At 71.4% G+C, this 56,582-nt stretch carries 53 protein-coding genes and 1 pseudogene (1 of these 54 running past the window's edge); 24 read left to right on the top strand and 30 right to left on the bottom strand.

Translation table 11 applies throughout. From position 1 onward, the window contains the following. The 4 genes from AB0M08_RS29125 to AB0M08_RS29110 form a co-directional block, all read right to left on the bottom strand. Positions 1-363 carry the beginning of an oxygenase MpaB family protein gene (locus AB0M08_RS29125; RefSeq protein WP_364499845.1) on the bottom strand. The gene continues 792 nt to the left of window position 1, outside the view, so the window shows 363 of its 1,155 coding nt (coding positions 1-363); its start codon is at positions 361-363; its stop codon lies beyond the left edge, outside the window. Between the two features lie 201 nt (positions 364-564). Beyond that, positions 565-2,124 (bottom strand): M4 family metallopeptidase, encoded by a 1,560-nt coding sequence (locus tag AB0M08_RS29120; protein WP_364499843.1) that lies wholly within the window; start codon positions 2,122-2,124, stop codon positions 565-567. A gap of 459 nt (positions 2,125-2,583) precedes the next feature. Beyond that, the gene (locus AB0M08_RS29115) at positions 2,584-3,402 is read right to left on the bottom strand and encodes an SAM-dependent methyltransferase (protein ID WP_364499841.1); all 819 of its coding nucleotides are present in this window, start codon (positions 3,400-3,402) and stop codon (positions 2,584-2,586) included. A gap of 90 nt (positions 3,403-3,492) precedes the next feature. After that, positions 3,493-4,320 carry a serine hydrolase gene (locus tag AB0M08_RS29110; protein ID WP_364499839.1) on the bottom strand — a complete coding sequence of 276 codons (828 nt, stop codon included), beginning with the start codon at positions 4,318-4,320 and terminating at the stop codon, positions 3,493-3,495. Between the two features lie 84 nt (positions 4,321-4,404). On the opposite strand from AB0M08_RS29110, the gene AB0M08_RS29105 reads away from it, so the two are divergent. Beyond that, the gene (locus AB0M08_RS29105) at positions 4,405-5,442 is read left to right on the top strand and encodes an SGNH/GDSL hydrolase family protein (protein ID WP_364499837.1); all 1,038 of its coding nucleotides are present in this window, start codon (positions 4,405-4,407) and stop codon (positions 5,440-5,442) included. Here AB0M08_RS29105 and AB0M08_RS29100 read toward each other — a convergent pair. Both AB0M08_RS29100 and AB0M08_RS29095 read right to left on the bottom strand, forming a co-directional pair. Next, positions 5,405-6,016 (bottom strand): hypothetical protein, encoded by a 612-nt coding sequence (locus AB0M08_RS29100; protein WP_364499835.1) that lies wholly within the window; start codon positions 6,014-6,016, stop codon positions 5,405-5,407. The two genes, AB0M08_RS29105 and AB0M08_RS29100, sit on opposite strands and share 38 nt — an antisense overlap. A 297-nt stretch (positions 6,017-6,313) precedes the next feature. Then, on the bottom strand, positions 6,314-7,756 hold the full coding sequence (locus tag AB0M08_RS29095; protein WP_364499832.1) for an aldehyde dehydrogenase family protein: 1,443 nt from the start codon (positions 7,754-7,756) through the stop codon (positions 6,314-6,316). A 149-nt stretch (positions 7,757-7,905) separates the two neighbouring features. Here AB0M08_RS29095 and AB0M08_RS29090 point away from each other — a divergent pair, with 149 nt between their 5' ends. After that, positions 7,906-9,486: a hypothetical protein gene (locus tag AB0M08_RS29090; protein WP_364499829.1), complete on the top strand. Its 1,581-nt coding sequence runs from the start codon at positions 7,906-7,908 to the stop codon at positions 9,484-9,486. Positions 9,487-9,545: 59 nt separating this feature from the next. After that, positions 9,546-10,409 (top strand): hypothetical protein, encoded by an 864-nt coding sequence (locus AB0M08_RS29085; protein WP_364499826.1) that lies wholly within the window; start codon positions 9,546-9,548, stop codon positions 10,407-10,409. Positions 10,410-10,481: 72 nt separating this feature from the next. On the opposite strand, the gene AB0M08_RS29080 is transcribed toward AB0M08_RS29085, so the two are convergent. The 4 genes from AB0M08_RS29080 to AB0M08_RS29065 all read right to left on the bottom strand — a co-directional run bounded on the left by AB0M08_RS29080 (position 10,482) and on the right by AB0M08_RS29065 (position 14,542). Beyond that, positions 10,482-11,402, bottom strand: coding sequence for a serine hydrolase (locus AB0M08_RS29080; RefSeq protein ID WP_364499823.1), 921 nt, complete (start codon positions 11,400-11,402; stop codon positions 10,482-10,484). 188 nt (positions 11,403-11,590) lie between these two features. Further along, positions 11,591-12,244: a PilZ domain-containing protein gene (locus tag AB0M08_RS29075; RefSeq protein WP_364499820.1), complete on the bottom strand. Its 654-nt coding sequence runs from the start codon at positions 12,242-12,244 to the stop codon at positions 11,591-11,593. A 1-nt stretch (position 12,245) separates the two neighbouring features. After that, positions 12,246-12,791 carry a GAF domain-containing protein gene (locus AB0M08_RS29070; RefSeq protein ID WP_364499817.1) on the bottom strand — a complete coding sequence of 182 codons (546 nt, stop codon included), beginning with the start codon at positions 12,789-12,791 and terminating at the stop codon, positions 12,246-12,248. A 224-nt stretch (positions 12,792-13,015) separates the two neighbouring features. After that, the gene (locus AB0M08_RS29065) at positions 13,016-14,542 is read right to left on the bottom strand and encodes a multicopper oxidase domain-containing protein (RefSeq protein WP_364499814.1); all 1,527 of its coding nucleotides are present in this window, start codon (positions 14,540-14,542) and stop codon (positions 13,016-13,018) included. Positions 14,543-14,790: 248 nt separating this feature from the next. On the opposite strand from AB0M08_RS29065, the gene AB0M08_RS29060 reads away from it, so the two are divergent. The 12 genes from AB0M08_RS29060 to AB0M08_RS29005 all read left to right on the top strand — a co-directional run bounded on the left by AB0M08_RS29060 (position 14,791) and on the right by AB0M08_RS29005 (position 25,204). Then, on the top strand, positions 14,791-15,351 hold the full coding sequence (locus tag AB0M08_RS29060) for a hypothetical protein (protein WP_364499812.1): 561 nt from the start codon (positions 14,791-14,793) through the stop codon (positions 15,349-15,351). 137 nt (positions 15,352-15,488) lie between these two features. After that, entirely contained in the window at positions 15,489-15,899 is a 411-nt protein-coding gene (locus tag AB0M08_RS29055) for a response regulator (protein WP_364499809.1), read from the top strand. Between the two features lie 123 nt (positions 15,900-16,022). After that, entirely contained in the window at positions 16,023-16,217 is a 195-nt protein-coding gene (locus AB0M08_RS29050; protein ID WP_364499806.1) for a Flp family type IVb pilin, read from the top strand. Positions 16,218-16,347: 130 nt separating this feature from the next. Then, the gene (locus AB0M08_RS29045) at positions 16,348-16,725 is read left to right on the top strand and encodes a TadE/TadG family type IV pilus assembly protein (RefSeq protein ID WP_364499803.1); all 378 of its coding nucleotides are present in this window, start codon (positions 16,348-16,350) and stop codon (positions 16,723-16,725) included. Beyond that, positions 16,713-17,921: a Tad domain-containing protein gene (locus AB0M08_RS29040; RefSeq protein WP_364499800.1), complete on the top strand. Its 1,209-nt coding sequence runs from the start codon at positions 16,713-16,715 to the stop codon at positions 17,919-17,921. Before AB0M08_RS29045 ends, AB0M08_RS29040 begins: the two co-directional genes overlap by 13 nt. A gap of 23 nt (positions 17,922-17,944) precedes the next feature. Further along, positions 17,945-18,784 carry an RcpC/CpaB family pilus assembly protein gene (locus tag AB0M08_RS29035; protein WP_364499797.1) on the top strand — a complete coding sequence of 280 codons (840 nt, stop codon included), beginning with the start codon at positions 17,945-17,947 and terminating at the stop codon, positions 18,782-18,784. Beyond that, on the top strand, positions 18,781-19,962 hold the full coding sequence (locus tag AB0M08_RS29030; RefSeq protein WP_364499794.1) for a P-loop NTPase: 1,182 nt from the start codon (positions 18,781-18,783) through the stop codon (positions 19,960-19,962). Before AB0M08_RS29035 ends, AB0M08_RS29030 begins: the two co-directional genes overlap by 4 nt. Beyond that, the gene (locus tag AB0M08_RS29025; RefSeq protein ID WP_364499791.1) at positions 19,962-21,365 is read left to right on the top strand and encodes a CpaF family protein; all 1,404 of its coding nucleotides are present in this window, start codon (positions 19,962-19,964) and stop codon (positions 21,363-21,365) included. The genes AB0M08_RS29030 and AB0M08_RS29025 overlap by 1 nt, the downstream gene beginning before the upstream one ends. Positions 21,366-21,371: 6 nt before the next feature. After that, entirely contained in the window at positions 21,372-22,334 is a 963-nt protein-coding gene (locus AB0M08_RS29020) for a type II secretion system F family protein (RefSeq protein WP_364499788.1), read from the top strand. 1 nt (position 22,335) lies between these two features. Then, positions 22,336-23,256: a type II secretion system F family protein gene (locus tag AB0M08_RS29015; protein WP_364499785.1), complete on the top strand. Its 921-nt coding sequence runs from the start codon at positions 22,336-22,338 to the stop codon at positions 23,254-23,256. A gap of 42 nt (positions 23,257-23,298) precedes the next feature. Then, positions 23,299-24,558 carry a GAF domain-containing sensor histidine kinase gene (locus AB0M08_RS29010; RefSeq protein WP_364499782.1) on the top strand — a complete coding sequence of 420 codons (1,260 nt, stop codon included), beginning with the start codon at positions 23,299-23,301 and terminating at the stop codon, positions 24,556-24,558. 91 nt (positions 24,559-24,649) lie between these two features. Beyond that, positions 24,650-25,204 (top strand): hypothetical protein, encoded by a 555-nt coding sequence (locus tag AB0M08_RS29005; protein WP_364499780.1) that lies wholly within the window; start codon positions 24,650-24,652, stop codon positions 25,202-25,204. 414 nt (positions 25,205-25,618) lie between these two features. On the opposite strand, the gene AB0M08_RS29000 is transcribed toward AB0M08_RS29005, so the two are convergent. Together AB0M08_RS29000 and AB0M08_RS28995 are read right to left on the bottom strand one after the other, a co-directional pair. Continuing rightward, the gene (locus AB0M08_RS29000) at positions 25,619-25,816 is read right to left on the bottom strand and encodes a hypothetical protein (protein ID WP_364499777.1); all 198 of its coding nucleotides are present in this window, start codon (positions 25,814-25,816) and stop codon (positions 25,619-25,621) included. Positions 25,817-25,858: 42 nt separating this feature from the next. Continuing rightward, complete coding sequence (locus AB0M08_RS28995) at positions 25,859-26,593, bottom strand: NAD(P)H-binding protein (RefSeq protein ID WP_364499774.1); 735 nt, start codon at positions 26,591-26,593, stop codon at positions 25,859-25,861. Positions 26,594-26,735: 142 nt separating this feature from the next. On the opposite strand from AB0M08_RS28995, the gene AB0M08_RS28990 reads away from it, so the two are divergent. Next, on the top strand, positions 26,736-27,089 hold the full coding sequence (locus AB0M08_RS28990; RefSeq protein WP_364499772.1) for a hypothetical protein: 354 nt from the start codon (positions 26,736-26,738) through the stop codon (positions 27,087-27,089). A gap of 128 nt (positions 27,090-27,217) precedes the next feature. Beyond that, positions 27,218-27,454, top strand: coding sequence for a DNA-binding protein (locus AB0M08_RS28985; RefSeq protein WP_364499769.1), 237 nt, complete (start codon positions 27,218-27,220; stop codon positions 27,452-27,454). A gap of 125 nt (positions 27,455-27,579) precedes the next feature. On the opposite strand, the gene AB0M08_RS28980 is transcribed toward AB0M08_RS28985, so the two are convergent. Continuing rightward, a complete protein-coding gene (locus AB0M08_RS28980) occupies positions 27,580-28,713 on the bottom strand; it encodes a TDT family transporter (protein WP_364499766.1) in 1,134 nt (377 codons plus the stop codon). Between the two features lie 93 nt (positions 28,714-28,806). Between AB0M08_RS28980 and AB0M08_RS28975 the strand changes: the two genes are divergently transcribed. After that, entirely contained in the window at positions 28,807-29,718 is a 912-nt protein-coding gene (locus AB0M08_RS28975) for a LysR family transcriptional regulator (RefSeq protein WP_364499763.1), read from the top strand. Positions 29,719-29,781: 63 nt separating this feature from the next. On the opposite strand, the gene AB0M08_RS28970 is transcribed toward AB0M08_RS28975, so the two are convergent. Further along, positions 29,782-30,915 carry an MFS transporter gene (locus AB0M08_RS28970; protein ID WP_364499760.1) on the bottom strand — a complete coding sequence of 378 codons (1,134 nt, stop codon included), beginning with the start codon at positions 30,913-30,915 and terminating at the stop codon, positions 29,782-29,784. 54 nt (positions 30,916-30,969) lie between these two features. Between AB0M08_RS28970 and AB0M08_RS28965 the strand changes: the two genes are divergently transcribed. Next, complete coding sequence (locus AB0M08_RS28965; protein WP_364499757.1) at positions 30,970-31,695, top strand: helix-turn-helix transcriptional regulator; 726 nt, start codon at positions 30,970-30,972, stop codon at positions 31,693-31,695. On the opposite strand, the gene AB0M08_RS28960 is transcribed toward AB0M08_RS28965, so the two are convergent. After that, positions 31,652-32,590 (bottom strand): hypothetical protein, encoded by a 939-nt coding sequence (locus tag AB0M08_RS28960; RefSeq protein ID WP_364499754.1) that lies wholly within the window; start codon positions 32,588-32,590, stop codon positions 31,652-31,654. The genes AB0M08_RS28965 and AB0M08_RS28960 overlap by 44 nt on opposite strands. A 324-nt stretch (positions 32,591-32,914) precedes the next feature. Here AB0M08_RS28960 and AB0M08_RS28955 point away from each other — a divergent pair, with 324 nt between their 5' ends. After that, complete coding sequence (locus AB0M08_RS28955; protein WP_364499751.1) at positions 32,915-33,709, top strand: SAM-dependent methyltransferase; 795 nt, start codon at positions 32,915-32,917, stop codon at positions 33,707-33,709. 471 nt (positions 33,710-34,180) lie between these two features. On the opposite strand, the gene AB0M08_RS28950 is transcribed toward AB0M08_RS28955, so the two are convergent. From AB0M08_RS28950 to AB0M08_RS28895, 12 genes are all read right to left on the bottom strand, one after another. Next, positions 34,181-35,152 carry a helix-turn-helix transcriptional regulator gene (locus AB0M08_RS28950; RefSeq protein WP_364499748.1) on the bottom strand — a complete coding sequence of 324 codons (972 nt, stop codon included), beginning with the start codon at positions 35,150-35,152 and terminating at the stop codon, positions 34,181-34,183. Between the two features lie 300 nt (positions 35,153-35,452). Beyond that, positions 35,453-36,424: an alpha/beta hydrolase gene (locus AB0M08_RS28945; protein WP_364499745.1), complete on the bottom strand. Its 972-nt coding sequence runs from the start codon at positions 36,422-36,424 to the stop codon at positions 35,453-35,455. Positions 36,425-36,970: 546 nt separating this feature from the next. Next, the gene (locus AB0M08_RS28940; RefSeq protein WP_364499742.1) at positions 36,971-38,704 is read right to left on the bottom strand and encodes an ABC transporter ATP-binding protein; all 1,734 of its coding nucleotides are present in this window, start codon (positions 38,702-38,704) and stop codon (positions 36,971-36,973) included. Next, positions 38,697-40,478 carry an ABC transporter ATP-binding protein gene (locus tag AB0M08_RS28935; RefSeq protein WP_364499739.1) on the bottom strand — a complete coding sequence of 594 codons (1,782 nt, stop codon included), beginning with the start codon at positions 40,476-40,478 and terminating at the stop codon, positions 38,697-38,699. The genes AB0M08_RS28940 and AB0M08_RS28935 overlap by 8 nt, the downstream gene beginning before the upstream one ends. Continuing rightward, the gene (locus AB0M08_RS28930) at positions 40,468-42,090 is read right to left on the bottom strand and encodes an ABC transporter ATP-binding protein (protein WP_364499736.1); all 1,623 of its coding nucleotides are present in this window, start codon (positions 42,088-42,090) and stop codon (positions 40,468-40,470) included. The genes AB0M08_RS28935 and AB0M08_RS28930 overlap by 11 nt, the downstream gene beginning before the upstream one ends. Continuing rightward, entirely contained in the window at positions 42,087-42,962 is an 876-nt protein-coding gene (locus AB0M08_RS28925; protein ID WP_364499733.1) for an ABC transporter permease, read from the bottom strand. Before AB0M08_RS28925 ends, AB0M08_RS28930 begins: the two co-directional genes overlap by 4 nt. Continuing rightward, positions 42,959-43,909: an ABC transporter permease gene (locus AB0M08_RS28920; protein ID WP_364499731.1), complete on the bottom strand. Its 951-nt coding sequence runs from the start codon at positions 43,907-43,909 to the stop codon at positions 42,959-42,961. The genes AB0M08_RS28925 and AB0M08_RS28920 overlap by 4 nt, the downstream gene beginning before the upstream one ends. An 8-nt stretch (positions 43,910-43,917) precedes the next feature. Then, entirely contained in the window at positions 43,918-45,507 is a 1,590-nt protein-coding gene (locus tag AB0M08_RS28915; protein WP_364499729.1) for an ABC transporter substrate-binding protein, read from the bottom strand. A gap of 45 nt (positions 45,508-45,552) precedes the next feature. Continuing rightward, entirely contained in the window at positions 45,553-46,719 is a 1,167-nt protein-coding gene (locus AB0M08_RS28910) for an acyl-CoA dehydrogenase family protein (protein ID WP_364499726.1), read from the bottom strand. Next, positions 46,716-47,912 carry an LLM class flavin-dependent oxidoreductase gene (locus AB0M08_RS28905; protein ID WP_364499723.1) on the bottom strand — a complete coding sequence of 399 codons (1,197 nt, stop codon included), beginning with the start codon at positions 47,910-47,912 and terminating at the stop codon, positions 46,716-46,718. The genes AB0M08_RS28910 and AB0M08_RS28905 overlap by 4 nt, the downstream gene beginning before the upstream one ends. Then, entirely contained in the window at positions 47,909-48,631 is a 723-nt protein-coding gene (locus tag AB0M08_RS28900) for a hypothetical protein (RefSeq protein WP_364499720.1), read from the bottom strand. Before AB0M08_RS28900 ends, AB0M08_RS28905 begins: the two co-directional genes overlap by 4 nt. A gap of 144 nt (positions 48,632-48,775) precedes the next feature. Then, positions 48,776-49,618, bottom strand: coding sequence for a LysR family transcriptional regulator (locus AB0M08_RS28895; protein WP_364499718.1), 843 nt, complete (start codon positions 49,616-49,618; stop codon positions 48,776-48,778). Between the two features lie 168 nt (positions 49,619-49,786). On the opposite strand from AB0M08_RS28895, the pseudogene AB0M08_RS28890 reads away from it, so the two are divergent. The 4 genes and pseudogenes from AB0M08_RS28890 to AB0M08_RS28875 form a co-directional block, all read left to right on the top strand. Beyond that, positions 49,787-50,686: pseudogene (locus tag AB0M08_RS28890) on the top strand (2-dehydropantoate 2-reductase N-terminal domain-containing protein); the annotation flags it as partial. 213 nt (positions 50,687-50,899) lie between these two features. After that, on the top strand, positions 50,900-51,760 hold the full coding sequence (locus AB0M08_RS28885; RefSeq protein ID WP_364499982.1) for a sulfurtransferase: 861 nt from the start codon (positions 50,900-50,902) through the stop codon (positions 51,758-51,760). Next, positions 51,757-53,076 carry an FAD-linked oxidase C-terminal domain-containing protein gene (locus AB0M08_RS28880; protein WP_364499716.1) on the top strand — a complete coding sequence of 440 codons (1,320 nt, stop codon included), beginning with the start codon at positions 51,757-51,759 and terminating at the stop codon, positions 53,074-53,076. Before AB0M08_RS28885 ends, AB0M08_RS28880 begins: the two co-directional genes overlap by 4 nt. Positions 53,077-53,125: 49 nt before the next feature. After that, positions 53,126-53,386 (top strand): hypothetical protein, encoded by a 261-nt coding sequence (locus AB0M08_RS28875; protein WP_364499714.1) that lies wholly within the window; start codon positions 53,126-53,128, stop codon positions 53,384-53,386. Positions 53,387-53,636: 250 nt separating this feature from the next. Here the strand turns inward: AB0M08_RS28875 and AB0M08_RS28870 are convergent, their stop codons facing one another. From AB0M08_RS28870 to AB0M08_RS28860, 3 genes are all read right to left on the bottom strand, one after another. Continuing rightward, a complete protein-coding gene (locus tag AB0M08_RS28870; protein WP_364499711.1) occupies positions 53,637-53,954 on the bottom strand; it encodes a hypothetical protein in 318 nt (105 codons plus the stop codon). Positions 53,955-53,970: 16 nt separating this feature from the next. Continuing rightward, positions 53,971-54,642, bottom strand: coding sequence for a response regulator (locus tag AB0M08_RS28865; protein WP_364499708.1), 672 nt, complete (start codon positions 54,640-54,642; stop codon positions 53,971-53,973). Beyond that, positions 54,639-56,582 (bottom strand): DUF4118 domain-containing protein (locus AB0M08_RS28860; protein WP_364499705.1); only part of this gene is annotated, 1,944 nt, incomplete at its 5' end. The genes AB0M08_RS28860 and AB0M08_RS28865, both read right to left, overlap by 4 nt.

Raw genomic sequence — 56,582 nt, 5'->3', positions numbered from 1 at the left:
GGCGAGCACCAGACCGGCGTCCATGCCGTAGCTCCGGCAGGCGCGCGCGCCGCGCTCGAGCAGCCGGTCGTCGACCCACGAGGGCCGGTCCAGCACGTGCGTCAAGAACCTCCGCACCGGTTCCGGCGCGTCGTCGCTTGCGCTTGCTTTCAGCGTACGCAACAGGGATGTGACGGAAAGATCGGGTGACGCATGAACGGCCTGGACCAACGACGCGGCCGGCTCGTCCCGACGGGTGAGACCGTCCCGGAGGGCGTCGAGCTCGTCGGGCGTGGGCGGCGCGCCCGGACCCGCGAGCAGGCGCAGCGGACGGGCCGCGCGCTCGCCCCAGGCCCGGTCCATGCCGAAGCGGCGGGGAGTCATGAGATCGACGATAAAGTGAGCGAATGCCCGGTTACCACTCGTGTTTCTCATACTTTTATGGTCATGAGTAAGCCCCGGAGGTGGAACGCCGGCTCGCCCTGCCCTGACGGCCCACGCCGACGCGGCGACCTCGAAGCCCACAGGGCAAAGACCAAGCGGTGACCCGCCGCCACGGGTCACCGCTTCGTTGTCAGGACGTCCTTACGAGACCGAGACGGCGGCCCACGCCGCGGCGGTCTGGGCGTACTGGGTGCTGCTGGTGCCGTACAGGTCGGCGGCCGCCGAGAGCGTGGCGGTCTTCGCCCCGCTGAAGGTGGTCGACGAGGTCATGTACGTGGTGAGCGCGCGGTAGAAGATCGCGCCGGCCGCGGTGTTGCCGATGCCGGTGACCGTGCCGCTGTTGCAGGTCGGGCTGCTGTAGGAGACGCCGTTCACGGTGTGCGCGCCGGAGCCGACCGCGAGCAGGAAGAACGCGTGGTTCGCGACGCCCGAGGAGTAGTGCACGTCGAGGTTCTTGACCGTGCTGCTCCAGCACTTGGCCGAGCTGCCGTCCTTCGACGGGTCGTCCATGTAGCGCAGCGGGTCACCGTCGATGACCAGCTCCTCGCCGATCAGGTAGTCGGCGACGTCGTTGCTGTTCGCGGCGTAGAACTCGACGAGCGTACCGAAGATGTCGCTCATCGCCTCGTTGAGGCCGCCGGACTCGCCGGTGTAGACCAGGCCCGCGGAGTTGGCCGTGACGCCGTGGGTCATCTCGTGACCCGCCACGTCGAGGCTGGTGAACGGGCCGTAGGAGCTGCCGTCACCGTCGCCGTAGGTCATGCAGAAGCAGTCGTCCGACCAGTACGCGTTGTCGTAGCTGCGGCCGTAGTGCACCCGGCTGTAGCTGCCCGCGCCGTCGTCGGCGATGCCGTTGCGGCCGAAGGTGTTCTTGTAGTAGTCCCACGTGGTGGCGACGCCGAACTGCGCGTCGACGGCCAGGGTCTGGTCGTTGGCCAGGGTGCCGGTGCCCCAGACGTTGTCCGAGTCGGTGACCAGCGTGCCGGAGCCGATGTACCGGTTGCCCATGCTGACCGTGTAGTTGTTGCCACGGTTCGGGTCCTTGAGCTGGTAGGTGCCCGAGGACAGCGTGGTGTCCAGGGAGACCGAGCCGACGTAGTAGCCGGTGCCCGAGCCGGTGACGGTCTGCTCCTCGGCCCACGAGTCGACGACGGCGCCGGTGTTGGCGTCGACGAGCACGTGGGTGAGGGTCATCTCCGCCTCGTTGAGCACCGCGGTCTTCCAGACCAGCACCGGGCTGTCCTCGATGGCGTCCACCATCAGGGTGGCCCGGCTGAGGACGCCGGTGCCCTTGAGGGCGGCGGCCGCCTTCGCGGTCGCCTGGGCGGCGGTCAGGCCCGGCGTGGTGGACAGGGTGAGCGCCGACTTCTGCGTACGGGTGACGCCGGTCAGCGAGCCCGCGGCGGTGAGGTGCGCGATGACGTCGCCACCGAGCACCGACACACCCTGGTAGGTGCGGTTGAGGTGCACGTGGCTCTCGCCGTCGGCGTCGATCTTGATGTTCCGGCCGGCGAAGGCGTCGGACCCGCTGGCCGCAAAGAGACCGGCCCGCGCGGCGATGGCGGTCTTGGCGTGGGCAAGGGCGAACGCCGGGGTTCCCGGGGTGGGGGCCGGGACGGCGGCCGTCGCCGGCCCCGCGATGCCCGCGAGGCCGATCGACGCCGCGAGCGTGGTGGCGCTGAGGATCGCTCTGGTGCGCACCGTTTCTCCTCTTCTTCTCTCCGTACGGTCTGCGAATGACCGGACGGAGATTGAGTGTCATGAATGTAAGGCGCCCTGAAAAGCCCCCGGTTCGACGGCGGGTGCCGCGGCGTCATAACAGGCCCACTCGGGTCAATCGGGGCACTTTCACGCGGCGTGCGCGCCCTCCGGCCCCCTACCAGCAGGTAACCCCGTTATGTTTACCCTGAGCCATCCGGTCGACATCACTCTCCGTTGACCAAAACGGCCAATCCATCCATAACAAGCTATGGAATGTTGCGGAGATATTGATATGAGCATGTCAGATGCTGTGCGTTTGCTATGCTCGGCGCCCACGTAACACCGACTTAACCGATCAAGATTGGTTAACGCGAACGTAATCGGCCGACGCTAGCGTCGACGCAGAGTGAGACGGAGAAGGCCGGTCCCGCGACGCGGAACCGGCCTTTCGGGAACCTCTCAGGCGGCGCGGACCCGCCCCACGATCGCGTTGAACGCCACATCCTCGATCGACGGGCGCGGCTGCGCGGCGTCCTCGGCCCACCAGAGGGAGGCCGACTGGACGCCCGGCTCGATCAGGTCCAGGCGGCCCTCGAAGAGCTTCGCCAGCTCCTCGCCGGTACGCGCCTTGAACCGCCCGCCCGGGTTGGCCAGCTCCAGCTTCTCGATCGCCTCGGGCGGGAGGTACTCCCACGTCGAGTGCGAGACGACCACGAAACTGCCCGGCGGCAGCGCCTCGATGATGGTGTCGACGATGCCCTGCGGGTCCTCGTCGTCCCGGATGAAGTGCAGGACCGCGACCAGCATGACCGCGATCGGCTTGGTCCAGTCCAGGGTCTCACGGGTGTCCGGGTCGTCCAGGATGTCCCGCGGGTGCCGCAGGTCCGCGTCGATGTACGCGGTCCGCCCCTCCGGCGTGCTGGTCAGCAGCGCCCGCGCGTGGGTGAGCACGATCGGGTCGTTGTCGACGTACACGATCCGGGCCGTCGGGTCGATCCGCTGGGCGACCTCGTGCGTGTTGTCGGCGGTCGGGATGCCGGTGCCGATGTCCAGGAACTGCCGTATCCCGTTGGACGCCAGGAACCGTACCGCGCGCTGCAGGAAGGCCCGGTTCTCCAGCGCGGCGAGCCGGATCGCCGGCATGTGTCTCTGGATCTCGTCACCGGAGGCCCGGTCCGCGGCGAAGTTGTCCTTCCCGCCGAGCAGGTAGTTGTACCGCCGGGCGGAGTGCGCCACCGTGGGGTCGATCCGTTCCAACGCATGCCGCCGGTCAGCCACCGACGCCTCCTTAGGGGCCCATCCGAAGATCCGCACGCATAGTAATACGAAGCACTGTGTCCTCAGTAGATCAACTCAGTGACGTACGGATCAGTATCCGAGCTTCTCCCTGGTCAGCGCCGCGATCTTCTCGACCAGGGCGATACCGTCCTCCTGGGTCTTGTCGCCGCGCGTCAGCACCACCACGGAGACGTTGGTGTCCCGGTCGTCCGAGACGATCCGGCCGATCGAGTTCACCACCCAGAGGTTGTCGTCGGCGCTGCGGGTGTCCCAGCCGTTCTTGACCGGCGCGGACTCGCCCTCCTTCGCCGCCGACGGCACACCCCAGTCCTGGTCAGCGTTGACCGAGCCCATCAGGTCGAAGACGTACTGCCGGCGCTCGACCTCCAGCTCACTGTCGTCGCTGACCAGGTTGCCGAGCAGCCGGGCCTGGTCGTCGGCGGTGGTCTTGGTGAGACCCCAGGCCGCGTTGACCTCGGTCTCCTTCATGCCGAGCCGCTCGTCGCAGGCGGTCAGCCCGTCGGCCGAGCCGAGCGCCTTGAAGAGCGCGGTGGTGGCGTCGTTGTCGCTGGCCCGGATGGACTTCTCGGCGAGCGACTGCTGCTCGTCGGTGAGGTCGGCCTTCTCGTCCTGGGCGCGCAGCTCGGTGCAGGCGAGGATGGAGACCTTCACGATGCTCGCCGTGTCGAACTCCTCGGAGCCCTCGTACGAGTAGTCCGTGTCGTTCGCCTTGTCGAGGACGGCGACCGCGAAGTCCGGCGAGGTCGCCGCGAGGTCGTCGAGCGCGCTGGTCAGCTGCTTCTGCTTGCGCCCCTCGGAGCTGAACGCGGGAAGGTTCCCGGTGACGGCGAGCCCACCCACCACGACGGCGGCGAGCACGACCCCGGCCACCGGAATGAGCACCCTGCTTGACGACATGCGCCTTCCCCTTTTCTCCGGGTCGCCACCCTACAACCCCCGCACTCCTGGAAATCGCCCGGCGTCGATGGTTATGGTGGCGGTGTGCTGACCAGTCACCTACCTTCCGTGATGGCCGCCGTGCTGCTCGCCGCCCCGCCGCTGCCGGCCCACACCGCGGGGAGGACAGAGCCTGGACCCGGTGTCGTCCGGTTCAGCTGGCCGGGCGTCTACTTCGAAGGGCGTTTCCGGGGTACGAGTATCGGCATCGTCCTCAACGACGCATCGGCCGACTACGACGTTCAGATCGACGGCGCCGTCGTGGCGACCCTGGTCACACCCGGCTCGACGACGTACCGGATCCGCGACCTGGCCCCCGGGAACCACGAGGTGCGCCTGGTGAAGCGCTCCGAGAGCCCGTGGGCGATCAGCGAGTTCGGCGGCTTCCGCGGCGACCTGCTCCCGGCACCCGCGCCACGGCACCGGCAGATCGAGTTCATCGGCGACTCGTACACCGCCGGGTACGGCGACCTCTCCCCCACCCGCGACTGCACGAGCGACGAGGTCAACCGGACCACCGACGCGGACGTCAGCTTCGGCGCGCTCACCGCCCGCCGGTTCGGCGCCGACTACCAGATCAACGCGTTCTCCGGCCGCGGCATGGTCCGCAACTACAACGGCGGCGAGCCCGGCACGGACTACCGGACGTACTACGACCGCGCCCTGCTCAGCGTCGACGGCGACGTCTGGCACGACCCGTCCTGGCGCCCCCAGGTCGTGGTGGTCGGCCTCGGCATCAACGACTTCTCGACCCCGCTCAACCCGGGCGAGAAGTGGACGACGTCAGCCGAGCTGGAAGCGGATTACGTGGCCGCCTACAACGGTTTCCTGGACAGGCTGCGGGCCCGGTACGGCCCGCACACCGAGATCGTGGTCAGCGCGACGTACGTCTACAACTCCACCCAGCTGACCGACCTGACCAGGGCGATCGTCGCGTCCCGCACCGACCGGGTCCACTGGTGGTACTACGACAGCGAGGGCCTCGACTACGCCGGCTGCCACTGGCACCCGTCGGCCCACGACCACGAGCTGATCGCCGACCGCCTCACGGCATACCTGACCGACCTGCACCCGTCCTGGTGAGCCGCTCGACGGTCCACTCGGACCACAGCGGGTCCCACGGCCCGCCGCCCTCATCCTCCTCGTCGTGGAAGTGGCCCGCCGGGTCCGCGGCGTGCGCCGACCGCCACAACGTCAGCACCGGGTCATCGAGGCGCTCCAGCCCCAGCACCTCGATGATCAGCTCCTGCGCCTGCGCCCGGTCGGGATCCTCGCTCCGGTTCGCCACGAAGTGGGCGTGGGCCCGCCGCATCTCGCCGAGGTCCCCGCCGGCGGAGAACTTGAAGAGGTCATGCCAGTGCGGCAGCGCGACCAGGGTCGCCAGCGCGGTGGCCAGGCTCGGGCCGAGGAGACCGGCGCCACCCTCCGAGTTCGCGAACAGGAGGGAACGCGACGAACCCTCCGCACCGACGAGGAAGTACCGCCCGCCCGTACCGTCACAGGCGATCATCTCCAACCGCGCGCCCGACGACAGCCGCGCCGTCACCGCCTGAGCCGGGTCCGCATCCTCGACGTCGAAGTCGACCAGCCACCGCAGGGCGTCCGCGACCTCGGCCTCCGCGACGATCCGGCGAAGCAGCGCGGCGTCATCCAGCATCCGCTGAGGATACGACCTCCCTGACCAGCGAATTCCTGGGGCCCGCGCCGCGCGGTCCCGTCGAGATCGATCCGCGCCGGCGGCTCATTCCGTCACCGGCCGGCACTCACGGGTGCCTCGCGGTGCCCGACACACCCTCCACGACCAGCCAAAACCGCGCGGCTGGTGCTGACGGGTGCCTCCCGAGGCCCGACACACCCGCCAGCACCAGCCGGGCCCGCCGGCCGTGCGCACGGCTGGTCGTGGCGGGTGTGTCGCGGGCTCGGATACAGCGCTCGGGGCCGGCCGGGCGCGGGGTCAGGACGGGCCGATGATGACGGTCTGGAGCTCGGAGAAGGCCTCCAGGACCGAGGCGCCGCCGACCCGGCCCAGGCCGCTGTCGGAGCCCGCGCGGCCGCCGAACGGCAGGTGGCTCTCCCAGTAGTTGGTGGACTCGTTGATGTTGACCCAACCCGTGCGGACCGCGTCGGCGAAGGTCAGGCCGCGCTGCAGGTCGGCCGTGTAGATCGCGGCGAGCAGGCCGTACCGGGAAGCGTTGGTGGAAGAAATGGCCTCGTCCAGGCTGTTGATGGTCACGATCGGGGCGATCGGGCCGAAGGTCTCCTCGGTCGCCGCGAGGGCGTCGGCCGGGACGTCCGTGAGGACCGTGGCAGGCCAGTAGAGGTCGGTCGGGAAGCCCGGGGCGGGGGCGCCACCGGTCAGGATCCGGGCGCCGCGGGCGACGGCGTCGTCGACGTGGGAGGCCATCTTCGCGGCGACGGCGGCGTTGTTCAGCGGGCCCATCGTGGTCGCGTCGTCGAACGGGTCGCCGAGCAGGATCGTCTTGTCGACCGCGGCGGCGAGCCGGGTCGCGAACTCGTCCCGGACGGAGGCGTGGACCAGCAGGCGCTCGCCGGCCGTGCAGCTCTGGCCCGCGCAGAGGAAGCAGGCGGCCAGCGCACCCTCGACGGCCCGGTCCAGGTCGGCGTCCTCCATCACCACGAGAGGACCGTTGCCGCCCATCTCCAGCAGGGTGGCCTTACCGGCGGCGGCCGCGGCGACCAGGCGGCCGGTCGCGGTGGAGCCGATGAACGCGACCGCGTCGGTGCCGGGGTTGCGGGCGATCTCGTCGCCGACCGCAGGGCCCGGGCCGGTGACCAGGTTGAGCACGCCGGGCGGCAGGTCGGCCTCGGCGATGCACTCGGCGAGCGCGACGGCGGCGATCGCGGTGGACGGCGCCGGGGTCCAGACCACCGTGTTGCCGGCGGCGAGCGCGGGCGCGATCAGCTCGGCGGGCATGGTGTACGGCCAGTTCCAGGGGGTGATCACGCCGACCACGCCGCGCGGGCGCCGGACCAGCAGCGCGCGGGCGCCCCGGGTCGCCGAGGGCGGCAGGAGTCCACCGGAGCGCTTGGCGTCCTCGGCCGCCATCCGCCAGTAGGTGACCAGCTCGTCGACCTCGTCGTACGCCTCGGCTCGCAGGGGTTTGCCCTGGTCCAGGGTGAGGGTCCGGGCGAGCGCGTCCCGCCGGGCCTCGATCACGTCGCCGACCCGGTGCAGCAGCGCGGCCCGCTCGAAGGCGGAGAGCGAGGACCAGACGGTGGTCGCCCGGCGTGCGGCCGCGATGGCTTCCCTCGCATCCGTACGGTCCCCGTCCGGGACCAGACCGATCGTCTCCCCGGTGGCCGGACTGGTCGCGGCGACGGTCGCTCCCGTTCGGGCCCCACGCCACTCGCCGTCGACGTACATCTGCGGTTCCATCGGCTCTCCCCGGGGGTGGATCTTGCGACGTGTTCAGAGTAGCCCGCGCGCCGAAGGCCACGATTCGCGCATTCGCGGTGAACCCACGCCGTGTTCGCGTCGTAGTGAGACCGGCGATCCACGCCGGCCTGACGCGACGAAGGGTATCCATGCAGCCGAACCAACCACCGCTTTCCGGCCACCACATCGGGGCCCAACAGCAGCGGGTCCAGGGGTGGCGGGATGACCTGCTGACCTTTCTCGACAAGGCGAAACCCGTAGCGGATCGCGTCTTCGCCAACAATCCGCAAGCGGCGACGGACTTCCGTAACGCGGCCGAGAACTACCGCATCCTCCGCGAGGGCCGGCAGAACTATCTGAGCCTCACCGAGTCGGAGCAGCGGCACTTCGGCGGTCTCCAGCAGAACTATCGCGCCGTCTACGGCCAGCTCGGCACCCAGCTCGGCAACCTGGACATGGCCGCCCGCCAGAGCTACGTGTCCCGGGAAGACGGCCAGGTCCTCACCGGACTGGCCCGGCAGGCCGGCTTCGTCAACGCGTTGCCGATGTACGAGCGCGCCCTGCTGGAATCCCGGTTGGCCGTGGGCACCGCGGTGAAGGCGGAGCAGGACATGGCGGGCATCGCCGCGGCGAACCAGGATCCGGTACACCAGGCCACCCAGGGGGCGGCCATCGCGATCGCGTTGCAGAAGACCCGGGACAAGTCGGCGCGCATCGATCCCAGCACACCCGACCCGATGGGCGGCCGGGTGTACAGCGACATCCAGCAGCTCAAGATCGAGAACGCGCAGAGCGCGGTGGCACTCCAGAGGTTCCAGTACGGGCATTGCGGCGACATCCTGAGCGATGCCACCGAGCGGTTCAACCTCAAGCTGGGCGGCATCGCCCCGAACGGCGCCCCCACCAGCCGCGGCGGCGACACGATGGCCGAGATCGATCTCAAGGAATCCGACCACGGCGCGCCCCGGATGAACCACGTGCTGCTCCGGATCGGGCCGGAGAACGAGCCCGAGTCGATGGTCTACTGCAACTGGACCCGGCAGGCGATCATGGCGCCGTACCACCAGCTCACGGTCGCCAACCTGCACCTCTACGAGCACCAGGAACCCCGCAAGGCGGACGGATACAACTGGATCCAGGTGGCGCAGCGGTACACCGACGGCCCGAAGCTGCAGGAGATCGCCGATCGGCCGCTGGCGCCGTACACCCCCGCTCCGCAGGACATCCACAACGTCACTCATGGCACGTTGCGGCAGACCGGCCCGGGTAACGAGCTCTCGGCCCACGGCATGAGCGGGACCATGGCCACCGGTTTCCAGCCCAACCCGGCGCTCCTGGCGCACGCGTCACCCGCCGTCCAGGCGCGGATGGCGATGACTCCCGCGTTCCCGATGACCGCACCGAACCCCGACCCCGGCTACCAGATGGCCGGGCAACCGCCGGTGCAGGGATATCCGATGACTGGGCCACCACAGGGGTATCCGATGGCCGCGCCGCAGGGGCATCCGATGGCCGCGCCGCAGGGGCATCCGATGGCCGCGCCGCAGGGATATCCGATGGCCGCACAGAATCCCGCCGCCCAGTTCGCGGGGAACTGGCAGCACTCCGGCCCCCAATACGCTCCCGGGCCGGGCAACGCCCCGCAGGGCCAGGGCGGCTATTCGGCTCCGCCCCCGCCCGGCTGGGCTCCGGGCGGCGCTCCCGGCGGCGCCCCGGGCTACGGGCGATAGCCACCACGACCAGGTATCTTTCTCGGTCGGAGGAGAACGGGAGGTTGATGGTGCGGTCGGTGACCCGGCGGCTCGCCCTGCGGCGGGTGGATCTCGAGGGAGCGTTCTGCACGCTGCCGGCGGAGGTGGCGGAGGTCCTGGGCGAGCGCGAGACCGTACAGGTCGTGCTGGCGCACCGGGTGCACGGGCTGACCGCGGGCCAGGTGAGCTTCGACGCCCGGCTGGAGCACGTGCCCGAGCCCCGTCTCACCGGGCTGGCCTGGCCGGACGACGTACATCCGGGGGTCCTGGTCACGCTCACCTGGCAGCCCATGAAGGAGCTCGTGGTCCTGCGGACCACTCCCGCCGAGGAGCCGGCCCGCGTCGACGGCGTCGACTTCTTCCACGAGTACGACCCGGCCACCGTCACCGCCGACTATGAGGATCTCCGCTCGAACCGCGGCATGGTGCTGACCGCCGTCCGCCGGCTGGGCCGGGTCTTCGAGGACGGCAGCGCACTCATCCCCGAGGAGGGCCTCGCCGCCCGCTCCGGTCTCGGGCGGGGGAAGAAGGGCACCTTCCTGATGCGGAACGCGGTCGACCAGCTGATCCGCGAGGGTTACGTGACCCGGGTGACCGGCACCCTCGGCGCCGAGGGCGAGCCCTGCTACCCCGCGGCCGAGGGGGACGATCCGGTCGAGATGCTCTTCTACGCCCCGCTGGTCGACCCGGCGGCGTACCCGGGTGAGGACGACGGCGAGGGCGGCGAGCACGGCCCGCACCGGGAGCACTGGGTCACCGGGTTCATCAGGAAACTCCCGCCGGGAGCGCAGCCCTCCGAGAAGCAACTCTCCCTGCACCAGCAGGCGATCGACAGCGAGCAGATCGAGGACGGCCCGCTCGCACCGGGCTACACCTTCGTGAAGAAGCACCACCGCGGCTGACCCACGTGCACCCGGTTCCGGGCCCACCGATCCCCGCTCCGCGCACGGCCGGTGGGGATCGGTACTTCAGGTTCAATATTTCAGGTACTGCCTCGTCAGGGCGGCGACCTTCTGGACCAGGGTGACGCCGGCGTCCATGGTCTGGTTGTCGTGGGAGAGGACGGCGACCGAGACGTCGGTGTCGTCGTCGGTGACCCGGCCGATGGTGTTGATCGCCCAGAGGCCGCCGTCGGCGGAGCGGGTGTCCCAGCCGTTCTTGACGGTGGTCTCCTCGCCGGTCTTGGCGATCGACGGGACACCCCAGTCCTGGGTCGAGTCGACCGTGCTCATCAGCGTCTCGGCGGTCTTGCGGGAGTCGGTGTCGAGCGGGCCGTTCTTGTCGACGAACTCGGAGAGCAGCTTGACCTGATCGTTCGCGGTCGTCCGGGTCAGGCCCCAGGAGCTGTTCACGTCGGTCTTGGTCAGGCCGAGGCGCTTGTTGCACTTGGTGACCGCGGTCTTGCCGCCGAGGTGCTGGAAGAGCGAGGTGGTCGCGTTGTTGTCGCTCAGCCGGATCATCGGCTTGGCCAGCGCCATCTCGCCCGAGGTCGGGTCGCGGTCGGCGTCCTGGGACTTGAGCAGCATGCAGGCCAGGATCTGCGCCTTGACGATGCTCGCGGTGTCGTACTGCTCGGTTCCGCGGTACGCGTACTTCTCGCCGGTGGTCTTGTCGAGCACGGCGACGGAGAACTCGGGCGAGGTGGCGTCGAGCTTCTTGAGCGCGGCGTCGAGCTGTTTCACCCGTTTGTCCCGCTCGATCTTGGCCAGCTCCTCCTTGGTGGGCCCGGTCGGCGAGGGCGAGGCGCTCGGCGAGGGGTCGCCGAGGGAGAGCGAGCTGGGCAGCAGGCCGCCACCGCTGTCGTTCCCCGAGGTCAGGCCCATCACGATGAGGCCGCCACCGCCCACGATCACGGTGGCCGCGACAGCGAGAATTCCGATTCGGTAACGGCGCACCCGTGCATAGTGCCGCCTCCGGTGCCGGTTCTCAAATCACCACACTTCAGGCGACCGTACGATCACCGTCCGCCACCGGCGGCGACCACGCCCCACGGCACGCCTCGCGGCGGACCCGCCGGATCGTCTAACGGACCGCGTACGAGGGGAGCACGCTGCGCGCGCATCTCGCGCTCCCCTGAGCACGGCTACCCCCGGACCGCCCGGCGGCGTTCGCCGATCTCCCACGCGATGACGTACTGCCTGATCATCTGGGCGACCGGGTCCTTCGTCTGGAAGACCAGGATCAGGTTCTGGCCCGGGTCGTCGTGGGCGTCGCGGATGTCGTGGATGGCGCCCTCCAGCTGGACCTCGCCGGTGCCGAGCCAGAGGACGGCGCGCATCCGGTCGCCCGGCCGCAGCTGCGGCGAGCGCGGGATCGCGCAGCGCAGGCCGCCCTCGCTGATGTCGAGCAGGCGGCCCTCGACGCTCTCGTCGTCCAGTTCGGCGACGAGACGGACGGCCGCACCGGCGCCGCCGCGGGCGAACTCGCGGCGGTTGCTCTGCTCGGCGGGGCCGGACGGCGCGAGGATCCAGTGGTACGGGGCCTCGTCCGCGACGCCGGCCAGCCGGCAGGGCATCACCACGCGGGTACGCGGCGGCGCCCAGAACACGTCGAGCACGTGACCGGGCCGGACGCCGGCCGGGGCCGCGGTCTCCAGCGGCGAGGTGACCCGGAACGTGTCGCCGTCGACCGCCTCCAGCCGGGACCGGAAGTTGATCCCGTCGCCGAGGACCAGGAAGATCGGCTTACCGATCTCGGGCAGGGCGTCCAGTGCCGCGGCGAGGTCCGTCGTCGTCATCTCAGACGGCCGGCGCGGTCAGGGCGCTCTGCGCCTCGATCAGGTGGGCCTGGAGCTCCTCGAGGGTCTCCAGGGAGAACGCGTACGGCGCCTTGTCCAGCGCGATCAGGCTGCCGATCACCAGGCCGTCGGCGTCCCGGACCGGCACCCCGGCGTAGCAGCGCAGGCCGAGGCGGAGGACCAGGTCGTTGTCGACGTGGTTCGGGTCGTTGTGGATGTCGGAGATGAGCACCGGCAGACCGGTCTCGACGACCAGGCGGCACGGCGACCACTCGCAGGGGACGCCCTCGGCGACCTCCATGATCTTGTCGGGGCGGCCGTGCACGGCGAGCGGCAGCACCGCGTCGGCGAGCACCACGGTGGCGGCGCACGCGGTGGCCGGCAGCGTGGCGGCCAGCTGGGTCACCAGGCCGTCGAGCACGGGTGTGCCGGTCCGCTGGGCCGGACCGGGCAGGGCCGCGGCGGCCGACCGGAGGCGTGCCGGGTCGCGCAGCACGTCCCGGTTGAAGCCGGTGGCGGGCACGTGCGGGTTGAGCAGGACCTGCATTCTGGTTCGCTCCCTGGGTTCGGTACAGAGGTTCGGAACTTCCTGCGGGTATGACGATGGCGGGCGCCGGGTGGCCGGGACGGACCCTGACCGGTGCCGCTCAGTTGCGCCTCTCCGGCCTGCTGCGGAACCCGTACGGGAGAAAGGCGGTGAAAGAAACGCTGCGGAGAACGCTCGGGAGTGCGCCGCGGCAGTCGGCGCACCCCCGGCCGGATCGCGGTTCTTCAGCTGGACATGACCATCAGCATGGCCATCATTCCCTCGTCCTCGTGAATGGTGTTGTGGCAGTGCAGCATGTAGCCGTACGTGTCGTCCGCGTAATCGGTGAACTGCATGGCGATCACGGTGGTGCTCTGCGGCGAGATGAGGATGGTGTCCTTCCATTCCGTCCAGCCGTCGGTGGGTGCCTCGCCGTCGACAGTCTGCACCTGGAACGGGACGTCGTGCAGGTGGAACGAGTGGGTCAGCCCGGTGGCGTTGGTGATGGTCCAGACCTCGGTGGCGCCGATCGTCGTCATGATCTCGCTGGACGCCATCGCCGTCATCGACGTGCCGGAGACACCGTTGATGTACATGGTGTTGCCGCTGTTCGAGAGCGCGATGGTCCGCGTGGCGTCCGGGCTGCTCACGTCCAGCGCGGTGTAGGTGTTGAGCGAGCTCGGCAGGTCGTCGGCCGCACTGGTGGCGGTGGAGGTGAGCGTCAGGATCGAGGTCGTCCCGCTGCCGCCGCGCGCGCCGCCGGCCTCGACCGTGGCCTGCAGGGTGATGGCGCTGTCCGAGCTGGTCACGTCCACGACGATCTCGGCCCGCTCGCCGCCGACCAGCTGGAGGCTGCTGACCGAGAGCGGCGCCGAGAGCAGGGCCGCGTCGGTCGCCACCTGGGTGAGGTCCTCCCCGTCGGTACGCGTGATGGTGATGATGTCGGTGATCGAGCCGTTGAGGATGTGGAACCGGACCCGGCCGGCCGAGACCTCCAGCGTCGGCGTCCCGTCGACGCCCACGTTCGACCCGTTGACCAGCACCGGGAAGGTGGTGGTGCTGGTCAGCAGCCCGGCGGTGGTGGGCTGGATGACGCCGGCCGAGCTGACCGGCAGGGACTGGACGATCAGCGGGAACTGGTCGACGCCGTAGTCGTTGGGGAGCGCGGCGGCGCCGGTGGTGGCGTCGTCCACGATCAGCATGCCGACCAGACCGGAGGCGACCTGCTCGGACGTGGTCTCCAGGGCGTGCGGGTGGAACCAGAGCGTGCACGCCCCCTGGTTGATCTCGAAGGACGGCGAGAGCGTGCCGCCGGCCTCGATGGTGTTCTGCGGACCGCCGTCGACCGAGGGCGGGATGTGCGCGCCGTGCCAGTGCACCGTGCTGACGTCGTCGAGGTTGTTGGTGATGTTCATCTGCACCGTGTCGCCCTGGGTCACCTTGATCACCGGGCCGAGGAAGTCCTGGTTGAACCCGCAGGTGTCGCTGCTGACCCCACTGAGGATCTCGGTCGTTCCGGTCTGCATGGTCAGCTCGTACACCGTGGTGCCGTCGCTGTCGGTGCCGGAGAGCAGGGTCGGGATGGTGAGGGTGCCGCTCGCGGTGGTGGCCGCGCTCGCCGGTGCGGCGAGTTCCAGGCCCGCGCCGACGGCGGCGGCGGAGAACGCCAGGGCGCCGAGGCCGCGGAAGAGGCCGCGCCGGGACAGGGCCCGGTCGGCGATGGAGGACAGGGCGGAGCGAGCCGGGAACGCCGGCCGGTGCAGATCGGTCATGGCCGGGGAAGTTAGGAACTAATGCTGTGTTAATGATATCTAAAGGATATGTAAATGCTTGTATAAGTGGCTCCAAACTGTATCCGAGCTGGATTTTCCCTTGATTCCTGAATTTTAGTTGTGGATCTCCTGTCCCCATGCCCACGGCTGATTGACAGCAATCTCTCACGGTCCTTAGAGGAATCGGCCGCACGGTGAGCCGGCATCCATGTATTCCCCTCATGCAATGGGTCCTGGAAGGAATCTCCATGCGCAAGCGCACCCTGACCAACGGCGCGATCATCACGGCCGTACTGGCCACGCTCGCCGGTGCCGGCGTGGCCATCGCGAACGCCGCGACGACCGAGGCCGGCCCGGCGACCGGCCCCAGCGCCTCGGCGAGCGCCGAGCCCTCCGCCACCGTCTCCGCCTCCGCGACCACCTCCGCGTCGGCCTCCGCCTCCGCGAGCGCGTCGGCCAGCAGCAGCTCCGACGGCAGCGAGTGCGCGAAGGTGTACCTCACCGAGGCGCCCTCGGACGACTCGGTGGGGAAGGTGTGCACCGCCGTGACCGCGAGTGGTACGAGTGTCAGCGGGGTGACGGTCACCTTCACCGCCTCGTCCAGCTGCAGCGGAAGCCTGATGCTGCGGGTCTCCGGCGCCGACTCGAGCGGCGCCGAGTTCGCCAAGGTGAAGGAGGTGACCTGTAGTTCGGGTACGGCGACCGCCTCCTTCGACCCGGTGGACACGGTCCTCGCCGACACCTTCATCTGCGGGACGCTGCTCGCGGACACGTACACCGCGGCGCAGGCCTGCGTGGTCGTCTCCTGACCGGGCCGGTGACCGGTTACCACGGAAGCGGGTGGCCGGTCACCGTTCCGCGAATCGTCACCCTTTTCCCGGGTACCTGGATAAGTTGACGAATGAGGGGGCGGCTGTCCGCTTTCCTCGGGGGCGGGGGAGAGACGATGTGGAAAGCAAGCGAGCGTGCTGGCCCGGTGGTCCTGCTGGTCGAGGACGACGAGGATCTCCGTGACCTCACCACGCAGATGCTCGAGATGCGCGAGTTCACGGTGCTGGCCGCGAAGGACCCGGTCAGCGCGCTGATGACCTGCCGGGTGCACAGCGGCAACATCGACATCATGCTGACCGACCTGGGGTTGCCCGGGGTCTCCGGCGGCGAGCTGGCCCGCTCCGCCGCCGCCGTCCGGCCGTCGATGAAGATTGTCTACGTCTCCGGGGTGCCGGAGGACATCGCGATCAAGAAGGGGCTGATCCGTGCCGGATCGCCATTCCTCGCCAAGCCCTACACCGCCGACCGGCTGGCCGGCCTGCTGCGCTCGGTTCTGGCGCAGGACGCGGACGTCTCCCCGCGATAGCGGATCCGCAACCGGAACCACCCTGCCTGCAACCGCCACCGGCTCAGCGATCCGTCCGAGGTATCCGAAGGGAATGGCACGAAGCCGCCGAGCCGGGTGGCCCTTGATAGCAGGGATGCGAACATGGACCAGTTCAAGCTGCTCACCGACTACGTCCGCACCGTTCTCGCCGGTCGCCGGGGTGACGAGGGTGCCACCGCCGTGGAGTACTCGCTCCTCGCGGCCCTCATCGCCGGTGTCTGCATCATCGCGATCAGCGCGTTCGGTACGCACATCGGCGACGTCTTCACCAACCTCACCAACCAGATCAAGTTCTGATCCGGGCGATGCCGTCATCGTCCTGCGGCACAGCACTCCGGACGACGCCCACCCCGGGCCGGCGCGCAAGCCGGCCCGGGGCGCCCGCCGGAGGCGCACGCCCCGGGGCGACGGGCACCGGGACCGTGGGGTGGCCGCCGTCGAGACGGCGATCGTCATGCCCCTGCTCCTGCTGCTGCTCTTCGGCATCGTCGACATGGGCCGGCTGCTGCAGCAGTACATCCAGCTGACCGAGGCGGCCCGGGAGGGTGCCCGGTACGGCGCGCTGAACAGCTCGGTGACCGTGGTGAAGGCCAAGGTCGGCCAGATCGCCGGCACCAGCGCCCTGATCTACCCCACCACCAGCGTGTGCACCGGCTCGTCCGGCGTCGGCACCGACGCGAAGGTCGTGGTCGCCCGGACCTTCGCGCCCATCACGCCGATGGTCGGCCTGGTGAACATGGTCGGCAGCGGCCCCATGAACACCATCGTGATCACCGCTACCGGCGTCATGTCATGCGTCGGCTGATCCCCCGCCTCTCGCTCCCGGAACCGGTCGAGCGGGAGCACGGCAGCATCGTCGCCCTCGTCTCCGTCATGCTCGGCACCGGTGTGCTGCTCGGCATGTGCGCCCTCGTGATCGACATCGGGCTGCTCCAGTTCGAGAAGGAACAGCTGCAGAGCGGCGCGGACGCGGCCTCCTGGAAGGTCGCGCAGTCGTGCGTGAACACCCCGGCCAACTGCACCAACGCGCTGCAACAGGCGAACGCGCAGCTGTACGCGAACCGGAACTCGCGGGACACCGTCTCGACCGTGCAGGTCTGCATCGGCGGGCAGACCTGCCCCACCTGGTCGACGCCGGCACAGTGCAAGACGGCGCCGTACACCACCGGGACCTCGTACAAGTACGTCGAGGTACGCACGTCGACGTTCACGCCGGACAACCGCACCACCATCCCGCCGGTCTTCGCCGGTGCCATCCCCGGCATCAACTACACCGGCACCCGGATGGGCGCGTGCGCCCGGGTCGCCTGGGGCGTGCCGCAGGTCACCACCTCCTCCGCGCTGAGCATCTCGAAGTGCGACTACGACCGGATGACCACCAACGGCACGGTCTTCCAGGGCCTCGGCGCGCTCGACCCGCTGCTCCAGCAGACCGGCGTGTACGGCCTGCTCGGCCTCTCCAGCCCGACCGACGACACGATCGCGATCGCGAACCCGCCGCTCGGCACCTGCCCGGCCAACATCGCGTTCCAGAAGGGCTGGACCTTCCTCAACGGGCCGGGCAACACGCTCCCGGACGCGAACTGCAAGATCTACAACGTCGCGGCGAGCACACCGACCACGAACTACTACTACTCGTCGTCGTCGACGCTGCTCTGGGGCGCCACCACGACCAGCTCCTGCCTCGCCATGCTCGACAGCAGCAAGAACGGCCAGGTCATCCTGGTGCCGATCTGGGATCAGGTGCTCGGCCTGACCAACCTGCTCTCCTCCACGTTCCGGGTGGTCGGCTTCGCGCCGTTCGTGGTGACCGGGCGGGCCACCCTGCTCGGTACGGTCACCCCGCTGCCCAACCTGATCCCGGTGCTGCAACAGGCGACCTGCCTGCTGCAGACCTGCATCTACGGGCATTTCACGAAATCACTCATCCCGCAGCCCATGCCGACCGCCTTCGCGGACACACAGAACTTCGGGGCTACGGTAATCGGCCGCACCGGGTGACCTGTGCTTGAGAAACTGGCGATATGCGACGGCGCATCCTGATCCTGCTGGCCGCGCTCCTCCTGGCTGGGATCAGTGGGGTGGCGGTGCACGCGTACGCCTCGTCGGCCGACCGGCGGGCACTGGAGAGCAAGTCCGGTGTCTGGGTGCTCGTCGCCAAGCAGCGCATCCCGGCGAACACCAGCGGCGCGGAGATCAAGCGCGAGGGGCTCACCGAGCGCCTGCTGGTCCCCGCCGAGACGGTGCCCGAGGGGACCATGACCACCTGGGACGACGACCTGAACAAGCTGCGCCTGGTGACCACCCTCCAGCCCAAGCAGCTGATGATGCGCACGCTGTTCCAGCCGGCCCCGGCCGCACCGAAACACACCGAGCGGATACCCGTACCCAAGAAGTCTCTCGCCGTTTCGGTTCTTCTCAGCGTGGCGCCGCAGGTGGCCGGAAACATCACGGCGGGCGACGAGGTCGCGGTCTACTACACCTACAAGGTGAAGCTGGCGAACGCGGACAAGGACGAGATCCCGATGACCCGGCTCATCCTCCCCCGGGCGAAGGTCATCACCATCGGCGAGGCGGAGCGGCTGCTCACCGAGGCTCCGGAACCCACCGCGCTGCCGAGCGTCACCGCCACCCCGGGCAGTACCCCGATGGTCGGGGCCGCCGCCGAGCAGGCCCTGGCCAGCGCCTCGGCGGTGGAGACCCAGGAGACCGAGCGCTACCTGGTCACGCTCGCGGTCGACGACACCGACTCGCTCCGGCTCATCCACGCCGTGCAGAGCGGGGACCTGTACCTGGCGCTGCTCGGCCCGAACGCGACGCCCTCCACCGGCCCGGCGGTCGACACCAGCTGGGTGGTGCGATGAGCCTCTACGTGTACGTGGAACCCGACGACGAGCGACGGCACCGGTGGACCGCCGAGTTCCAGTCGATCGGCGGCACCATGCTCAAGGACATGACCGAGCTGGAGGCGTACCTGTCCCGGTACCCGGAGAACATGCTGGTCGTGATCGGGGCGCAGGTCGACCTGGACGAGGCGCTGATGTTCACCGCGTACCAGCGACTCCAGCGGCCGCTGATCGGTGTGGTGCTGATCCGGCCCACCGTCGAGCCGGACGTGGTGCTCCGGTGCCTGCAGTCCGGGATCCGGGAGATCGTCGCCGAGGACGACGAGGAGGAGCTGCGCGCCGCCACCGTCCGCTCGGTCGATCTCTCCAAGGCGCTCAGCACCACCCTGCGCGGCAGCGCCGAGCAGGCACCGTACGCCCGGGTGGTCACGGTCTTCGCCGGGAAGGGCGGGTGCGGCCGCAGCGTGGTCGCGGTGAACCTGGCCGTGGCGCTCGCCGGTGGCGGGCGGCGGGTGCTCCTGGTCGACCTGGACCTGCAGTTCGGCGACGTGGCGATGATGATGAAGCTCTCCCCCGAGCGCAGCATCGCCGGCGGTCTCGCGATGGCCGGCCGGCTGGACGAGGCGGGCCTGCGCTCGATCGTCACGGCGTGGCGCAACGGCCTGGACACGCTGCTCGCCCCGGCCAGCCCGGCCGAGGGTGAGCAGGTCCGGCGGGAGTTCGTGGTGGAGCTGCTGGACGTGGCCCGCCCGCTCTACGACTTCATCGTGGTGGACACCCCGGCCGTCGTCACCGACCAGGTGCTCGCCGCGCTCGACATGTCCGACTGGTACGTCCCGATCGTCACCCCGGACCTGCCCACGCTGAAGACGGTGCGCCTCACCTCGGAGATGTTCGACCTGCTGGACTACCCGCGGGACAAACGCCTGCTGGTCTTCAACCGGTCGAACACGCTGGTCGGTCTCAGTCACGCCGAGGTGGAGCTCGCCGTCGGCATGCCGTTCGCGGTGCTGGCCCCCTCCAGCCGCGACGTGCCGGTCTCGGTCAACCAGGGCGAGCCGATCGTGATGACCGACCCGCTGCACCCGTTCAGCCGGGCGATGCGGCAGCTCGCCGACCGGTGCACCGGCGTACAGACCGTGATCGAGGAACCCCGGCGCGGCATGTTCGGCCTGCGGAAGAAGAAGGTGAGCTGATGAGCCTCTCGTCACGCCTCGGCGGCGGCACGCCCCCGAACAGCGGGAACACCAACCAGGGCGCCGAGCGCGGCGGCACCGAGCGGTACCGCGCGGCCGGCCGGGGCCCGGTCGACCAGGTCAACGAGGTCCGGCTGCGGATCCAGCGCCGCCTCGCCGACGAGCTCGGCCCGACCCTGTACGTCAACGCCGCGGCCAGCGACGACCTGGACACCCGGGTCCGCGAGACCCTGAACGACCTGCTCGCCAAGGAGGAGACCCCGCTCTCCGGCACCGACCGGGCCCGGATCATCCGCGAGGTGGTCGACGAGGTGCTCGGCCACGGCCCGATCGAGTCGCTGCTGCGCGACCAGTCGATCAGCGAGGTGATGGTCAACGGGCCGCGGCAGATCTACGTGGAGCGCTTCGGCCGCCTGGAGCTGGTCACCGCCGAGTTCGACGACGAGGCGCACCTGCGGCGGATCATCGACCGGATCTGCTCCCGGGTCGGCCGCCGGGTGGACGAGGCGAGCCCGATGGTCGACGCCCGGCTCCCGGACGGCAGCCGGGTCAACGCCATCGTGCCGCCGATCGCGCTGGACGGCTCCTCGCTGACCATCCGCAAGTTCTCCTCGGTGCCGCTGACCGTCGGCGACCTGCTGAACTACGGCACGCTGACCCGGCAGGCCGCGGAGTTCCTCGAGGGCGCGGTCAAGGGGCGGCGCAACGTCCTGGTCAGCGGGGGTACCGGCTCCGGTAAGACGACGATCCTGAACATCCTCTCCGGCTTCATCCCGCTCGACGAGCGGGTGGTCACCATCGAGGACGCCGCCGAGCTGCAGCTGGGCGGGGAGCACGTGGTCCGCCTGGAGTCGCGCCCGCCGAACTCCGAGGGCCGGGGCACCATCACCACCCGGGACCTGGTCCGTAACTCGCTCCGGATGCGCCCCGACCGGATCGTGGTCGGTGAGGTCCGCGACGCCGCCGCGCTGGACATGCTCCAGGCGATGAACACCGGCCACGACGGCTCGCTGACCACGCTGCACGCCAACACGCCGCGGGACGCGCTGGCCCGGCTGGAGACCATGGTGCTGATGGCCGGCATGGACCTGCCCGCCAAGGCGATCCGTGACCAGATCGCCTCCGCGGTCGACATGATCCTGCAGGTCAGCCGGTTCAAGGACGGCACCCGCAAGATCACTTACATCACCGAGGTGGTGGGCATGGAGTCCGACGTCGTCACCCTTCAGGACATCTTCGTGTACGACGCCACGGCCGGCTCCGAACTGCCCGGTGGCAGTGCCGGAGGCCTGCGGTCGACCGGTATCCGCCCGCAGTTCGCCGACGACCTGCAGATGTACGGCGTGAGCCTGCCGCCCAGCATGTTCACCGGCGGACGGCGCCCCGACCCACCCCGGCGGTGACCCGTGATGAGTCTCGGAATCCTGGCCGCCGTCGCCGCGGCCGGCGCGATGTTCCTGGTCACCTGGGTGGTGCTGCAGGCGACGGTGGGCAAGCCGCCGATCCAGCGCCGGCTCGCCGCACTCCGCCAGTACGCCGTCCAGCGGGAGACCACCAAGCCGCCCCTGATCACCCGGTGGATCGCCGCGAGCGGCCGCCTCGTCGAACGTCTCCCCACCCTGGCCCGTCACGCCGCGAAGGTCGCCCCGCTGCTGGACCGGCTCGGCGGCACCATGCGCCCGGCCGAGTGGATGGCGATCCGCCTGCACGCCGCGGTCGCCGCCGCGATCGTGCTGCCCTTCCTGCTGCCGCCGCTGCTCGGCGTCCCGGCCGGCCTGCTGCTCGGCTTCCTCGGCGCGAACTTCGTGCTCCGCTACCGGATCAAGCACCGGGAGAAGGTCTTCACCGACGAGCTACCCGGCGCCCTGCAGCTGATGATCAGCTCGCTGCGCTCCGGCTTCACCCTGCACCAGGCGATCGAGGCGGCGGTCCGCGACGACGAGGGCCCGGTCGCGGTGGAGCTGCGCCGGGCGCTCTCCGAGTCCCGGATCTCGGGCGAGTTCGAGGAGGCCCTGGAGCGCATCGGCGAACGGCTGAACAGCTCCGAGATGCTCTGGCTGGTGATGGCGCTGCGCCTGCAGAAGGAGGTGGGCGGCAGCCTGGTCGAGGTCATGCAGACCACCGCCGACACCATGCGCGAGCGGGCCTTCCTGCACCGGCACATCCGGTCACTCTCCGGCGAGGGGCGGATCTCCGCGTACGTCCTGGGGTCGATGCCGTTCCTGGCCACCGGCATGATCTGGTTCACCCGGCCGCAGTACCTGAGCCCGATGCTGCACCAGCCGCTGGGCTGGGCGATGATCGGCGGCGCGTCCTTCTCGATGCTGATCGGCGTGATCTGGCTGCGTGCCGTGGTGAAGGTCGAGGTCTGAGGTGACCCCCGCGGTCGTCCTGATCGGCGCGATCGCCGGGATCGTCGCGGCGATCCTGCTGGCCGCGACCGCGGTGGTGCTGCCGCCGCCGCGCCGCGACCAGATCCTGCGGGCGCTCGCCGTCTACGGTGCCGGCATCACCGTGACCCGTACCCGGGGCAACCGGCTGGGCGCCCGGCTGCGGTCGATCGCCCGGCTGGTGCTGGAGCGGCTCGGCGAGCTCTTCACCACCACGGCCGACCGGCACCGGCTGACCCGGCTGCTGGACTACGCGGGAAACCCGCCGAACTGGCCGCTGAACCGGATGATCCGGGTCCGGCCGCTCGCCGCCGGGGCCACCTGCGTCTTCGCCGCGCTGATCGGCCAGGTGCTCCGGGGCGGCGCCGGCGCCGGGCTGGGCGCGATAGTGGGGCTGGTGGTGGGCTTCTTCGTCCCGCAGTACCTCCTCTACAACAAGGGCGTGGACCGGCAGAAACGGCTGCTCCGGTCGCTGCCGGACGTGATGGACGCGCTGGTCATCGGCGTGGAGGCGGGCCTGGGCCTGGATTCGGCGATGGACCAGGTGGCGCGGACCATGGCCGGGCCGACCGCGGACGAGATGAACCGGGTGCTCCAGGAGATGCGGCTCGGCGTGGCCCGGGCGGACGCGCTGCGCTCGATGTCCGCGCGTACCACGGTCCGGGACCTGAAACGCCTGGTCACCGCGCTGGTGCAGGCCGGTGAGCTGGGCATCTCGGTGGCCAACATCCTCCGCGAGCACGCCGCCGACCAGCGGGTACGCCGTCGCCAGCGGGCCGAGGAGCTGGCCCAGAAGATCCCGGTCAAGCTGATCTTCCCGGTGATGTTCTGCATGCTCCCGGCGATCTTCGTGGTGCTGGTCGGGCCGGCCGCCCTCCAGCTGAAGGACGCCTTCAGCAAGTAGGAGCCGTGCTAAGGATCCCCGGTGGGACGCCGATGAACGGGTGTGTCCGCCACCCTCCTCCTCCCGCTCGAACGGGAGCGCCTCGCCGCGCTGCACGAGTACGAGCTGCTCGACCAGCCCGCCGACGACGAACTCTCCGCCGTCGTCCGGGTCGCGGCCATGATCGCCGACATGCCGACCGCCAGCCTCAACCTGATCGACGAGAACCGGCAGTGCCAGCTCACCACGGTCGGCTTCGACGGCGCGGACACCCCACGAACCTCGTCCATGTGCGACGTGCACTTCCGCACCGGGCACACCGTGCACACCCCGGACGCCCGGCTGCACCCGTCGTACGAGCACAACCCGTGGGTCGACGGCCGCCTGCACACCGTGCGCAGCTACACGTCGGTGCCACTGATCACGCCGAGCGGGCATGCCCTCGGTACGCTCTGCGTGTTCGACGTCGTACCCAAGAAGCTCGACGAACGGCAGCTGAGGCGCCTCGAAGACCTGGGCGACGTCCTGGTCTCGCTCTTCGAACGCCGCCGTCAGGCGCGGCTCAACGCGGCCCTGGCCATCGCCGCGGCCCTCGGCGAGCGGCAGCTGCAGGCCGCGGTGACCGAGCTGGAGCGCTCGAACGACGAGCTGGAGGGCTTCGCCGCCGCGGTCAGCCACGACCTGGTCCGCCCGCTCGCCGGCGCGCACGGCTACCTGGAGATGCTCCACGCGCTGTACGCCCCGCAGCTGGACGACCGCGGCGCCAAGTGGGTGGACGGCTCGCTGCGCGCCGTCGAACGGATGCAGCAGCTGGTCCAGGCCCTGCTCAACTACGCCCGAGCCGGCCACGCGCCGTGCGTGCCGCACCAGGTGGACCTGGCCGACGTGATGTCCCAGGTCACCGCCGACCTGCACACGCTGGTCGAGAGCACCGGCGCCGAGGTGACCACCGAAGGCCGGCTGCCGGTGGTCTCCGGTGACCCGACGCTGCTCCGCCAGCTGCTGCAGAACCTGGTCGACAATGCGATCAAATACCGTCACCCGGACCGTACGCCACGGATCCGGGTCGGCTGCTCCCCCGCGCCCGGCGGCTGGACCGTCACGGTGGCCGACAACGGGATGGGCATCCCGGCCGAGCACCGGGACCGGATCTTCGACATGTTCGCGCAGGTCGACCCGGAGTCCCGGAAGGGCTACGGCATCGGTCTGGCCACCTGTCTGCGCATCGCCGAGCGTCACGGCGGCGGCATCACGCTCGCCGACACCCCGGGCGGCGGCACGACGATCCGCTTGAACCTGCAATCGCGTCCAGGTGATGAATGAAGTTACGTTCTCTTTGCAAGGTCTTGCATGGATGGATGATCCCGATAGGTTGGGAACGCCCATAATCCACCGTGCACTCCTCAGGAGAGCTATGCGTTCCATCAGCAAGTTCTTGCTGGCGCTGCTCGTCGGTCTCACCGGCGTGCTGGCGGCAGTGAGCCCCGCCCAGGCCGCGTCCACCCCCGAATCCCTCGGCGGACTCGACCTCGGCGCGTACTGCCGGTCGATCGGCTACAGCGACGCGACCCTCACCGGGTCGACCGCCTACGACTGGCACTGCGTCTCCGGCGACGGCGCCCTGGCCGACCTCACCTTCGAGGCCGCCTGCCAGTGGGCGTACTCGACCTCCGAGGCCGTCGACCGGATCGGCGACTTCACCGATCCCACGTCGGCCGGCTGCTGGCGGGTCACCGCCACGGTCGTCACCCCGGACTTCGAGAACTACTGCACGTCCACCGGCCACAGCGCGTCGATCCTGGTCGGCACCACGGTCTACGACTGGCAGTGCGTCTCGTACAGCCGAGCCGGCCCGACCTACTACGCGATCAGCCTGCCCACGGTCTGCGCGTACACGACCGGCACCACCGCCACGATCGACCGTTTCGTGAACTACTACGACGCGACGACATGGCAGTGCCGGGTCTGACCGGATAGGACCATGCGGGGGTGGCGCCGGGCGCGCCGCCCCCGCTTCCCTCTCCCGTACGCATCCACGCCGCGTCTCATCCCGCCGCCGGGCGTCGGCCACCCGTCAGGGGTTGCCGGAGCCGATTCGCTCGAACCTGGCCGGCACTCCCGGGTGAGACACCCCGGATCGCCAGCCGGACCGGCCCGAGACACCCCGGATCGCCAGCCGACCGGCCGAGGTGCCCCGGACCGCTGGCTCACCGCCCGCGGGGTACCGCCCGGCCGGGTCCACGAACGAACCCCGGCGGGCGGAGTCGACGATCCGCAGACGGCGAGTGTTCGGGCGGGCACCCTGTCAGCCCGGGCCCGGCGACTGGCGTCCAGGGGTGCCTGGAGCTGGCGGGGACACCCGCGGGCCCCAGCCGGAGTCAGGTCAGCGGCGGGAGAGGGCCCGGGCGGCCTGGGTGAAGCAGAGCACGACGAAACCGGGGCCGGCCGTGAGGATCGCCGCGCTGCTGAGCCTCTCGCGGTGCGCGATGAAGCCGATCACGCCGGCGGCGACCAGCAGGACTCCGAGGATCGTCGCCGCGACGATGGCACGCTGCGGGCCGGGAGCGGTGTCAGGAGTCACGGGCTGCACCCTTCCACTGTAGTCCTTTTCGGACGCTGTGGGTCATGCGGTGAGCCACTCGGTGAAGGTCTGGGTGCCGCGGGAGCCCGGTGTGGCCGGCAGGATGCCGCCGGTGGACATGGCTCTACCGGCCGGGCCGGGCAGGGGGATCTCCAGGACCAGCTTGCGGAGGCCACGGTGGCGGCTCAGGGTCCGCACCAGGTCGGCCATCCGCAGGGTCTCCGGGCCGGCCAGGTCGGGGGCGCGGCCGAGCGGGGCGGACGCGGCCAGGTGGATCAGCTCGGCGGCCACCTCGGCGGCGGCGACCGGGCGGCTGAGCATCCTCGGGACCACGGCGATCGGGCCGGAGGAGCGCTCCAGCATCTGGGCGGCGAACTCGTGGAACTGGGTGGCGCGCAGCACCGTGACCGGGACCGCGCCGGCCAGGGCGATCTCCTCCTGGTGGAGTTTGGCCTGGTAGTAGCCCCACGGGACGCGGTCGACGCCGACGATCGAGAGCAGCACGTGGTGCTTGACGCCGGCGCGTTCCTCGGCGGCCAGCAGGGTGCGGGTCACCGTCTCGAAGAAGCGGGTCGCCGTGGCGCGGCGCAGGGTCTCGATGTTGGACACGTCGATCACCGCGTCGACGTCCTTCAGCGCGGCGTCCAGGCCCGCGCCGGTGGTCAGGTCGACGCCCACCGAGCGGGCGATGACGACGACGTCGTGGCCGGCCTCGCGAGCCTGGGCCACCACCAGCCTGCCGATCCAGCCGGTTCCCCCGGCGACCGCGATGCGCATGGTCTACACCCTTCCTGGGTTGTACGTCCTACCGCGGAGAGGACGGGACACCCCACCCGAATGTGACTGTGGGCGCGCTCACGTCGTACCGGAGAAATGTCGGTGGTCCCTGGAAGGATGCGCGTCGGCGAGGGGGATCGGCATGGGACCGGACGATCGGGACCTCGATCGCGGGTGGCGGGGTCTCTGCGGGTTCGAGCGGGACGGCCATCACGACCACGGGAGTCAGGGGCGGCACGAGATCATCGAGCAGGTCCGCGCGGTGGTGACGGTGCTCGACGGGAAGGACCCCGGAAGGCCGCGGGCGGTGCTCGGCGGGAAGGAGCCGGACGGACTGCGGGCGGTCGGGCCGAACCGGGCGCCGCGGCTGCCGGTGGAGACCTGGAAACTGCCGCTCCTGCTCGACACCGGACGGCTGCTCGTCGTACCGCGCCCGCTGCCGGAGCACTTCGCCGCCGCGTGGGCCCGGGTCACCGCCGGAAAGGTCCCACGATGACCGCTGATATACCACTGTCACCCGGCAGAGGCGGCATTCTCGGCATGGGGTTATCACGCGGAATGTGGGAAATCGCCGACCGGAACGGTGTCGTCTGCCAGCTTGGCGGGCGCCTATAGTCATGGGGCATGAGGAACAGCGGGCTCCAGCTGCTCGGAGCACACGAGATACGACTGCGGCTGGGCGGCCGGATCAGCCGCCAGCGAGTGCACAGCCTGACGAACAGAGCGTCCTTCCCGGAGCCGGTGGCGCGGCTCAAACAGGGCAAGGTCTGGCTCACCGAGGAGGTCGACGCGTGGATCGCCGCCTATCGTGACCGCTCCTGCCCGCCACCGCAGGAGCCTCCCGACAAGAGTCCCGGATAGCGAGCCCTCCGTCGCCGAGACGCCCGCGCCCGCCGGGCCGCCCACTCACGGCGGGCGCGGGCGGGCGTCGGCGGGCAGGGGCGTCGGCGGGCAAGGCGGTGTGGGGTGGTGTGGGCGCGAAGCCGTCAGAGCGGGCGCGGGACCATACCCCGGTTCAGCGCGCGAACGGTGCGCAGGGCGACGGTCGCCCAGGCGGCCACCAGGCCGAGGTAGAAGAGGACCGCGAGCACGGCGAGAAGCACCGAACCCGTGTGCGCGGCGAGGGCGGAGGTGGCGGTGACGCAGGTCCCCACCGGGAAGGTGAAGGACCACCAGCCGAGCGAGAACGGCAGCCCGGCACGGATGGTGCGGACGGTCACCGCCCCGGCCAGCGCCGCCCACAACAGAGCGAAACCCCAGACCGGAAGACCGAAGACAACCCCAAAGGCGACAAACGCTCTCCCGTACGGGCTGGGCAGTGCGTCTGCGCCCGCCGCCCCGAGCAGGTTGGCGGCCGTGACCGACTGGCCGAGCGGGCCCAGCACGATCCAGAGGGTGGGCACCAGGGCGGCGGGGCCCACCCGGTGCGCGGCCAGGCGCTGCCAGATCAGGGTGATCACGACCAGCGCCGCGACGAGGCTCAGCCCGAACATCGCCCAGCAGAGCACGACCAGCGTCAGCCGGAGCTGCCCGGCGGGAAGGTAGGGGACGAGCAGCGCCCCGGTGGCCGCCGACACCATCGGCGGCACGACCGGCACCAGCCACCCACCGAACGCGGCGGGCACGGCAGGCATGGCGGGTATGGCGGGTATGGCGGGTATGGCGGGCTGGGCGGGAGCGGTGAACTGCCGGAAGGGGACGGCGATCGCGGTGACCAGGCCGGATATCGTGCCGAGGGTCCAGAGGACGGCGTGCACGGTCAGCGCGGCGGGCAGGCCGATCACGTCGCGGCCGATCAGCAGGGTGGCGGCGCCGACACTGATCAGGGCCATCGGGAAGGTGCCGTAGAAGTGGGACACCACCGGGTCGGCCCGGTGGGCCAGCCAGCCGCGCGGGTTGCGCAGGGTGCCGGTGAGCAGCACCGCGAGCAGGGCCACCGCCAGCAGCCAGACGGCGATGGCGAAGTCCCGCAGTCCGGGGAACCGCCACGGCAGCGAGGCGGCCGCGGTCGCGACGATCCCGGTACCCATCACGGCCGCGTACCAGTTCGGCACCGGCCCGGGCGGGGCGACGGCGGCGGACGGTTGCGGCGGGCGGCGGACCTGAAGCGGCGTGGTCATGGGACCACTCTCACCGAGCCACGGCGTACCGGGTAGCGGGCGAGATCTTGTGGGATCACAAACAAGAGTTGTGACGGCGTACCATCGGAAGCTGTGGGTCTGAGTGAACGGATGCCGGAGCTCTCCGCGCTGGAACTGCTGCTCTCGGTGGCACGGACCGGGACGCTGAGTGCGGCGGGGCGGGAGGCGGGCCTCACCCAGCAGGCGGCGTCGGCACGGCTCGCGGCGCTCGAGGCGCGGACCGGGGTGCGGCTGGCGACCCGGACCACCCGCGGCGCGCGCCTGACACCCGAGGGAGTGGTGGTCGCGCAGTGGGCGGACCGGCTGCTGCGGCTCGCCGAGGAGGTGGACGCGGGGCTGGCGGCGCTGCGCGAGGACAGCCGGAACCGGGTACGCGTCAGCGCGAGCCTCACGGTCGCCGAGCACCTGCTGCCCGGGTGGCTGGTCGGGATGCGGGCGGATGCCGTACGGCGGGGCGAGTCACCGGCCCAGGTGGTACTCACCGCGACCAATAGTGATCACGTGATCGAGCAGGTGCTGGACGGGTCGGCGGATCTCGGCTTCATCGAGGGGCCGACCGTGCCGCCCGGGGTGCGCAGCCGGGTGGTCGGGCAGGACGACCTCGTGCTGGTGGTGCCGCCGGGGCACCCGTGGGCGCGGCGCCGGACCCCGATCACGGCGGCCGAGCTGGGCGGGACGGCGCTGGTGACCCGGGAACGCGGGTCCGGCACCCGGGACTTCCTGGCCGCGGCGCTGCGCCGGGCGAACGCCGAGCCGGCCGAGCCCGCGCTGGAGCTCTCGACCACGGCGGCGGTCCGGGCGGCGGTGCTGGCCGGGGCCGCGCCCGCGGTGCTCAGCCGGCTCGCGGTCGGCAACGACCTCCGGCAGGTCGCGGTACAGGGCCTGGACCTGCGCCGCGACCTGCGGGCGATCTGGACGGGCGCGCGGACGCCGCCGCCCGGAGCGGTCCGCACCCTCCTGAGCCACGTCGGCAAGCCGGGCTGAGACGCCAGCCGCAGCTTCTCGAAGACACCGCTTCTCGAAGACACCGCTTCTTCGAGGGCCCGGTCAGGCCATGACGCCGCTTTTCGAGGGCGCGGGAGCGGTCAGCAGCAGGCCCAGCAGCAGCGCCGGGAGCGGGGCCAGGCAGAGCAGCCAGAACACGCCCTGCGGGCCGTGGTGCTGGGCCGTCAGCCCGAAGAACGGCGCGAAGAGCCCGCCGATGCTCACCCCGAGCCCCAGGGTGACCCCGGCCGCCGTGCCGGGCTTCGACGGCAGGTAGTCCTGACCGAGTTTGACCAGTACGGCGAAGGGCAGGTTCCAGGCGATCCCGGTCATCGCCGCGAAGACCAGCGGGGCCCAGGCGCCCGGGGTCAGCAGCATGCCGAGCAGGGCCGGGAGGGCGAGGGCCGCGCCGAGCTGGATGGTGCGGATCGCGCCGATCCGGTCCGCGAGCCGCCCGCCGAGCAGCGTCCCCAGCACGCCACCGACCAGGAAGACCGCGAGCGCCACCCCGGCGAGCGTCTTACCCGCACCCAAGGACGTGATCCAGTAGATCCCGATGAAGGTGTTCACCGCGAAGAACGCCGCGGAACGGACCACCTCGATCCCGATGAGCGCGAGGAACGGCCGCCACCGGCTCGCGCCGTCCCGTGCCGCCGCGTGCGAGGCGACCGTACCCCGGGAGGAGAGCAGCACCAGGGTGGTGACCAGCGCCAGCGGGATGAAGACCGCGGTGCCCCGCAGGCCGAGGGCGAGCAGCACCGGCGTGGCCAGCACCGGCGCCAGGAAGAACCCGATGCTCCCGCCCGCCGCGAAGACGCTCATCGCCGCGGTGCTGTCCCCCGCCGCGGCCCGGGCCGACCGCCCCGCCGCCGGGTGGAACATCGCCACGCCGAGCCCGGAGAGCAGGATCAGGCTCCAGACCACCGGGTAGACCGGGATCAGCCCGGAGAGGCCGAACCCCAGACCCGCGAGGGCCACCCCGGCGGGGGCGAGCCAGTCCAGCCGGTACCGGTCGACCAGCACCCCGATCACCGGCTGCGGCAGCGAACTCCCGAGCGCGGCGGCCAGCGTCAACCCGGAGATCGCCACGTAGCTGTACCCGTGGTCAAGCACGAAGTACGGCAGCACCGCCGGGACCAGCCCCTGATACAGATCGTCGACGGCGTGGGCGCTCCCCCACAGCCACATCCTCTTCATACCGTTCAGGCTGCCGACTCCGCGGGGTGCGGACTTCCGATATTCTGCCGAGTCATGTCGGTAAACCGCCTCGCGCACCGGGAACGCATCGACTGGCACGACCACACCACCCACCAGCTGGTCCACCCGCTCCGCGGCGTCCTCCAGGTCACCACCGGGCGCGGCACCTGGGTGGTGCCGCCGACCCGCGCCGTCTGGCTTCCCGCGAACGTGCCGCACACCCACCAGGCGCACGGGCCGACCGAGATGCGCTCGCTCATCTTCACGACGGCGGTTCAGGTCACCTTCGAGGAGCCCACGGTGCTCACCGTCGAGCCACTGCTCCGGGAGGTGATCCGCACGCTGAGCGACGAGCGGACGGACCTCTCCCCGGAACTCCGGCATCATCTGGAGCAGGTGGCCCTGCATCAGCTGCGCAGCGCGGAGACCCTGCCCCTGCGGTTGCCCACCCCCACCGACCCGCGCCTGGTCCGGCTCTGCGCGATGCTCGCCGCCGACCCGGCCGACCCGCGGCCGCTGCGCGAGCTGGGGCGCGAGGTGGGCGCCGCGGAGCGTACGCTCAGCCGCCTCTTCCGCGACGAGACCGGCTTCACGTTCCCGCAGTGGCGGGGCAGGCTCCGGCTGCACCACGCGATGCTGCTGCTCGCCACCGGGCTGCCGGTCACCCGGGTCGCGGCGGACGCCGGTTACGCCAGCCCGAGCGCGTTCATCGAGGCGTTCCGGCTGGTCTTCGGGATCACGCCCGGCCGATGGGCAGGCGGTGGCGAACCCGCTTCTTGAGTCGTGTCAGCATGTCCCCCCGGCTCTTCTCGATCTGGCCGTGCAGCTCCTCGGCGTACCCGAGAAGTCCGATGATCGTCTCCAGGGCGGTCTCCATCACCTGCTTCTCGGTGAGCTCGTCGAAGGAGACGCCCTCGCGCATGTCGGCCGGGCGCAGCTCGTCGAGGTCGCCGACGATGTGGCACGGATAGTCCCGGAGCTCCTTGATCCGCTCCTCGGTCAGGTCCAGGATCCACTGCGTCCGGTTCGCCCCGATGCTGAACTTCATGTCGTTCTTCGAGTTCTTCAGCACCGGGTTGACCAGGTGCCGCAGCACACCCCGCCGGTACGGCATCCGGTGCGGGTACCGGTCCCCGAGCGCGTGGTTGAGCCGGCGCAGCAGTTCGATCTCGGGCGCGCCCAGCGATGGGTTGGCGTGCTGCTCGCCGATCTCGCAGACCCCGTCGCCGATCCCGACCACGCCGGCGAACCGCTCCCAGAGCACCGTCTCGGGCGCGCCGGGCGGCGGCATGGTGATGATGTGGCGGCGCTCCGGCGGGACCAGGTCGCCCCAGCGCAGCAGCATCCGGTTCGCGGTGTGGTTCCAGAAGGCGTCGTGCCGCCCCTCCTCGATCGCCTTGAGGAACTCCTCGAAGCTCCAGAGGCTGCGCGAGCGCACGCTCTCCTGCCACATCGACGGCAGGGTCCGCCACAGGTCCCGGCCGACCACCACGATGTGCACCTCGGCCGGCTGCAGGCTCTCCACCGCACGGGCGGCCTGCGCGGCGGTGGCCCCGCCCAGCCCCTCGTTCGTGATGATCACGTCGTCCGGCCACTTGCGGGCGGCGGCGATCAGCCCGTCCCAGGTCCAGGTCGCCTCCGGGTCACGCCACGGCACCTGCCGCAGGTCCGCCATCGCCTGATCCTGGGCCTTCCGGCTGGCGGGCAACAGAATTCCGGCGCGTTTGAGTGATTCCTTATTGTTCCACAGCACATTCTGGATAAAGGTGCTACCCGTCTTGGGTGCACCGATGTGAATGTAAACGCGTCTACTCATTGCCGTCTTTCCCCTGGCAGAACCTTGATCACGCCCCCGTTGAGGGACCAGCCTGGCACATGAACGAGGGGTATCAAAACATGTTGTTTATAGGTAGTTGAAATTCATGTAAACGGCCCGTGATGTTCAACGACTGTCCCCCTGTCTCGCGGTAACCGCCTCCGTCCTATTAAGATCGCCGCCGTGACGCTCGAGAGGTTCGACACCGGGGTCGCCCACCCCGCCCGGCGCTACAACTACTGGCTCGGCGGCAAGGACAACTTCGCCGCCGATCGCGAGTCCGGCGACCTGCTCGCCCGCTCGTACCCCGCGGCCCGGATCGCCGCCCGCGCCAACCGTGCCTTCCTCCAGCGCGCGGTCGGTCATCTGGCCCGTGAGGCCGGCATCCGGCAGTTCCTCGACATCGGCACCGGCCTGCCGACCGCCGACAACACCCACGAGGTCGCGCAACGGATCGCCCCGGAGAGCCGGATCGTCTACGTCGACAACGACCCGATGGTCATGGTCCACGCCCGCGCCCTGCTCACCAGCACCCCCGAGGGCCAGACACGGTACCTCGAACACGACCTGCGCGACCCGGCCACCATCCTCGCCGGCCTGGAAATCCTCGACCGCTCCCAGCCGATCGCCCTGGTCCTGGTCGCCGTGATCCACTTCCTCCCCTCCCAGGACCAGGCCCGCGAGATCGTCACCACGCTGCTCGACGCTCTCCCCTCCGGCAGCTACCTGACCATGACGTGCGCCACGACGGACTTCCTGACCCCCGAGCTCAAGGCCAACTGGGACGAATCCCTGCGCACCGGCCGCTCCGACGTCATCCCCCGCACCCGCCCCGAGTTCGACCAGTTCTTCACCGGCCTCGAGCTGGTCACCCCCGGCGTGGTCCCCATCAGCGAATGGCGCCCGGACCCGTCCGCCGAGGAGAACCCCACCCCGGTCGAGGCCTCCCTCTTCGGCGCGGTGGCCCGCAAGATCTGACCCCTTCCCGCGTACGGCGGAGACCACGCTCCCGCCCTTCCCCACACCGCCGTCCACCGTCATCCGAACCAACCCCCAATGCACTCCGCCATCCGAGCCGCCCGAGCATCGTCATGGCTGCGACTCTGCCGCGATGTCCGGGTGCGGCGCATCAGACCACGGGCCCCCTACCGTGGTAGCGAGAAGGATCGCCCACGGGCGGACGCCGTGGCGCCCGCACCTCGCTAGCCTGGCGACATGACCTGGATCCGGTGGCACCTCGTCGATGTACTGGCGGCCCTCGCCGTGCTCGCGGCGGCCGGTAACGCGATCGGCCGGACCGGTAACGACGGGCGAAACTCGGCGGGCCAGCAGCGACGGGCCAGCAGCAGTGAGCGGCGGCAGGCCAGCAAGGCTGAGCAGCGGCAGGCCGGCAGCAGTGAGCGGCAGCGGGCCGACAAGACCAAGCAGCGGCAGGCCGGGAGCGGAGGGTCAGCGGCGGCGCAGGGTGTGGCTGGGGAGCTCGCCGAAAGCGGCGTGGTAGTCGGCGGCGAAACGGCTCGGGTTGGCGAAACCCCAGCGGCGGGCGGTCTCCTTCACCGTCTCGCCGGCCCGGCGCTCGGCCGCCTCGCGGAGTTCGCCGCGGACCGCCTCCAAGCGGACCTGTCGCAGGTAGGCCATCGGCGTCCGGTCCAGGTGGCGCCGGAACGCCTCCTGCAGCGCCCGGATACCGACCCCGGACGCGGACGCGACGTCGGCCACGGTCAACGGCCGGGCCGCGTTCGCCTCGATGTACGCCGCCGCCCGCCGCACCACGGCCGGCGCCACCCGGCCGCTCGGCGGGGTGTAGTCCAGCGTCATCGTGCTGTTCGGGAAGGTGACCAGCAGGCTCGCGGCGGCCACCCGCATCAGGTGGACCAGCAGCAGCGAGGGCAGTTCGGGCGCCGAGGTCAGTTCCCGGTGCACGAAGGCCGCGGTCAGCTCCCAGTGCCGGCGCATCACGTCGCTGACCGGCGGCCGCGCCTCGAAGAGGAGTCGCCCGCGCAGGCCCGCGAACTCCTCGGCCATGTCCCGGGCACAGGCGAGCGGGACCGACACCGCGTGCAGGACCGCGCTGGCGTACTCGGCGCGTACCGCGGTCTCCGGCGGGACGAGGAAGCAGCCGTTCCCGGTCAGGGACGTCGCCCACCCCGAACCGGTGAACCCGGAACTGCCCTCGACGAGGCGTATCGCGTACAGGAAATCGCGCGGATCGGCGAGGGCGGCATAGCGCAGGCCGCGCATCCGGAAGGCGTGCACCCCGAAGGCGCCGAAGGCGGCCGAGGTCAGCCGGAAGTCGACCGGGCCGGTGTCGTCACGGGCGAACCGGGGCCGATGCGGGATCGCGGCCACCTTCGCCGCGACGGCCAGGTCGTGGTCGGCGGTCTGGAAGTCCGTGTACCGGACGGCCGCTTTCGCCGGCATTGCGTGCCCTCGCTCTCTCCGACTGTCTCACCGGCGTGTCGAGACGAACCCTATGCCGGGGAAACGCGGTCCCGGAAGCGCCGACACCCGGAGTTCACCCCCGCTGATGACTCAGCGCCGCCGGAGGGTGTGCGACGGCGGGCAGCCCTACGCCTCGTGGTAGTGCACGGCGACAGCACACGAAGTAGAACAACGGAACACGAGGTGGAACAGCAGAACGCGGACCGGCCGCCCCACCAGAGATGACAGGGCGGCCGGAGAGGACCGGGCGGCCGGAAGGGACCGGGCGGCCGGAACCGGTCAGCTGCCGCTCAGCGTCTCGATCGTGCCCGCGGACAGCCGAGCCTGGTAGTACGCGCCACCCGGGTAGTAGCTCGCCGTCGTGGTGCCGTCGGCGGCGTCCACCGCCCAGGCGACCGCGAGCGTCTGCAGCACCGCGACGTTCGCCGCCGACGAGGTGCCGGCGGTCAGTGTGCAGAGCACATCGGTGCTGGCGCCCTCCGCGTCACAGTGGCTGCCGGTGGTCAGCCGTACGCCGAGGAAGTCCCGGTCCAGGGTGCCGGTCAGCTCCACGGTGCCGCTGGCGTTGCTGTTCGCGAGGTACGGCGGCGACGAGATGGTCCGGATCGGCAGCGACGTCCCGCCGATCGCGGCCAGCCCGGTCGCCATGTTGGTCCCGAAGATCGACTCGACCGGGTCGAGCAGTTGGAGGTAGTCGAGGTTCGCGTAGGTCGACGGGTACGTGGTCTTCAGGACGCCCGCGAGATAGGTGGCCGCCTCGCCGCCCGCCGAGTGGCCGGCCAGGACGTACTCGGTGGGCAGTGTCGTGCCGGAGCGGCCGGCGGTCTTGGCCGCGGCGGCGTAGCTCTTGGCGAGCGCGCCGGACGAACTGGTCGCGGTGCCGAGCAGGGCGGCGACGCTCTTGAGGAAGACGGTGTTGTTGCCGAGGTTGCTGATCGTGCAGCCGTAGATGTCGGCGGAGGGAAGGGTGGGCGCGACGACGAGGAAGCCGGCGTCCTGGTATTCACGGGCCAGGTCGGCGACGTTGGCGTTCGAACGGGAGAAGCCGTGCTGCAGCCAGACCAGGGCCTTCGGGGTGGCGGTGGCCGGGAAGTACCAGTCGGCGTCGAGGCTGTAGGTGTAGATCCAGCAGGGCACGGAGACGTCGCCATCGACCTCGGTGGCCGCGGCGATCGCGGGCGACGGGACGGCGATGAGGGCCGAGGCGGATAGGGCGAGGGCCGCCAGGGCACGGCGAAGGGACAGGGACACGGGACCTCCAAGTGGCCATCCGTAACACTCTCCGAAACAGTGTTTCCATTAGCGTGTGTCGAGAGTGAACTGTCAAGAAGCCGTGTCGCTCCGTAACAGGACGGCAATTCCGGCGGGAGCGGAGCACACGGCGGACGATCCGCCAGCCGGGGCGCCCAGAGCACACGACCCGCCAGCCGGGGGCGCCCAGAACACACGACCCGCCAGCCGGGGGCGCCCAGAGCACACGATCAACGCAGTTCAGGGGCGCTGACAGCACACATTGAGCGTTCGTGTCCCTGCGCCGCCCTCCACGGGGCTGCGCAAGCACACGATCGCGGACCGGGTGCGCCTACCGCCCCTTCACCCGGTTGATCGTGCACGCGTGCCGCCCCACCCGGGCCGTCCGTGCGCACGCACCGCCCCACCCGCACCGTTCATGCGCATGCACCGCCCCACCCGCACCGCCCGTGCGCACGCACCGCCCCACCCGCACCGCCCGTGCGCACGCACCGCCCCACCCGGGCCGTTCATGCGCGCGGGCGGTCGGCGGGGTCCGGACCGCTTCTACGACGGTGCCCCGAGCGGTCGATTCCAGGCCTCGACCAGCCCCGCGTACACCCCGTCGGCCCGATGCAGGTCCGCGTGCGACCCCGACTGCACCACCCGGCCCGCGTCGAAGACCAGCACCCGGTCCGCGTTCTCCGCCGTCAGCATCCGGTGCGCGATCGACACGCTGGTCCGCCCGGTCGTCAGCGCCCGGAGCGCCCGCTGCACCGCCACATCCGTCGCCGGGTCCACCCCGGACGTCGCCTCGTCGAAGACGACGAGATCCGGGTCGACGAGCGCCGTGCGGATCAGCGCCACCAGCTGCCGCTCCCCCACGGAGAGACGTTCCCCGCGCACGCCGACACCGGTGTCCAGCCCGAGGGGCAGCGTCGCGAACCACTCCCCCAGCCCGAGCGCCTCGACGACGTCGAGAACAGCCGCGTCCGGACCGTCGAAGAACAGGTTCCCCCGTACGGTCGTGTCGAACAGGAACGGGTCCTGCGGGACGATCACCACCCGGCCCGCCGTCGTGGCGAGCCGGTCCAGCGGCACCCCGCTCAGCGCGATCTCCCCCGCCGCCGGTGACAGCCGTCGCGTCAGCAGCTTCGCGAACGTCGACTTCCCCGAACCGGTCCGCCCCACCACGGCCACGTGCTCCCCCGGCTCGATCCGCACGTCGACGCCGGCCAGCACGACCGGGCCGTCGCCGTAGCGCGCCGACACTCCGGTGAAGCGGACGCCAACCGGGCCGGACGGCAGCGGCAGCCCGTCGGCGACCACCGCGCTCGGCGTGCCGACGAGTTCCAGGGCCCGCCGCCACCCGGTCAGCGCGTTCTGCGCCTCCCCCAGGCTCTGCACCACGAACTGCAGCGGCCGCACGAAGAACGTCACCAGGAACAGCATCGCCACCACCTGGCCGGCGGAGAGTCCCTGCCCCACCCCGCCGAGCAGCACCGTGATGGTCATCGTGGAGATCGCCAGCTCGCCGACGGACGTGTTGCCGTGCAGCGGCGCGAGCGTGCCCTCCAGAGCGGTCCGGGCCCGGCCGACCGCGCCGTCCAGCCGCGCCCGCGCCCACGGCGCCGCACCCGTGGCGCGGATCAGGGCGGCGCCCAGCACGTTCTCGGCGATCGTGGTCTGCATCGCGGAGAGGTCGCGCCGGGCGCGGTCGTACCGGCGGCCGATCAGGCGCTGCATCCGGGACATCGCCACGACCAGCAGGATGGTCAGCCCGAGCACCGGCAGCGCGAGCCGCCAGCTGTAGGCGAGCAGGATCACCGTGGCGATCAGCAGCTGCGCGGCGTTGGTCAGGAACTGGATACCGCCGCCCTGCAGGAACGTGGTCACCTGGTCGACGTCGCTGGTCAGCCGGGCGACCAGGTCGGCGCTGGGCACCCGGTCGGCGGTGCTCGCGGCCATGTCGTGCACCCGCCGCAGCCCGTCGCGCCGCAGTCCGGCGAGCGCGTCCTCGACCCGGGTCTGCAGGCGCCGGTTGAGCAGCAGCGACGAGACGCCGGCGAGCACCACGGCGGCCGCGCCGACCGCGACTGCCGGGCCGACGGTGTCCGGGTCGAGCCCGGCGTCGATCACGCGTTCGATGGTGAGCGGCGCGATGATCCGGCCGGCACCGGCCAGCAGGGCGAGCAGCACGGTCAGGCCGAGGCCCTGCTTGAGCTGCGGCGACTCGCGCACCGCCACCGTGATCAGTTTCCGCCATCCGGTCCGGGACAGATCAGCCAGGAGCTCAGACATACGCGTTCACGATCCGGGAGTACTCCTCGTCGTCGGCGAGCGCGGCGGGTGGGCCGGCGGCCACGATCCGGCCGCCGCGCAGCACGATCACCCGGTCCGCGACGGTCACCGCGTGCGGGCGGTTGCTGCTGAGCAGCACGGTCGGGCCGCGCTCGGTCAGCAGCGCGTCGAGCACCTGCTTCTCCACCCGGGCGTCCAGCGCGGACGTGGCGTCGTCCAGCACCAGCAGGCGCGGGGTCCGGACCAGCGCCCGGGCCAGGCAGATCCGCTGCCGCTGCCCGCCGGAGAGGGTCGCGCCGCGCTCGCCGACCACCGTGTCCAGGCCGTCCGGCAGGTCGCGGACGATCTCGTCGGCCGCGGCGGTCCGCAGCGCCCGCCACAGCGCGCCGTCGTCGATCGCCCGGCCGAGCGTCAGGTTCTCGCGGATCGAGGTGGCGAACAGGAACGGACTCTGCGCCACCACGGCCACGTGTGCGGGCACCTCGTCGCGGGCCAGCGAGCGCACGTCGGCGCCGTCGAAGCACACGGTCCCGCCGGTCGGGTGCGCCTGCCCGCCGGCCAGGTCGAGCAGGGTGGTCTTGCCCGCACCCACCGCACCGATCACCACGGTCACGCTGCCCGGTTCGAGCGTCAGATCCGCCCCGGCCAGCAGGGTCCGCCCCGCCCGGTTCACCGTCGCGCCGCGCAGCTCCACCCGCAGCGGCCGCACCCCGAGGACCTTTGCGAGCCTTTCCGGTACGCCCTCCGTGCTCGCCACGACATCGTGGATCCGGTCGCGCCCCGCGTTCGCCATCGGCAGCATGCTGAGGAACCGGCTGATCACGTTGAGCGGGATGGCGACGGTGATCAGCAGGTACACCACGCCGACCAGGTCACCGACGCTCAGATCGCCGCTCTGCACGCGGGGCGCCCCGACCGCCAGCACGACAAGGACCGCCGCGGTCGGCAGCAGTTCGAGCAGCGGGTCGAAGACCGAGCTGACCGAGGCCATCCGCAGGTCCGCGCTCCGCAGCCGGGCGACGCCGGGCGCGAAGCGGGCGTCCTCGGCGCCGGCCAGCCCGAGGCTGCGGACCACCGGGCCGCCCTCGATCGACTCGTGTGCCACGGTGGCCACCGCGCCCCGGGCGGACTGCGCGTCGCGGGCGCGCGGGGCGAGCAGCCGCTGGTAGGTGACGTTGAGCCCGAGCACCGAGCCGACCAGCACCACCCCGACCAGCCCGAGCGCCGGGTCGCGCCGGAACAGCTCGGTCAGCGCCAGGAGGAGCATGAAGACCATGCCGAAGGCGAAGTACGCGAACTGCATCGGCGACCAGAGCGCGTCCACGTCGCCGACCGCGTGCGCGAGCAGCCGTCCCGGGGGCCGCGCCCGGTGCCACGCGGCGTCCTGGTCGAGGTAGCGGCGGACCACGGCCCGGCGGGTCTCGGCCTGCGCCCGGTACTGGACGCGCCCGGTGGCGATCCCGCGGACGAAGATGGTGCTCCACCGGACCGCGGAGACCCCCGCGATGTATCCGGCGCTGAGCCACCAGGTGCCCGTGGGCACCGCGTCACCGGCGAGCACCGGCATCACCAGGTGGTCGGTGGCCCAGGCGATCGCCGAGGCGCCGGCGACCATGGTGGCGCCGTTGAGCAGCCCGGTGACCGTGGCGAGCAGCGCCGGCCCGGGGTTGGCGCGGGCGCCGGCCACCTGGGCGAGCAGCGCGGACCGCCGCCGGATGTCCGGCGTCCGGGAGGTGTCTGGGGCGGGTTCGGACGGGCGGGGATCAGCGGGCATGGACGGTCCGGCCAGGAATGGCATCGATCAGCTCCCGGGTGTACGGGCTCTCCGGGTCGCTGAACACCTCGGCGACCGGGCCCTGTTCGACCACTCTGCCGTCCTTCATCACCGAGACGGTATGCGAGATCGCGGCGACCACCGCGAGGTCGTGCGAGACGAAGAGGTAGGAGAGCCCGAGCGCCGCCTGCAGGTCAGCGAGGAGCGTCAGGATCTGTTCCTGTACGAGCACGTCCAGCGCGGAGACCGGCTCGTCGAGCATCAGCAGCTCCGGTTCCAGGGCCAGCGCGCGGGCGATCGCCACCCGCTGCCGCTGCCCGCCGGAGAGCTGGGCGGGCAGCCGGTCCAGGTAGGAGGCCGGGAGCGCCACCTGGTCGAGCAGTTCGCGGGCCCGGGCCTCGCGGCTGCGCCGGTCGCCGATCCGGAACGACACGAGCGGCTCGGTCACCGACTGCCGTACGGTGAACGTCGGGTCGAGGGTGGCGAACGGGTCCTGGTGGACGAGCTGGGCCCGACGGCGCAGCGGGCGCATCCGGTTCCAGGAGAGCCCGGCGATCTCGGTGCCGTCCAGCACGACCGAGCCGCTGGTCGGGCTCTCCAGGCCGAGGGCGATCCGCAGCGTGGTGGTCTTGCCGCAGCCGGACTCGCCGACCAGCGCGTGGGTACGCCCCCGGGGCACGGTGACGCTGACCCCGTTCAGCGCGTTGAAGCCGCGGCGGCCCCGGCGCAGGTCGGCGACCGGGAACGTCTTGGAGACGTTCGTCAGGGTGAGCACCGCAGGAGGCTCTTCGGCACCGCGTACGTCGAAACGCGGAACGACCCGCCCGCCGTGCGAGAGGCGCGGCGCGGCGGCGATCAGCTGCCGGGTGTAGCCCTCGGCGGAGCGGGAGAGCAGGCTCGCGGGCTCGCCCTCGTCGACCTTGCGGCCGTGGCGCATCACCACCACCCGGTCCGCACGGTCGGCGGCGACGGCCAGGTCGTGCGTGATGATCAGCAGGGAGATGCCCTGCTCCCGGACCAGGCCGCCGAGGTGGTCGAGGATCCGCTTCTGGACGGTGACGTCGAGGGCGCTGGTGGGCTCGTCCGCGATGATCAGTTTCGGGCGGCCGGCGAGCGCGATGGCGATCAGCGCGCGCTGCCGGAGCCCGCCGGAGAGCTCGTGCGGGAACTGGTGGGCGCGCAGTTCGGGCTCGGGGACACCGGCCTGGGTGAGGTGCTCGATCACCTCGGCCCGGACCGCGGCACCGGCCAGGCCGCGCAGCCGGACCGCCTCGGCGACCTGCGCGCCGATCCGCTTGGTCGGGTTCAGGCCGACCATCGGGTCCTGCGGGACCAGGCCGACCACCGAGCCGCGCAGACGGCGCAGCACCCGCTCCTTCGCCCCGGCGGTCTCGATGCCGTCGACCTTCGCGGAGCCCGCGGTGATCCGGCCGCCGGCGGGCAGCAGGCCGATGATCGCGTTCGCCGTGGTGGTCTTGCCGGAGCCGGACTCGCCGACGATGGCGACCACCTCGCCCTGGCCCACGGTGAGATCGAGACCGGTCACGGCCGGCTGGACGACGCGGTTCCGGACGTACCCGACGTCAAGGCCTTCGATCTCTACGAGGCTCACTTGCCCAGCTCCTGGAAGGTCTTGGAGATGTGGTTGAGGCTGAGCACCAGCAGGGCCACGAAGACGCCGGGCAGCAGGCTCAGCCACCAGGAGGTGACCAGGTAGTTGCGGCCGTCGGCGATCAGCGTGCCCCACTCGGCGGCGGGCGGCGCGGCGCCGAAGCCGAGGAAGCTGAGCGAGGCGATCGCGATGATCGCCACCCCCGCGTCCAGGACCGCGAGCACCGCGACCGGGCCCCACGAGTTGGGCAGGATGTGCCGGAGCAGCACCCGGCCCCAGGAGGCGCCGCCGGCCCGGGCCGCCTCGACGTACGGCAGGGTCTTGACCCGCAGTACCTCGGCACGCGTGGTGCGGGCGAATCCGGGGATGATGCCGACGCCGACCGCCACGGCGACCGGGACGGTGCCGTACCCGAGGGCGGTGACGATGGAGAGGGCGAGCAGCAGGCCGGGGATGGCGAGCAGCACGTCGACGGCGCGCATCAGGACCGCGTCGACCAGGCCGCCGAAGAAGCCGGAGACGACGCCGAGGCTGAGACCGGCGACCAGCGCGATGCCGAGTGCGATCAGGGTGGCCTTGATGGTCAGCGCCGAGCCGTGCAGGACGCGGGACCAGAGGTCGCGGCCGTAGACGTCGGTGCCGAACAGGTGCTCGCCGCCCGGTGCCTGCATGGCCGCCGCCGGATGGGTGTCGTAGGGCCCCTGACCGGCGAAGACGTCCGGCCAGAACGCAGAGACCACGACGAAGAGCACGTAGACGACGGCCAGGAGGAAGATCGGCTTCCTCGCGACCGCACCCACCCGGCCCCACCTATCCGATTCATCGGATACTTCGTGTTCCTCGATGACATCGAGGGCGAGAGCAGCGGTCACGGGGTCACCACCCTGTTCTTGATGCGCGGGTCGAGCAGCGGGTAGAGCAGGTCGACGACCAGGTTGACGGTGACGAAGACGGCCGCCGCGATGGTGACCACGGCGAGCACCACCGGCACGTCCTGGGCCAGCACCGCCTCCTGGGCGAGCTTGCCGACGCCCTCCCGGGTGAAGACCGTCTCGACCACGATCGAGCTGGTCACGGTGAGGCCCACGATCACACCGAGGATGGTCATCGCGGGCAGCGCCGCGTTGCGGAACGCGTGCCGCAGATGCACCGCGGACCGGGAGAGCCCCTTGGCACGCGCCGTGACGACGTACGGCTGGGAAAGGGTTTGATCGAAGCTCTTGATCAGCACCTGGGCGAGCACCGAGGACGCGATCACCGAGATGGTGATCACCGGCATCACCAGGGACGCCACGCCCTCGGTGCCGATCGCCGGGAACCAGCCGAGCCGGAACGAGAAGAGCTGGATCAGGAAGAGCGCCACGAAGAACTGCGGAAACGAGGCGCCGAGCGCGGGCAGCCGGGTCAGCAGGATCCGCAGCGGGTTCCAGCGGACGAAGGTGGCCAGGTAGGCCAGGCCCGACCCGGCCACCAGCGACACCACCGCGGCGGCGACGCTGAGCAGCAGGGTCGGGCCGATCCGCTGGCCGATCAGGTCGGTGACCGGCACCTGCTGGCTCAGCGAGGTGCCGAAGTCACCGTGCACCACACCGGCGAGGTGATGCCAATATTGCCGGCCGATCGACTGGTCGAGGCCGAACCGGTGCTTCATCGCGGCGAGCTGATCCGGGGTGAGGCTGTCCGGCTGGATGCCGGCGGCCGCCAGTTGCAGCTCCATCGGGTCGCTGGGGAGCAGGTAGAGGATCGCGAAGGTCAGCGTGAACGCCGCCCAGAGGACGACCACCGCCTGGGCGACCCGGCCCACGACGTACCGGATCATGACTCGGGTCAGTCCTTCCAGACGTCGTTGAGCTTGAGGAAGCTCTCCGAGGTGTACGCGAACCCGTGCACGTGGCTGCTGACCCCGGCCTTCTGCAGGCGCTCGTTCAGCGGGATGAGGACGGCCTGGTCGATCAGGTAGTCCTGCAGGTCGGCGTAGGCCTGCTTGGTCTGCGCCGCGTCGGTGGTCTGCAGCGCCTTCGCGAACAGGTCCTGGATCTGCTTCGTCTCGGCCGGGGTGGCCGAGTTGGTGGCCAGGGCCTTCGAGTTCGCGACGTCCGGGTTCAGGATGAACTGGAGGGCGCCGGGGTCGGCCCGGGTGAAGTAGGTGGAGGTCAGGTCGTACGAGCCCTCCTTGAGGTAGGTCGCCTGCTGCGCGGTGGTGAGCGTGCGCAGGGTCAGGTTGATCCCGGCCTCCTTGAGCTCGGCCTGGAGCAGCTCGGCGCCGGCGCCCGCGGTGGAGGCCTGCGGGTAGTCGATGGTGAGCTGCTCACCGTCCTTGACCCGGATCCCGTCGGCGCCGGCGATCCAGCCGTCGGCCTCCAGGATCTGCTTGGCGCCCTCCAGGTCATAGGCGAGCTTGCTCTCCTGCGAGGTGAAGTAGGGCGTGGTCGAGTTGAACGGCCCGGTGACGGTCGGGTAGTCCGTACCGAAGAGGGTGGTGGCATAGGTCCTGCGGTCGATCGCCTTGAGCAGCGCCTTGCGGACCTGCGCGTCGGCGAGCGGATGCCCGGCGGCGGTGTTGCCGTAGAGCGCGTACGACGGCCCCGGCAGCGCCCGGCTCTCGACGGTGTCCCCGGCGCCCTTGATCAGCTGCTCGTCCTGCGGCGAGAACGGGTTGCGCGGCCAGGCGATGTCGGTCGCCCCGCTGATCAGGTTGCCGGTGCGGACGCTGTCCTCGGCCACGTAGTTGAAGACCACCTTGTCCAGGCGGGCCTCGCCGGTGTTCTCGGCGAGCGCCGAACCCCAGGTGTAACCGGTGCGCTTGGTCAGCACCGTCTCCACCTTGGCCGTGTAGTGGTCCAGTGCGAACAGGCCGGAGCCGACGACGCCCTTGCCGGTGCAGCGGTCGGCCGGCGTCTCCTGGAACTCGGCCGGGTCGGTGATCGCCAGGTTCGTGGTCGAGGTGGCCTGCAGGAACGAGGAGTTCGGCGTGGAGAGGTGCAGCTCGACGGTGCTCGCGTCGACCACCTTCGCCCCGGTCAGGCCCTGGATGTACGAGGAGCCGTACGCCGCGCCGTTGGTGGCCTTGACCGTGTCGATCCAGCCGGTCACGTTCTCCGCGACCGCCTGCGCGTCCAGCTTCTTCCCGTTGGCGAAGGTGACGCCGTCACGCAGGTGGAACGTGTAGGTGAGGCCGTCCTTGCTGATCTCCCACTTGGTGGCGAGCCACGGGACGATCTCGCCGGTCTCCGGGTCCTGGTCGGTCAGCGAGTCGGCGAAGTTCCGGATGATCGACCGGCTCTCGATCCAGTAGACCTGGAACGGGTCGATGCAGGAGAAGGTGGGGTTGTCCGGCCAGAACGAGACCTTCAGCGTGCCACCCGACTGAGAGGTGGTGGCTGCCTCGCCGTTGCCGCCGCAGGCGGCCAGGGTCAACAGGGCGGCTGTCGTAGCAAAAAAGCGTTTTATCATTGTTTTCCCTTAATTTCCGAAGAGCACGCGTCGTCCGCCGCTGATCAGCGCGGCGTCTTCCTGCGGCGGGTGGACCCGGATGCAGAGTGCGTCCCGCAGATGGCGTTCCAGCGGGTGGTGCCGGGAGAGACCGGGGTTGCCGAGAGCCGCGACGGCGGCCTGGGTCGCGGCGATCACCGCACGGCCGATCGCCACCTTGATCAGGGAGAGCTGCGGGAGCAGGGTCTCGTCGCCGCTCTCCAGGCGCAGCAGCGCGCCGTGCAGCAGCGTCTCGGCCTGGGCGATCTGCAGGTCGATCTCGCCGGCCACCGCCTGGATCCGCTCGGTCTCCGCGATCGGCCTGCCCAGCGCGGTCGGCACCCGGGTACGGGCGTACGCCGCGAACGCCGAACGGGCCGCCCGGGCCACGCCGATGTAGAGGGCGGGATGTCCGAAACTGCCCGGCCCCGCGGCGGCGGCCGGGTCCCGGTACACACCGTCGGCGCCGCGCGGGATCTCCACGAACGCGTCCGCCGGGACCGCGACGTCGCGGTAGATCACGTCGTGCGTGTTGGAGGCGCGCAGCCCCACGTGGTCCCAGGTGTCCACCCAGGTGATGCCGGGTGCGTCGCCGGGCACCACCACGTGGCCGACCCGCTCGTCGCCGGTGACCGCCCAGACCACGTGGTACGCGAGCCCGGTCCCGCCGGTCGCGTACGCCTTGTGCCCGTCGAGCCGCCAGCCGTCCGCGGTCCGGGTGAGCGTGGTCTTCGGCAGCCCGCCGCGGGCCGGGGCGCCCAGCTCGGGCTCCGCGCGGATCGCGTTGACCAGTGCCGGGCCCTCGGCCGAGCGGAGCAGCAGCCGCCGGTAGACTTCGGGCGCCCAGGTCGGCTGGGCGGCCTGCGCGGCGTGCGCGTTCAGGGTGTTCGCGGCGAGCAGGCCCACCGACGCATCGCCCTCGCCGATCGCGGTGAGGATCCGGGCGGCGTCGCGCGGTCCGAGGCCGGGGCCGCCGTAGCGGGTGGCGACGGTGGCGGTGAGCAGCCCGGCCCGGTGCGCGGCCTCGACGCCGGCCCACGGCAGCGCACCGGTGCGGTCGTGCTCGGCGGCGTGCGCGGCGATCTCCGCGGTGACCTCCGCCAGCGCCGCCGCGGAGAGGTCCGGTGCGGCGAGGGTGGCGGTGGGTGCGCTGGTCACGGCTGTCCCGCCGTGGCGTACCGGGCGTAGTCGGCGCCGTAGTTGCCGGGGTGCGCGGCCTGCAGGGTGCCGCGCTCACCGGTCGCCTTCCGGTGCGCGATCTCCTGGCGTACCAGAGGAAGCACGTGCTTGCCGTAATCGACCGCGTCGGCGAGCGTGTCGTAGCCGCGGATCGAGACGAGCGAGGCGCCCCGGTCCACGTAGTCGAGGATCGCGGCGGCGACCGTCTCCGGCGAGCCGACCAGCGCGGTGGAGGCGCCCGCGGCATTGGTGACCGCGGCGGTCCTCGTCCAGAGGGCCCGGTCATAGAGGTCCGAGCGCTGCGCGTTCGCGAGTGCCCGGAGCGAGCCCACGTTCTGCGGGGTGCCCCGGTTCACCGTCGCGTGGGTCGCGGCGATCTTGGCGACGTACTCGTGGGCCTTCCGCCAGGCCAGTTCGTCGGTCTTCGCGATGATCGGGCGGAAGGTGACCCAGATCCGGGGCAGCGTGGTGCGGCCGGCGTCCCGGGCCAGGCCGTGCACCCGGTCGATCTCGGAGCGCAGGTCGTCGAGGGGCTCGCCCCAGAAACTGAAGATGTCGGCCTTGGCCCCGCCGACCGCGAACGCCTCGTCGGACTGGCCGCCGATGCTGATCGGGATCGGTCCGTCGTAGGGCGCGAAGCCGGGGCCGAACTCGTCGAACCGGTAGAACTCGCTCTCGTGGCTCCACGGGCCGGGCTCGGTCCACGAGCGGCGCAGCAGGTCGATGTACTCGCTGGTCCGGGCGTACCGGCGGTCCTTGGGCAGGTAGTCGCCCTGCCGGGCCTGCTCGGCGTCGCTGCCGCCGGAGATCAGGTGGACCACCGCGCGGCCCTCGGTGAGCTGGTCCAGGGTGGCCAGCTTCTGCGCGCCGACGGTCGGGAAGGTGGTGTTCGGCCGGAGCGCCACGATCGGCTTGATCCGCTCGGTGAGCTGCCCGACCGCGCTGGCGGTGACGAACGAGTCGGCGGTGCCGGACCCGTACGGCAGCAGCGTGTAGTCGTAGCCGCCCTCCTCCAGCGCGGCCACGTACTTCCGGAAGTACGCGAGGTCGATGCCGCGGGACGGGATCGGGTTCAGCTCGGTCGACGGGTTGAGGTGCGAGAGGCTGATGAACTCGACCTCGGGCGACGCGGTGGGCGGCAGGGTCGGTTCGAAGGCGGGCGAGGTGCTCATGGCAGGGTCCTCTCGGTGTACGCGATCGGTGCGAGATCGGCGCCGAGCCGCAGGCGCTCCAGGAAGAGCACGACGGAGGCGGCGACGGTCCGGTGGGTCTGGTCGTTGAGGACGTCGTGGGGCGCACCGGCAACGCTGATCAGCTCGGCGCGCGGGACGGCCGCGTACCAGGACCGGGCCGTCTCCAGGGGGCTGATCCCGTCGGCGCGGCCGTGCAGGCCGAGCACCGGTAGGGCGATCCGGGTGGGGACGGCCGGGTCGAACCACGCGGCGGGCAGGTCGGTGAAGAGCTCTCCGGGGCGGACGCCCTCCCGGCTGATCCGGCCGCGGTGGGTGGGACACGAGGTCCGGGCGTCGAGCTCGCCCTCCCAGTCCCGGGCGGGTGCGGCCGCGGCGGCGGTGGGCAGTCCGGCGAGGATCAGCGCGTCGGCGCCGTCGAGCGCGCCCGCCGCGGCGAGGTGCGCGGCATAGGCGGCCCCCGCGTCCGAGCCGATCACCACGCGGGGCTTCTCCGGATCGGCTTTCGCGAGGAATTCCACCGCCCGGGTACGGTCGTCCAGAGCGTGCACCCGGTACGCGTCGTTCGCGAGGCGGCGTCCGAGGCGCTCGTAGACGGAGGCCGACTCGCCGCGGCCGGGGAGCACGATCACGGTCGCGCGCAGCGGGATCGGCTCGGGCTCGGTCCAGGTGATCACGGCGTCCTCGTGCGCGAGAGTCATGTGGGGCCTTCCGTGGGTCTCGTTGCCCAGGTCTGAATCCCTAGGCCTTAATCCCTAGGCTTAATCCCTAGAACGCCCACCAAACTAATAGGCTTTGAGCCGGCGTGTCCAACGACGATCCGCGATCGGACCGATCACGCGCGCTTATCGCTGGGCGCCCTCCAGGACGCCACGCAGGCCCTCGGTCACGGCCTCGGCCAGCCGCGGGTCGGATCCGGTGCGCGAGCGCAGGCTCACCGCCGCCGGGCGTACGGCGGGGAGGTCGGGGCGCTCGACCAAGCCGTCCGGGACCGATTTCGCCGTCGCCATCAGCGCCACGCCGAGACCGGTGCGCACCGCGTCGAAGACGCCGGCCACGTAGCCGCTGTCGCAGACGACGTACGGGTCGAAGCCGCCCTCGGAGAGCGCGGCGAGCGCACGCCGGCGGAGCACACACGGCTCCTCGATCGCGACCACCGGCACCGCGGGACCGCCGGACGGCCGCCACCCGGCCGCCGAGTACCAGGTCAGCGGCAGCGCACCGACCGGAACGCCGTCCACCGACGACGCCTCGGCCAGGTGCACCGCCAGATCGAGGACACCCCGGTCCACCGCCGCGTCCAATCGCCGGGTGCGATCGATCCGGAAGCGGACCTGGTGACCGGGGAGCGCCGCGGTGACCGCCGGCAGGATCAGGTCGGCCGCGTGCTCGGTGGCGCCGACGGTGACCGTGGGCCGCCCCGGGCCGACCAGCCGGCGCAGCGCGTCGTCGTGCGCCGCCAGGATCCGCCGCGCCTCGCCGAGCAGCGCCTGGCCGTCCGGGGTGAACGCGGCACCCCGGCCCTGCCGCTCGACGACCGGCCGGCCGACCACCTTCTCCAGCCGGCGTACGTGCTGACTGACCGCGGACTGACTGATCCGCAGCGTCGCGGCGGCCCGGTGGAAGCCACCGCAGTCGGCCACCGCGACCAGGCTGCGCAACGCGAGAATGTCCAGCACCTGCCCCATGCCCGGACGCTAGCAGCGAATTGATAAGTGCTCGCTTTCGATTCCGATTCGGGATCGGTGTTGGACAGCCGGGGCCGCGCGCCGCCATGCTGAGCCGCAGCGTATTCCCACTAAAACCATCGGGTATACCGAATATGTGATCATGCCCACTGCACGGAGGAACACCACATGAGCCGCTACGTCGTGGTCGGCGCCGGGGCGGTCGGCGCCTCGATCGCCGCCGAGCTGCACCGGGCCGGAGTCGAGACCCTGCTCGTCGCCCGGGGCGCCCAGCTCGCCGCGCTCCGCGAGAACGGCCTGACCTACCTGCGCCCGGACGGCTCACACCACCTGCGCGTCCCGGTCGCCGCCGGGCCCGGCGAGGTGCAGCTGGCCGAGGGCGACGTGCTGGTGCTGGCCACCAAGACCCAGGACACCGCGGCCGCCGTCGAGACCTGGGCGTGGCAGCCGGTCAAGCGGGCCGACGGGCGTACCGGGGTGGCGGCGACCGACCTGCCGGTGGTCACCCTGCAGAACGGGCTGGACAGCGAGCGGATCGCGCTGCGCTCGTTCGCCCGGGTGATCGGCGGGGTGGTGTGGATCCCGGCGACCTACGCGGTGCCCGGCGAGGTGGTGAACCACGGGACGCCGGTGCCCGCGGTGCTCTTCCTCGGGCGGTACCCGAAGGGCGTCGACCTGGCGGCCAAGACGATCGCGGCCGACCTGCGGCGGGGCGGCTTCCGGGTGCACCTGGTCCCGGACGTGACCGCGCACAAGGCCGCCAAGCTGCTCGGCAACCTGGTCAACAGTGTGGACGCGCTCTACCCGCCGGGCGACCTGCGGGCCACCGCGGTGGCCCGGCTGCGCGAGGAGGCCCGGCAGGTGTACGCGGCCGCGGGGATCACCCCGGTCAACCCGGAGGGCGGGGAGTTCGGGACGGCGGACGTGCCCGGGCGGCCGAGGGTGGGCAACTCCACCCGGCAGAGCCTGGCCCGGGCGGTCACTCCGGAGACCGACTACCTGGACGGCGAGATCGTCCTGCTGGGCCGCCTGCACGGGGTGGCCACCCCCTATGCGGCGGCTGTCCAGGCCCGGGTTCACCGGGCGGTGACGGAGGGTGTCCCGGCCGGGTCGCTCGGCGAAGAAGACCTGGTCAGCACCCTTCCGGGGCTCGTCGTCGAGGAGAAGACTGTGGTGGCCGGAACGGATGCGCCGGCGGGAACGGATACGCAGGCCGGGACGGACGGTCCGGCCGGAGCGGGCGCCCTGGCCGTCGCGGACGTGCTGGTCGGGGCGGACGTGCTGGTCGGGGCGGACGTGCTGGTCGGGGCGGAGGAGCTGTATCGGCGGGTCGCCGAGCCGCGGCCGCCGGTGCTGCTCGACGTGCGGTGGGCGCTCGGGGATCCGCACGGCGCGGAGCACTACCGGGCCGGGCACCTGCCGGGCGCGGTCTATGTGGACCTGGACACCGAGCTGGCCGGGGCGCACGAGCCGGGCGCGGGACGGCACCCGCTGCCGTCGATCACGCGGTTGCAGGCGGCGGCCCGGCGGTGGGGGGTCACGCGAGACGGAGAGGTGGTGGTCTACGACAACAGCGGTGGGCTGGCGGCGGCGCGCGCCTGGTGGCTGCTGCGCTGGGCCGGGGTGGCGAACGTCCGCATCCTCGACGGAGGGCTCGCGGCCTGGCGGGCGGCCGGCTATGCGGAGGGCACCGGGGAAGCCCGGCCCCGGCCGCTGGGTGACGTGGTGCTGGAGGGTGGGCACCTGCCCGTGCTGACCGCGGACGAGGCGGCGGCGCTGCCCGGGCACGGGACGCTGATCGACGCGCGGGCCGGGGAACGGTATCGCGGCGAGGTCGAGCCGATCGACCCGCGGGCCGGGCACATCCCCGGGGCGGTCAGCCTGCCGACCGGGGAGAACCTCGAGTCCGGGGTGCCGGTGTTCCGCAGCGCGGCCGCGCTGCGGGAGCGGTTCGCCGGAGTGTCCGGGCCGGTCGGGGTCTACTGCGGCTCCGGCGTCACGGCGGCGCACCAGATCGCGGCGCTCGCGGTCGCCGGGATCGAGGCGGCGCTCTACCCGGGCTCGTGGTCGGCCTGGTCGTCGGATCCTGCGCGTCCGGTCACCACCGGGGACCAGCCTCTCTCCACCGGGGACCGGCCGTGACCGCGTGGCTCGCGGGGCTCGGTGTCGACTACAGCATCGATCCGGAGGTTCTCCAGGGGAAACGGCTGGACCGGTCGGGGTGGGAGCCGCACGGTGAGCCGGCCGCGGTGGTCTTCGCGCGCACCGTGGACGACGTGCGGGCGGTGCTGCGACGGGCCCAGGAGACCCGTACCCCGGTAGTCGCCCGGGGAGCGGGCAGCGCGCTGACCGGAGCGACCGCCGCCGGCGCCGGTGAGGTCGTCCTCGACCTCACCGGGATGAACCGGATCCGGGACATCCGGCCGGCCGACGGGGTGGCCGTCGTCGAACCCGGCGTGATCACCGCGGATCTCGACCGGGCCGCCATGGCGCACGGGCTGCGGTACGCGCCCGACCCGGCCAGCCTGGCGATCTCCACGATCGGCGGCAACATCGCCACCAACGCGGGCGGGCTGCGCTGCGCGAAGTACGGCGTCACCCGCGACTCGGTCCTCGGCCTCGACGTGGTGCTGCCCGGCGGGGAGCTGATCAGTACCGGTCGCGGCACGCTCAAGGGCGTCGCCGGGTACGACCTCACCGGGCTCTTCGTCGGCTCGGAGGGGACGCTCGGCATCGTCGTCGGCGCCACCCTGCGGCTGCGCACGCTGCCCGAACCGACGGCGACGATCGCGGCGTACTACCCCGACGTCGAGACTGCCGCGGCCGCCTCGGTCGCGCTCGCCGAGGCCCGCATCCAACCGGTCCTCGCCGAACTGCTCGACGAGGCCACCCTCGCCGCGATCGGCCCCGGGCTCCGGACGTCCGGCTCGGCGCTGCTGATCGTGCAGACCGACGGCGGCCCGGAGGAGGCGGCCGCCGCTGCCGAGGTGCTCCGGCGCGGCTCCAGCTCCCTGCGGCACTCCACCGACCCGGACTCGCTGCTGCACGCCCGACGCCAGGCCCTGCCCGCGATCGAGAAGCTCGGCCGCCCGCTGATCGAGGACATCGCGGTGCCCCGCTCACGCCTGGCCGAGGCGGTACGCGAGATCGGCGTCATCGCCAAGCGCCACGACGTGCCGATCTGCACACTGGCCCACGCGGGCGACGGCAACCTGCACCCGATCATCGTGGCCGGGGCCCACGGCTCCCCGATCCCGCCGGAGGCCCACCGGGCGGCCGACGAGATCTTCGCGCTCGCCCTGGAGCTCGGCGGCACGGTCACCGGTGAGCACGGCGTCGGCGTGCTCAAACGGGCATGGCTGGAGCGGGAGGTCGGACCGGCGAGCCACGACCTCCAGCGGAGGCTGAAGGCGCTGTTCGACCCATACGGCATCCTCAATCCGGGCAAGGCGATCTGACCTCGTCCACGATGGATGGTGCGGCGGCGGAACTCTACGCTGCCGCACCATGACCAATGGTGACGCTCCCGCGTCCGTACCCCTGGTCCTCAACTCCTTCGACGGCCTGATCCTGATCTCCGGTACGCCCACCTACGAGACCTGCACCGACAACGCCCTGGCCTACTCCGGAACAGCCCCGAAGGAGCAGATCACCGAGGGCGCCGCCTTCTGCGTGAAGACCGGCGAGCGCCGCATCGCCGGAGTCATCGTCACCGGCGTCCAGAAGGGCCTGACCGCCATCAGCATCACCGCCACCGTCTGGGGCTGAATCCGATCACCCGCTGAGGCCTCCATCCCGCAGACCGCCCTCGGATAGCACCGCAACCACCGGGCGAGGCCATGCCTACCGGGCCCGGCACGCCTCGGGGTCACCCGAGGGAGGAGTAGGCGGTGGTGGTGGTGTCGACCACCTCGACCTATGCCCCGCCACACCACCGGGCCGAGACGACACGCCGACAAGTCACCCCCGACGAGGCGACTCACCCTGACCTTTCAACCTCAGTACACGGGGTGGCTCATCACGGTGTCAGGGCCACGATGGCGGAGTCGTCGAGGGCGTCCAGCAGCGCGGCGACGTCCACCCGCCCGGGCGCGATCCAGGCGTTCGGCGCCGCCAGGCCGAATCCCGCCCAGGCCAGACGGGTCTGCAGGTGATAGCGGGCGTTACGCAGCGTCTCGGGCAGCGGGCAGCTGAGGAATGTCCAGACGGCGGCGTCGTGACTGAACGGAGCCGGGGCGAAGATGCGCTCCCGGCCCTGGTCGAGCAGGGTGAAACCGCCCGGGGCGAGCCCGAATGCGCTGGTGCGCCCGGCCCCGGTAGCCCGCGAACGCTCCACGGTCTCCACCCATCCGCTACGGCCGGTACCGGTAGCCCATGCCCGGCTCGGTCAGCAGGTGGCGCGGGCGCGACGGGTCGCTCTCCAGCTTGCGGCGTAGCCGGGCCATGTACTGCCGCAGGTAGTTGGTCTCGGTGGTGTACTGCGGCCCCCACACGTCGTGCAACAGCGTCCGCTGACTGATCAGCTTGTCCGGGTGACGCACCAGGTGCTCGAGCAGCTGCCATTCGGTCGGGCTCAGCCGCACGTCGTGTTCGCCGGTGACCGTACGGTTGCTGATGTCGATCTCGAATTCGCCGATCGTCGCGGTGGGGCCGGTCCCGTGGGGCTGGGCACGACGGGTGACCGCCCGGATCCGGGCGAGCAGCTCGTCGATGCCGAACGGCTTGGTGATGTAGTCGTCGGCGCCCGCGTCGAGGGCCTCGACCTTGTCGGTGCTGCCGGCCCGGCCGGAGAGCACGATGATCGGGATGTCGGTCCAGCCGCGCAGGCCACGGATCACCTCGGTACCGTCCATGTCGGGCAGGCCGAGGTCGAGCACGATCAGGTCGGGATGGTGGCCGGTCGCGGCACGCAGCGCGGCGGCGCCGTCGTGGGCGACCTCCACCTCGTAGCCACGGGCCCGCATGTTGATGCTCAGCGCCCGCAGGATCTGCGGTTCGTCGTCGACGACCAGGACCCGGGTCATCGGGCGTCCGCCGTCGGCAGCGAAATGATCATGGTGAGGCCACCTCCGGGTGTCTCTTCGGGGGTCAACGTGCCGCCCATCGCTTCGGTCAGCCCGCGGGACAGGGCGAGCCCGAGCCCGACCCCGGTGCCGTTGTCCCGGTCGCCGAGCCGCTGGAAGGGCAGGAAGACGTCGGCCCACCGGTCCTCGGGAATGCCCGGGCCGTGGTCGATGACCCGGATCTCGACGGCCGGGCCGTGGGTGCTGGCGGTGATCACCGGAGGCCGCTCCACCGGGCTGTGCCGCAGCGCGTTGGCGGTGACGTTCAGGATGACCCGTTCCAGCAAGCCCGGATCGGCGTGCAGATACGGCAGGTCCTCGGGCAGGTAGAGCCGGACCGCCCGCCCCGGCGGCCCGAGGTCGTCCAGGGCCCGGGGCACGATCTCCTCGGCGCCGACCGCGATCGCGGTGACGCCGAGCGCGCCGGCCTGCAGACGGCTCATGTCGAGCAGGTTGGTGACCAGCCGGGTGAGCCGGTCGAGCGACTCGTCGGCGGTCTCCAGCAGCTCGGCCCGGTCATGCTCGTCGAAGTGCACGTCGGTGCTGCGCAGGCTCGCCACCGCGGCCTTGGCGGCGGCCAGCGGCGTACGCAGGTCATGGCTCACCGCCGCGAGCAACGCGGTACGCATCCGGTCCGCCTCGGCCAGCGGTTTCGCCATCGCCGCCTCCGCCGCCAGCCGCTCCTGGCGCAGCGCGACCGCGGTCTGGGCGGCGAACGCCTCGACGATCCGCCGGTCCGAGGCCTCCAGGGTCCGCCCCGCGAGCACCATCTCCAGCCGCCCGTCGATCGCCACCACCGTGTCCGGTTCGTCCACGAGGTCACCGACGGCCGCGACCACCACCCCGCCCTCCCGCAACGCCACCGCGTCCAGGCCGAAGGTCTCGACCAGCCGCCGCATCAGGGCGATCAGCGGGCGCTCACCGCGCAGCACCCCGCCCGCGACGGCCGCCAGGGTCTGCGCGTCGGCACCGGCCTGGGCGGCCTGCCGGGTCTTACGGGCGGCGGTGTCCACGACCCAGCTCACCGCGAGGGCGACCACCACGAAGATGCCCAGGGCCAGCAGATTCTCGCCCTCGGCGATGGTGAACCGGCCGACCGGCGGCGTGAAGAACCAGTTCAGCAACAGCGACCCGGCCACCGCGGCGAGCAGCGCCGGCCAGAGCCCGCCGATCAGCGCGACCGCGACGACCGCGGCCAGGAAGAGCAGGATGTCATTGGCGAGCGAGAGCCCGGAGCCGAGCCGCAGAACGGCGGTCATGCCCGGCAGCCCGGCGGCGACGGTGAGGAATCCGGCGATGCGCCGCCCCCGGGAGAGCGCGGGCGGCACCCGGACCGGCCGCCTACCCTGCCCGGCCCGTTCGTGGGTGACCAGGTGCACGTCGATGGAGCCGGAGAGCGCGGTGGTGGTCACCCCGACCCCGGCCGAGAAGATCTGGGCCGGCCGCCCCCGGCTGGAGGCACCGAGCACGATCTGGGTGGCGTTGACGGCACGGGCGAAGTCCAGCAGCGCCCGCGGCACGTCCGACCCGGCCACCTGGTGATAGGTGCCACCCAGGCTCTCCACCAGCACCCGCTGCTTGGCCAGGGTCGCCGGGTCGGCTCCGGCCAGCCCGTCGTTGCGGGTGACGTGCACGGCGAGAAGGTCGGCGCCCTTGGTCCGGGCGGCGATCCGCGCAGCCCGCCGGATCAGCGTGTCACCCTCCGGTCCGCCGGTGAGCGCCACCACCACGCGTTCCCGGGTCTCCCAGGTGTCGTCGATCCCCTGGTCCGCCCGGTAGCGATCGAGCTGGTCCTCGACCTTGTCCGCGAGCCAGAGCAGCGCCAGCTCCCGCAACGCCGTCAGGTTCCCGGTCCGGAAGTAGTTGCCGAGCGCCGCGTCGATCTTCTCCGGCCGGTAGAC

Source organism: Actinoplanes sp. NPDC051851 (genome assembly GCF_040681165.1).
In the GTDB taxonomy this organism is placed as follows: domain Bacteria; phylum Actinomycetota; class Actinomycetes; order Mycobacteriales; family Micromonosporaceae; genus Actinoplanes.
The sequence above is the reverse complement of the archived record's forward strand: the minus strand, read 5'-3'. Positions and strand labels throughout refer to the sequence as shown.

What these genes read in the sequence shown, in the direction of transcription:
- AB0M08_RS29110 (WP_364499839.1), bottom strand. Translation starts at nt 4,320, where the DNA reads ATGTCGTCAAGCAGGGTGCTCATTCCGGTGGCCGGGGTCGTGCTCGCC.
- AB0M08_RS29100 (WP_364499835.1), bottom strand. Translation starts at nt 6,016, where the DNA reads ATGCTGGATGACGCCGCGCTGCTTCGCCGGATCGTCGCGGAGGCCGAG.
- AB0M08_RS29095 (WP_364499832.1), bottom strand. Translation starts at nt 7,756, where the DNA reads ATGGAACCGCAGATGTACGTCGACGGCGAGTGGCGTGGGGCCCGAACG.
- AB0M08_RS29090 (WP_364499829.1), top strand. Translation starts at nt 7,906, where the DNA reads ATGCAGCCGAACCAACCACCGCTTTCCGGCCACCACATCGGGGCCCAA.
- AB0M08_RS29075 (WP_364499820.1), bottom strand. Translation starts at nt 12,244, where the DNA reads ATGACGACGACGGACCTCGCCGCGGCACTGGACGCCCTGCCCGAGATC.
- AB0M08_RS29070 (WP_364499817.1), bottom strand. Translation starts at nt 12,791, where the DNA reads ATGCAGGTCCTGCTCAACCCGCACGTGCCCGCCACCGGCTTCAACCGG.
- AB0M08_RS29065 (WP_364499814.1), bottom strand. Translation starts at nt 14,542, where the DNA reads ATGACCGATCTGCACCGGCCGGCGTTCCCGGCTCGCTCCGCCCTGTCC.
- AB0M08_RS29060 (WP_364499812.1), top strand. Translation starts at nt 14,791, where the DNA reads ATGCGCAAGCGCACCCTGACCAACGGCGCGATCATCACGGCCGTACTG.
- AB0M08_RS29055 (WP_364499809.1), top strand. Translation starts at nt 15,489, where the DNA reads ATGTGGAAAGCAAGCGAGCGTGCTGGCCCGGTGGTCCTGCTGGTCGAG.
- AB0M08_RS29050 (WP_364499806.1), top strand. Translation starts at nt 16,023, where the DNA reads ATGGACCAGTTCAAGCTGCTCACCGACTACGTCCGCACCGTTCTCGCC.
- AB0M08_RS29040 (WP_364499800.1), top strand. Translation starts at nt 16,713, where the DNA reads ATGCGTCGGCTGATCCCCCGCCTCTCGCTCCCGGAACCGGTCGAGCGG.
- AB0M08_RS29035 (WP_364499797.1), top strand. Translation starts at nt 17,945, where the DNA reads ATGCGACGGCGCATCCTGATCCTGCTGGCCGCGCTCCTCCTGGCTGGG.
- AB0M08_RS29030 (WP_364499794.1), top strand. Translation starts at nt 18,781, where the DNA reads ATGAGCCTCTACGTGTACGTGGAACCCGACGACGAGCGACGGCACCGG.
- AB0M08_RS29025 (WP_364499791.1), top strand. Translation starts at nt 19,962, where the DNA reads ATGAGCCTCTCGTCACGCCTCGGCGGCGGCACGCCCCCGAACAGCGGG.
- AB0M08_RS29020 (WP_364499788.1), top strand. Translation starts at nt 21,372, where the DNA reads ATGAGTCTCGGAATCCTGGCCGCCGTCGCCGCGGCCGGCGCGATGTTC.
- AB0M08_RS29005 (WP_364499780.1), top strand. Translation starts at nt 24,650, where the DNA reads ATGCGTTCCATCAGCAAGTTCTTGCTGGCGCTGCTCGTCGGTCTCACC.
- AB0M08_RS28995 (WP_364499774.1), bottom strand. Translation starts at nt 26,593, where the DNA reads ATGCGCATCGCGGTCGCCGGGGGAACCGGCTGGATCGGCAGGCTGGTG.
- AB0M08_RS28990 (WP_364499772.1), top strand. Translation starts at nt 26,736, where the DNA reads ATGGGACCGGACGATCGGGACCTCGATCGCGGGTGGCGGGGTCTCTGC.
- AB0M08_RS28985 (WP_364499769.1), top strand. Translation starts at nt 27,218, where the DNA reads ATGAGGAACAGCGGGCTCCAGCTGCTCGGAGCACACGAGATACGACTG.
- AB0M08_RS28980 (WP_364499766.1), bottom strand. Translation starts at nt 28,713, where the DNA reads ATGACCACGCCGCTTCAGGTCCGCCGCCCGCCGCAACCGTCCGCCGCC.
- AB0M08_RS28970 (WP_364499760.1), bottom strand. Translation starts at nt 30,915, where the DNA reads ATGAAGAGGATGTGGCTGTGGGGGAGCGCCCACGCCGTCGACGATCTG.
- AB0M08_RS28965 (WP_364499757.1), top strand. Translation starts at nt 30,970, where the DNA reads ATGTCGGTAAACCGCCTCGCGCACCGGGAACGCATCGACTGGCACGAC.
- AB0M08_RS28960 (WP_364499754.1), bottom strand. Translation starts at nt 32,590, where the DNA reads ATGGCGGACCTGCGGCAGGTGCCGTGGCGTGACCCGGAGGCGACCTGG.
- AB0M08_RS28950 (WP_364499748.1), bottom strand. Translation starts at nt 35,152, where the DNA reads ATGCCGGCGAAAGCGGCCGTCCGGTACACGGACTTCCAGACCGCCGAC.
- AB0M08_RS28940 (WP_364499742.1), bottom strand. Translation starts at nt 38,704, where the DNA reads ATGTCTGAGCTCCTGGCTGATCTGTCCCGGACCGGATGGCGGAAACTG.
- AB0M08_RS28935 (WP_364499739.1), bottom strand. Translation starts at nt 40,478, where the DNA reads ATGCCCGCTGATCCCCGCCCGTCCGAACCCGCCCCAGACACCTCCCGG.
- AB0M08_RS28920 (WP_364499731.1), bottom strand. Translation starts at nt 43,909, where the DNA reads ATGATCCGGTACGTCGTGGGCCGGGTCGCCCAGGCGGTGGTCGTCCTC.
- AB0M08_RS28905 (WP_364499723.1), bottom strand. Translation starts at nt 47,912, where the DNA reads ATGAGCACCTCGCCCGCCTTCGAACCGACCCTGCCGCCCACCGCGTCG.
- AB0M08_RS28900 (WP_364499720.1), bottom strand. Translation starts at nt 48,631, where the DNA reads ATGACTCTCGCGCACGAGGACGCCGTGATCACCTGGACCGAGCCCGAG.
- AB0M08_RS28895 (WP_364499718.1), bottom strand. Translation starts at nt 49,618, where the DNA reads ATGGGGCAGGTGCTGGACATTCTCGCGTTGCGCAGCCTGGTCGCGGTG.
- AB0M08_RS28875 (WP_364499714.1), top strand. Translation starts at nt 53,126, where the DNA reads ATGACCAATGGTGACGCTCCCGCGTCCGTACCCCTGGTCCTCAACTCC.
- AB0M08_RS28865 (WP_364499708.1), bottom strand. Translation starts at nt 54,642, where the DNA reads ATGACCCGGGTCCTGGTCGTCGACGACGAACCGCAGATCCTGCGGGCG.